The 53,646-nt window shown below is 58.9% G+C and carries 52 protein-coding genes and 1 pseudogene; 21 read left to right on the forward strand and 32 right to left on the reverse strand.

What is annotated here, in order from left to right:
* Positions 1 to 211 precede the first annotated feature (211 nt).
* Together AC07VO_RS28630 and AC07VO_RS28635 are read right to left on the reverse strand one after the other, a co-directional pair.
* Positions 212 to 1,348: a catalase family protein gene (locus AC07VO_RS28630; protein ID WP_086945819.1), complete on the reverse strand. Its 1,137-nt coding sequence runs from the start codon at positions 1,346 to 1,348 to the stop codon at positions 212 to 214.
* A gap of 3 nt (positions 1,349 to 1,351) precedes the next feature.
* Positions 1,352 to 3,184, reverse strand: a complete 1,833-nt coding sequence (locus AC07VO_RS28635) for a di-heme-cytochrome C peroxidase (RefSeq protein ID WP_086945883.1) — start codon at positions 3,182 to 3,184, stop codon at positions 1,352 to 1,354.
* Positions 3,185 to 3,453: 269 nt separating this feature from the next.
* On the opposite strand from AC07VO_RS28635, the gene bamJ reads away from it, so the two are divergent.
* From bamJ to AC07VO_RS28670, 7 genes are all read left to right on the forward strand, one after another.
* Entirely contained in the window at positions 3,454 to 4,167 is a 714-nt protein-coding gene (bamJ, locus tag AC07VO_RS28640) for a BamJ family beta-barrel-assembly machinery protein (RefSeq protein WP_018925162.1), read from the forward strand.
* A 295-nt stretch (positions 4,168 to 4,462) separates the two neighbouring features.
* Positions 4,463 to 4,918, forward strand: a complete 456-nt coding sequence (locus tag AC07VO_RS28645; RefSeq protein ID WP_028940036.1) for a YkvA family protein — start codon at positions 4,463 to 4,465, stop codon at positions 4,916 to 4,918.
* 112 nt (positions 4,919 to 5,030) lie between these two features.
* The gene (locus tag AC07VO_RS28650; RefSeq protein ID WP_026286335.1) at positions 5,031 to 5,372 is read left to right on the forward strand and encodes a helix-turn-helix domain-containing protein; all 342 of its coding nucleotides are present in this window, start codon (positions 5,031 to 5,033) and stop codon (positions 5,370 to 5,372) included.
* Positions 5,369 to 5,740: a hypothetical protein gene (locus AC07VO_RS28655; protein ID WP_007898892.1), complete on the forward strand. Its 372-nt coding sequence runs from the start codon at positions 5,369 to 5,371 to the stop codon at positions 5,738 to 5,740. The genes AC07VO_RS28650 and AC07VO_RS28655 overlap by 4 nt, the downstream gene beginning before the upstream one ends.
* Positions 5,741 to 6,148, forward strand: a complete 408-nt coding sequence (locus AC07VO_RS28660; protein WP_086945818.1) for an SEL1-like repeat protein — start codon at positions 5,741 to 5,743, stop codon at positions 6,146 to 6,148. It abuts the gene before it with no gap.
* A 79-nt stretch (positions 6,149 to 6,227) separates the two neighbouring features.
* A complete protein-coding gene (locus AC07VO_RS28665; protein ID WP_064619300.1) occupies positions 6,228 to 6,440 on the forward strand; it encodes a hypothetical protein in 213 nt (70 codons plus the stop codon).
* A gap of 284 nt (positions 6,441 to 6,724) precedes the next feature.
* Positions 6,725 to 7,666: a DHH family phosphoesterase gene (locus AC07VO_RS28670; protein WP_086945817.1), complete on the forward strand. Its 942-nt coding sequence runs from the start codon at positions 6,725 to 6,727 to the stop codon at positions 7,664 to 7,666.
* Positions 7,667 to 8,054: 388 nt separating this feature from the next.
* On the opposite strand, the gene AC07VO_RS28675 is transcribed toward AC07VO_RS28670, so the two are convergent.
* Positions 8,055 to 8,960: a LysR family transcriptional regulator gene (locus AC07VO_RS28675; RefSeq protein WP_086945816.1), complete on the reverse strand. Its 906-nt coding sequence runs from the start codon at positions 8,958 to 8,960 to the stop codon at positions 8,055 to 8,057.
* 107 nt (positions 8,961 to 9,067) lie between these two features.
* On the opposite strand from AC07VO_RS28675, the gene AC07VO_RS28680 reads away from it, so the two are divergent.
* The 3 genes from AC07VO_RS28680 to AC07VO_RS28690 are packed head-to-tail and all read left to right on the forward strand — an operon-like array spanning position 9,068 to position 11,620.
* Positions 9,068 to 10,309 carry a D-amino acid dehydrogenase gene (locus tag AC07VO_RS28680; protein WP_086945815.1) on the forward strand — a complete coding sequence of 414 codons (1,242 nt, stop codon included), beginning with the start codon at positions 9,068 to 9,070 and terminating at the stop codon, positions 10,307 to 10,309.
* 27 nt (positions 10,310 to 10,336) lie between these two features.
* Positions 10,337 to 10,687: a RidA family protein gene (locus AC07VO_RS28685; protein ID WP_028940992.1), complete on the forward strand. Its 351-nt coding sequence runs from the start codon at positions 10,337 to 10,339 to the stop codon at positions 10,685 to 10,687.
* 30 nt (positions 10,688 to 10,717) lie between these two features.
* Positions 10,718 to 11,620 (forward strand): transporter substrate-binding domain-containing protein, encoded by a 903-nt coding sequence (locus tag AC07VO_RS28690; RefSeq protein ID WP_019582768.1) that lies wholly within the window; start codon positions 10,718 to 10,720, stop codon positions 11,618 to 11,620.
* A gap of 220 nt (positions 11,621 to 11,840) precedes the next feature.
* On the opposite strand, the pseudogene AC07VO_RS28695 reads toward AC07VO_RS28690, so the two are convergent.
* The 6 genes and pseudogenes from AC07VO_RS28695 to AC07VO_RS28720 form a co-directional block, all read right to left on the reverse strand.
* Positions 11,841 to 12,245, reverse strand: a pseudogene (locus tag AC07VO_RS28695) (alanine racemase C-terminal domain-containing protein); the annotation flags it as partial.
* Between the two features lie 89 nt (positions 12,246 to 12,334).
* Positions 12,335 to 13,762, reverse strand: coding sequence for an amidase (locus AC07VO_RS28700; RefSeq protein WP_086945813.1), 1,428 nt, complete (start codon positions 13,760 to 13,762; stop codon positions 12,335 to 12,337).
* A gap of 4 nt (positions 13,763 to 13,766) precedes the next feature.
* Complete coding sequence (locus tag AC07VO_RS28705; RefSeq protein WP_028940989.1) at positions 13,767 to 14,450, reverse strand: amino acid ABC transporter permease; 684 nt, start codon at positions 14,448 to 14,450, stop codon at positions 13,767 to 13,769.
* Entirely contained in the window at positions 14,447 to 15,103 is a 657-nt protein-coding gene (locus AC07VO_RS28710) for an amino acid ABC transporter permease (protein ID WP_019582764.1), read from the reverse strand. The genes AC07VO_RS28705 and AC07VO_RS28710 overlap by 4 nt, the downstream gene beginning before the upstream one ends.
* Positions 15,103 to 15,891: an amino acid ABC transporter ATP-binding protein gene (locus AC07VO_RS28715; RefSeq protein WP_086945812.1), complete on the reverse strand. Its 789-nt coding sequence runs from the start codon at positions 15,889 to 15,891 to the stop codon at positions 15,103 to 15,105. The genes AC07VO_RS28710 and AC07VO_RS28715 overlap by 1 nt, the downstream gene beginning before the upstream one ends.
* 77 nt (positions 15,892 to 15,968) lie before the next feature.
* Positions 15,969 to 16,841: a substrate-binding periplasmic protein gene (locus AC07VO_RS28720; RefSeq protein ID WP_019582762.1), complete on the reverse strand. Its 873-nt coding sequence runs from the start codon at positions 16,839 to 16,841 to the stop codon at positions 15,969 to 15,971.
* A 99-nt stretch (positions 16,842 to 16,940) separates the two neighbouring features.
* Between AC07VO_RS28720 and AC07VO_RS28725 the strand changes: the two genes are divergently transcribed.
* The 3 genes from AC07VO_RS28725 (at position 16,941) to AC07VO_RS28735 (ending at position 19,313) form a co-directional block, all read left to right on the forward strand.
* The gene (locus tag AC07VO_RS28725) at positions 16,941 to 18,062 is read left to right on the forward strand and encodes a GlxA family transcriptional regulator (RefSeq protein ID WP_086945811.1); all 1,122 of its coding nucleotides are present in this window, start codon (positions 16,941 to 16,943) and stop codon (positions 18,060 to 18,062) included.
* A 281-nt stretch (positions 18,063 to 18,343) separates the two neighbouring features.
* On the forward strand, positions 18,344 to 18,616 hold the full coding sequence (locus AC07VO_RS28730) for a hypothetical protein (RefSeq protein ID WP_064618589.1): 273 nt from the start codon (positions 18,344 to 18,346) through the stop codon (positions 18,614 to 18,616).
* Between the two features lie 211 nt (positions 18,617 to 18,827).
* Complete coding sequence (locus tag AC07VO_RS28735) at positions 18,828 to 19,313, forward strand: hypothetical protein (RefSeq protein WP_028940975.1); 486 nt, start codon at positions 18,828 to 18,830, stop codon at positions 19,311 to 19,313.
* 218 nt (positions 19,314 to 19,531) lie between these two features.
* Here the strand turns inward: AC07VO_RS28735 and AC07VO_RS28740 are convergent, their stop codons facing one another.
* A complete protein-coding gene (locus AC07VO_RS28740) occupies positions 19,532 to 20,812 on the reverse strand; it encodes a haloacid dehalogenase-like hydrolase (protein WP_018925648.1) in 1,281 nt (426 codons plus the stop codon).
* Between the two features lie 222 nt (positions 20,813 to 21,034).
* Between AC07VO_RS28740 and AC07VO_RS28745 the strand changes: the two genes are divergently transcribed.
* A complete protein-coding gene (locus AC07VO_RS28745) occupies positions 21,035 to 21,847 on the forward strand; it encodes a DeoR/GlpR family DNA-binding transcription regulator (RefSeq protein ID WP_225609327.1) in 813 nt (270 codons plus the stop codon).
* A gap of 469 nt (positions 21,848 to 22,316) precedes the next feature.
* Here AC07VO_RS28745 and AC07VO_RS28750 read toward each other — a convergent pair whose 3' ends face one another.
* Together AC07VO_RS28750 and AC07VO_RS28755 are read right to left on the reverse strand one after the other, a co-directional pair.
* Positions 22,317 to 22,652: a c-type cytochrome gene (locus AC07VO_RS28750; protein WP_086944916.1), complete on the reverse strand. Its 336-nt coding sequence runs from the start codon at positions 22,650 to 22,652 to the stop codon at positions 22,317 to 22,319.
* A gap of 771 nt (positions 22,653 to 23,423) precedes the next feature.
* A complete protein-coding gene (locus AC07VO_RS28755; protein ID WP_173861168.1) occupies positions 23,424 to 24,320 on the reverse strand; it encodes a LysR family transcriptional regulator in 897 nt (298 codons plus the stop codon).
* Positions 24,321 to 24,421: 101 nt separating this feature from the next.
* On the opposite strand from AC07VO_RS28755, the gene AC07VO_RS28760 reads away from it, so the two are divergent.
* Positions 24,422 to 25,084, forward strand: coding sequence for an NADPH-dependent F420 reductase (locus AC07VO_RS28760; RefSeq protein WP_086945143.1), 663 nt, complete (start codon positions 24,422 to 24,424; stop codon positions 25,082 to 25,084).
* Between the two features lie 151 nt (positions 25,085 to 25,235).
* On the opposite strand, the gene AC07VO_RS28765 is transcribed toward AC07VO_RS28760, so the two are convergent.
* Entirely contained in the window at positions 25,236 to 25,511 is a 276-nt protein-coding gene (locus AC07VO_RS28765) for a DUF2798 domain-containing protein (RefSeq protein WP_018925645.1), read from the reverse strand.
* A 131-nt stretch (positions 25,512 to 25,642) separates the two neighbouring features.
* On the opposite strand from AC07VO_RS28765, the gene AC07VO_RS28770 reads away from it, so the two are divergent.
* A complete protein-coding gene (locus AC07VO_RS28770; protein ID WP_018925644.1) occupies positions 25,643 to 26,584 on the forward strand; it encodes a LysR family transcriptional regulator in 942 nt (313 codons plus the stop codon).
* 563 nt (positions 26,585 to 27,147) lie between these two features.
* A complete protein-coding gene (locus AC07VO_RS28775; RefSeq protein WP_026286336.1) occupies positions 27,148 to 27,471 on the forward strand; it encodes a hypothetical protein in 324 nt (107 codons plus the stop codon).
* Between the two features lie 293 nt (positions 27,472 to 27,764).
* Here the strand turns inward: AC07VO_RS28775 and AC07VO_RS28780 are convergent, their stop codons facing one another.
* Together AC07VO_RS28780 and AC07VO_RS28785 are read right to left on the reverse strand one after the other, a co-directional pair.
* On the reverse strand, positions 27,765 to 29,555 hold the full coding sequence (locus AC07VO_RS28780; RefSeq protein ID WP_086945808.1) for a bifunctional diguanylate cyclase/phosphodiesterase: 1,791 nt from the start codon (positions 29,553 to 29,555) through the stop codon (positions 27,765 to 27,767).
* A gap of 134 nt (positions 29,556 to 29,689) precedes the next feature.
* The gene (locus tag AC07VO_RS28785; protein WP_167331168.1) at positions 29,690 to 31,771 is read right to left on the reverse strand and encodes a carboxy terminal-processing peptidase; all 2,082 of its coding nucleotides are present in this window, start codon (positions 31,769 to 31,771) and stop codon (positions 29,690 to 29,692) included.
* A 140-nt stretch (positions 31,772 to 31,911) separates the two neighbouring features.
* Here AC07VO_RS28785 and AC07VO_RS28790 point away from each other — a divergent pair, with 140 nt between their 5' ends.
* A complete protein-coding gene (locus AC07VO_RS28790) occupies positions 31,912 to 32,874 on the forward strand; it encodes a zinc-binding dehydrogenase (protein WP_019579685.1) in 963 nt (320 codons plus the stop codon).
* Between the two features lie 167 nt (positions 32,875 to 33,041).
* Here the strand turns inward: AC07VO_RS28790 and AC07VO_RS28795 are convergent, their stop codons facing one another.
* The 6 genes from AC07VO_RS28795 to AC07VO_RS28820 all read right to left on the reverse strand — a co-directional run bounded on the left by AC07VO_RS28795 (position 33,042) and on the right by AC07VO_RS28820 (position 38,448).
* Entirely contained in the window at positions 33,042 to 33,695 is a 654-nt protein-coding gene (locus AC07VO_RS28795; RefSeq protein ID WP_018925173.1) for an HAD family hydrolase, read from the reverse strand.
* 34 nt (positions 33,696 to 33,729) lie between these two features.
* Positions 33,730 to 34,719: an ABC transporter ATP-binding protein gene (locus AC07VO_RS28800; RefSeq protein WP_007936172.1), complete on the reverse strand. Its 990-nt coding sequence runs from the start codon at positions 34,717 to 34,719 to the stop codon at positions 33,730 to 33,732.
* Positions 34,716 to 35,516, reverse strand: coding sequence for an ABC transporter permease (locus tag AC07VO_RS28805; protein ID WP_064619278.1), 801 nt, complete (start codon positions 35,514 to 35,516; stop codon positions 34,716 to 34,718). The genes AC07VO_RS28800 and AC07VO_RS28805 overlap by 4 nt, the downstream gene beginning before the upstream one ends.
* Positions 35,503 to 36,339: an ABC transporter permease gene (locus AC07VO_RS28810; RefSeq protein ID WP_167331172.1), complete on the reverse strand. Its 837-nt coding sequence runs from the start codon at positions 36,337 to 36,339 to the stop codon at positions 35,503 to 35,505. The genes AC07VO_RS28805 and AC07VO_RS28810 overlap by 14 nt, the downstream gene beginning before the upstream one ends.
* A 5-nt stretch (positions 36,340 to 36,344) precedes the next feature.
* Complete coding sequence (locus AC07VO_RS28815) at positions 36,345 to 37,151, reverse strand: alkaline phosphatase family protein (protein WP_018925176.1); 807 nt, start codon at positions 37,149 to 37,151, stop codon at positions 36,345 to 36,347.
* Between the two features lie 229 nt (positions 37,152 to 37,380).
* On the reverse strand, positions 37,381 to 38,448 hold the full coding sequence (locus tag AC07VO_RS28820) for an ABC transporter substrate-binding protein (RefSeq protein ID WP_018925177.1): 1,068 nt from the start codon (positions 38,446 to 38,448) through the stop codon (positions 37,381 to 37,383).
* Positions 38,449 to 38,799: 351 nt separating this feature from the next.
* Between AC07VO_RS28820 and AC07VO_RS28825 the strand changes: the two genes are divergently transcribed.
* On the forward strand, positions 38,800 to 39,513 hold the full coding sequence (locus tag AC07VO_RS28825) for a UTRA domain-containing protein (protein WP_007940851.1): 714 nt from the start codon (positions 38,800 to 38,802) through the stop codon (positions 39,511 to 39,513).
* 7 nt (positions 39,514 to 39,520) lie between these two features.
* Here the strand turns inward: AC07VO_RS28825 and AC07VO_RS28830 are convergent, their stop codons facing one another.
* The 7 genes from AC07VO_RS28830 to minC all read right to left on the reverse strand — a co-directional run bounded on the left by AC07VO_RS28830 (position 39,521) and on the right by minC (position 46,472).
* On the reverse strand, positions 39,521 to 41,674 hold the full coding sequence (locus AC07VO_RS28830; RefSeq protein ID WP_086945806.1) for a mechanosensitive ion channel family protein: 2,154 nt from the start codon (positions 41,672 to 41,674) through the stop codon (positions 39,521 to 39,523).
* Between the two features lie 77 nt (positions 41,675 to 41,751).
* Positions 41,752 to 41,928 carry a hypothetical protein gene (locus AC07VO_RS28835; RefSeq protein ID WP_008005668.1) on the reverse strand — a complete coding sequence of 59 codons (177 nt, stop codon included), beginning with the start codon at positions 41,926 to 41,928 and terminating at the stop codon, positions 41,752 to 41,754.
* 248 nt (positions 41,929 to 42,176) lie between these two features.
* Positions 42,177 to 43,466, reverse strand: coding sequence for a M18 family aminopeptidase (locus AC07VO_RS28840; protein WP_018925179.1), 1,290 nt, complete (start codon positions 43,464 to 43,466; stop codon positions 42,177 to 42,179).
* Positions 43,467 to 43,739: 273 nt separating this feature from the next.
* Entirely contained in the window at positions 43,740 to 44,375 is a 636-nt protein-coding gene (locus tag AC07VO_RS28845; RefSeq protein ID WP_018925180.1) for an RluA family pseudouridine synthase, read from the reverse strand.
* 91 nt (positions 44,376 to 44,466) lie between these two features.
* Positions 44,467 to 44,721, reverse strand: coding sequence for a cell division topological specificity factor MinE (minE, locus tag AC07VO_RS28850; RefSeq protein ID WP_007940845.1), 255 nt, complete (start codon positions 44,719 to 44,721; stop codon positions 44,467 to 44,469).
* The gene (gene minD, locus AC07VO_RS28855) at positions 44,721 to 45,533 is read right to left on the reverse strand and encodes a septum site-determining protein MinD (protein ID WP_007940844.1); all 813 of its coding nucleotides are present in this window, start codon (positions 45,531 to 45,533) and stop codon (positions 44,721 to 44,723) included. The genes minE and minD overlap by 1 nt, the downstream gene beginning before the upstream one ends.
* A 201-nt stretch (positions 45,534 to 45,734) precedes the next feature.
* Entirely contained in the window at positions 45,735 to 46,472 is a 738-nt protein-coding gene (gene minC, locus AC07VO_RS28860; protein WP_026331736.1) for a septum site-determining protein MinC, read from the reverse strand.
* Between the two features lie 118 nt (positions 46,473 to 46,590).
* Between minC and AC07VO_RS28865 the strand changes: the two genes are divergently transcribed.
* Positions 46,591 to 47,523, forward strand: coding sequence for a lipid A biosynthesis lauroyl acyltransferase (locus tag AC07VO_RS28865; RefSeq protein ID WP_018925182.1), 933 nt, complete (start codon positions 46,591 to 46,593; stop codon positions 47,521 to 47,523).
* 35 nt (positions 47,524 to 47,558) lie between these two features.
* A complete protein-coding gene (locus tag AC07VO_RS28870; protein ID WP_064619268.1) occupies positions 47,559 to 48,731 on the forward strand; it encodes a patatin-like phospholipase family protein in 1,173 nt (390 codons plus the stop codon).
* A 117-nt stretch (positions 48,732 to 48,848) separates the two neighbouring features.
* Here AC07VO_RS28870 and AC07VO_RS28875 read toward each other — a convergent pair whose 3' ends face one another.
* From AC07VO_RS28875 to AC07VO_RS28890, 4 genes are all read right to left on the reverse strand, one after another.
* Positions 48,849 to 49,634, reverse strand: a complete 786-nt coding sequence (locus AC07VO_RS28875) for an outer membrane protein OmpK (protein WP_018925184.1) — start codon at positions 49,632 to 49,634, stop codon at positions 48,849 to 48,851.
* A 483-nt stretch (positions 49,635 to 50,117) separates the two neighbouring features.
* Entirely contained in the window at positions 50,118 to 51,476 is a 1,359-nt protein-coding gene (locus AC07VO_RS28880) for a nucleobase:cation symporter-2 family protein (RefSeq protein WP_018925185.1), read from the reverse strand.
* A gap of 229 nt (positions 51,477 to 51,705) precedes the next feature.
* Positions 51,706 to 53,007 carry a urate hydroxylase PuuD gene (locus tag AC07VO_RS28885; protein WP_019648213.1) on the reverse strand — a complete coding sequence of 434 codons (1,302 nt, stop codon included), beginning with the start codon at positions 53,005 to 53,007 and terminating at the stop codon, positions 51,706 to 51,708.
* A 51-nt stretch (positions 53,008 to 53,058) separates the two neighbouring features.
* Positions 53,059 to 53,562, reverse strand: coding sequence for an ureidoglycolate lyase (locus tag AC07VO_RS28890; protein WP_018925187.1), 504 nt, complete (start codon positions 53,560 to 53,562; stop codon positions 53,059 to 53,061).
* Positions 53,563 to 53,646: the final 84 nt, after the last annotated feature.

The raw sequence follows: 53,646 nt of genomic DNA on the forward strand, positions 1-53,646 counted from the left end.
GTTCAGTCGGTTAGAATACCGGCCTGTCACGCCGGGGGTCGCGGGTTCGAGTCCCGTCCGCTGCGCCATATTCGGTATCTGGAACACTGAACGCCAGATCACCACAGAAAGCCCGCTTAATGCGGGCTTTTTGCTGTCTGGGATTCGGCTTTTTACCGGATTCACTGAATAAAGCGACCTGTTCGGGTCGCTTTTTTCGTTTCTGCCTTACTTATTGTTCGCCGTTGCGGCTGTGTCGATAGTCGCTGACGGCCTCGTACACCGCTTTGCGCAACCGGTTGATCCCACCAATCGGCCGATGGGCTTCAAGGCCGAACCATGGATTGAACGACAGGTTGTCGCATTGCAGGTTCAGCGCCGGGGTGTCGAAATCCTGGGCGGGCAGCTTGATCCTGGCCACGGTTTCGAAGGGCGCGTCTCGTTCACGCCACTCGATGCTGGTGTCTTCGATCGGCATGTATTGGCCCGGATCCTGACGCTGGATCTGCAAAACGAAACAGGCCGGCACCCGATCAGTCGACAGCTGCTGGTTCAGCGCACTGCGCAGGAAGTTCGGCAGGTTTTGATTTTGCGTGGGCAGCGTGTAGGTCGGGCAGCTCTCCGGATCCGGGATTACCCGGAATTTGACGTTGGCCTCACCAAACTTGTACGGCGAAACCGAAAAGTAGGTGGTCTGGGTCGGACTTGCCGGGGCAGGGGAGAGTGTCGCCAGCGCAATAAACAGATGACGAACCTGCCAGGTGCGCGGATCCCAAGCCGGGAAGAACGCCATTATCGTTTTGCCGTCAGCCTGAGCGGCCACATTCTGACGATACTCGGCGACATCGCTGACAAAGAAGTTCGGATGGTTGAACATCACGAAATCCTGCTCGTTGCGCCCTTGTCGATCACTCAGCAACTGTTTACCCGGCACATCGAACAACTTGATCGCCATGCCCCGAGCATCGCGGATGCTGTCGAACTGCGGATAGGCATTGCCGTTGGACAGACGCATCGTCGCTTGCCAGGTTTTGCCGGGTTCGCTGAACACGCCTTGGCGCAACGCCGTCGCCAGATCCGGTAGCACCTGAACCTCGGCCTTCACGCAACCATGGGCCTTGGCGTGAGCGTCGCGCAGATAGCGAGTACTTTCGCGGTGTTGATCGACGATCCGCACCGCTGTCTGGATGATGTCCCGGGTCATCACCGCTTCGCCGTCCGGAATCAGTTCTTCAGCCGATACCGGGCCGCGATGTTGCCAGGCGAGCCATGCCATGGTCAGCGCCCAGCCGAGGACCCCCAAGCCCAACATCCACAGCAGGGTTTTACCAAGGAAGGCACCCAGGCGTAGCCAGAGCGTGATCAGCATGGGTCAATCCTTTTGACTGATGAGGTGGTCTGGCAATTGCGACTCCACCGGGCCGCCCAACACTTTCAGGTATTCCAGCAGCGCCCAGCGCTCCTGCGGTTGCAGCAGGCGACCGATCACGCCATTACCGCGCTCGCCGTCGCGGAATTCGTGGCCGCTGTTGTGATTGCCGGTAATACGCGTGTCGAACACAAAACCGTTGGTGAAGGCTTCGGTGCGATAGCCCAGGTGTTTGGGATCGTATTCGAAGGTGCCCTTATAGAACGTTGTTGCGCGTTCATCCTGGGGCGAGAGCAGTTGATAAATGCTCGGCACCGAACCGTTGTGCAAAAACGGCGGCGTGGCCCAGACGCCCGCCAGCGGCCGGGCCTTATAGCTGCGTAATTCCTGGACGCCGATAGGCAAGCCGAAACCGTCCAGATTCGGCCGCTCCGCCGGTGTCACATTGGCAGCGCGATAGGCCTGGTTCCCCACAAAAGCAGTGACGTAGGCCAGCCCCTTGGCCACTGACAACTGGCTCAAATCCAAGGGCTCCGTGGGTTTTGGATGCAATTGCACGTCCAGTTGCGCAAGCTCTGCCGGATCCCACTTCAAGGCCGACAGATCGAAGCGATGGTCGGCAATATTGTTGGCGGCGCCGGGGTCTGTGCCAATCACCTCCACGGGCAGTAAGTTCAGGTGGTGCACCGGTCTGCCGTCGCTTTGGGTGACGCGGGGGACGTGGCACCCAGCGCAGTTTTCAGCGAATAGTGCGCGGCCTTTTGCGGCCAACGGTTTGTCGATGGAGCCCAGCAAGGCTTCCGGCCAGACGGGCGGCTTGAGTCGTTGCAGGGTTTGTTCGATCCGGTGCAGATCGCGCACCCGGACGCTGGACGGATAGCGGTCGTCGCCCTTGAGAGGCTGCCCGCTGGCGTCGAAGAAATTCAGCGTGGCGCCGACACCCAGGGCCTCGCCGATGTTACGGGCCATCGGTTGCTGCGCCGAACCGTTCCACTGCACCCAGTCGAAGGTCCACATGTCCCACAGTTGCGGGTAGTCCACCGGCGCGTTGGCCACGCGGTAGTTGGCCGGCGAAATGGCGTCGCCGAAGCTGGCGTTGGCAATGCGCCCGAAGGCGTCGGTACGGCCGGGGCCTTCTTCGGTGGGGTAGAGCCCGCGATGGGTATCGTTCCAGGCCACTTTCAAGAAGGTATCGAGTGAGCTTTTGAAGTCCTGGCGTAGCTGTTGATGCCGGGCGTCATAGTCCTGGCCCAGGACATTGCGCGCGAAACGTTCGAATTTCCACGGGTTGTAGTAAGTCGAGGCGAGGCTGGCCACCAGTGCCTGGCCAAAGCTGCCGCCGCGCAGGGTCGGGACGCTGGACGGCAACACATGCTGGGCCGAGCCGCCGTCGATGCGCACGGCCTGGCCGTTGAAACGCAATTCGCCGGTGTGGCAGGCGGAACAGGTGATGTCCAGAAACTCTTCCTGGCTGCCCGGATTCTGATGACGGGCGAAACCGACGGGCAGGTTGCCAGGGTTGTCTGGCGTGGCTTTCTGGCTCGGATCGATCAGAAAACCAAAGCGTGCGAGGTATTCGGGAGCGGCGAATCGTTTTTGCGAGAACGGCAGTTCGAGCGCGTTGAACCAGTCATAGCGCAAGCCTTTGACTTGGGTGCCTTGGGGCGTGAAGTAGTAGGCCTGGCGGTCTGCGGCGCTCCATTGCTCCAGGTAATGCACCTGTTGCGCCGGTGACCAGGCCGGTAATTTCGGGTTGGCGACGTAGTACAGCACCACGGCGAGGCCCAGCCCCAGTAGTACTGCGATCAGAATCAGCAAGCGGATTATGAGGCGCACGATAAACATCCTTGTCAATTTGTAGCTCTCTTATGCCTCAGCTGATGAAGTGCGGCAAGAGGCCATTACGCCAAGGGCTGTGGGAACCGGCATCGGGGGCTGTGAGAGCCAGATGACAGAAGCTTCATCGTTCTAATCCCGAAATGCGTTTAAACACCTGAACTTATCGGAAGTTTCCTGCTCTCATGCCGGTAGCCATTGGTCGTGGCCGCCTGATAAGCTCGCGGCTTTACTCGATTGCCCTTTAGGCGCATGAACAAGGAAATAGCATGAAACAGCATCGGTTGGCGGCGGCGGTGGCCCTGGTTGGCCTGGTACTTGCGGGTTGTGATTCGCAGACCAGCGTAGAGCTGAAAACCCCGGCGCAAAAAGCTTCCTACGGCATTGGCCTGAACATGGGCAAAAGTCTGGCTCAGGAAGGCATGGATGATCTGGACTCCAAAGCCGTAGCCCAAGGCATCGAAGATGCCGTCGGCAAGAAAGAACAGAAACTGAAGGATGAGGAACTGGTTGAAGCCTTCGCAGCGCTGCAGAAGCGTGCCGAAGAGCGTTTGGCCAAGATGAGCGAAGAGTCGGCAGCCGCCGGCAAGAAATTCCTCGAAGAGAATGGCAAGAAAGCCGGTGTCGTCACCACGGCTTCCGGCCTGCAATACGAAGTGGTCAAGAAGGCCGATGGCGCGCAGCCTAAGCCGACCGACGTAGTGACTGTTCACTACACCGGTAAACTGACCAACGGCACCGTTTTCGACAGCTCCGTCGAGCGCGGCAGCCCGATCGATCTGCCGGTCAGCGGTGTGATTCCGGGTTGGGTCGAAGGCCTGCAACTGATGCACGTTGGCGAGAAGTACAAACTGTACATCCCTAGCGACCTGGCTTACGGCGCCCAAAGCCCTAGCCCGGCGATTCCAGCCAACTCGGTGCTGGTATTCGACCTGGAGCTGCTGGGCATCAAGGATCCAGCCAAACAAGACGACGCCAAGTAATCCGCGTCTGCTCGAAAAAACAACGCCTCGCTTATGCGGGGCGTTGTTGCATCTGGGGTTTGGTGAAGGTAAACAAAGCGAACGGATGCGGTACGCTGCAGTCATAGCCAGTGAGAGTGCCCGAGCTAGACGGACCGGTGCGCCAAGTCAATGAAATCTTGGGTTTTTTTATGTGAGTAAAAAACGCCCGATCTGAGCAAGACCCTTGTGAAACGGGGCCTCCAGCGGTGAAATGCAGCTCTGTTCACAAGGTTATCCACAATTTGTGTGGATAACATTTCAGTGGGAGGAAAAGATGAAAATGCCCTGGAATTTCGCCCGCTTCCTGCCAATGGCCGGGCGCCTGCTCGCCCGTGGTCGTTTGCCGACCCTGCTGTTCGCGGTTGCCAGCAAAGGTGCGAGCCAAGGTAATCGTCTGGGCAAACTAAAAGACGATCTGCGCTTGTTGCAGGCACTCTGCCTGGCCTACTGGCGTGGCGAGTACCGGGCCATCAGCCCGAAAGCGATGGTTTCGGTGGTGGCCGGCCTGATGTATTTCCTGAGCCCGGTGGATGCGATCCCGGATTTCATCCCGGTGTTCGGCATGCTCGACGACATTGCCGTGCTGGCCTGGTTGATGAAAGTCCTCGATGACGAACTCAACGCCTTCCGCGCCTGGCGCAAGCGTCAGGCGCCGGAAAAACTCGCGGTGGTTGAACGCCTGCCCGATACCCCGGAACAGCTGCAACTTCAGGGCCCGAAAAAAAACTGAACCGATTCAGGATCATCCATATTCATACCCCCCGCGACCTTGGCCGCTGTTAGGATTACACTTCTAGGGAAAAGTGCCGACTCGCTACGTGTCGTTGTCCTACGGGGTAGTCATGGATATTCAGATAATTACACGCGAAGGCGAACCAGAATATGCGGTTCTGCCATGGGCTCAGTATCAGGCTCTACTGAAAGCAGCAGGCATCAACGAACAACCACCGCGCGAAGCCACAGTGCGTCCCGCGGCCACATCAGACCAGACTCTTCCGGGTCTGGATCAACTACGCAGTTTGCGCGAAGGGAAGGGCATCGCCATTGAGGCGCTTGCCCGCACGGTAGGCATCAGCCCGTCATATCTCGCCTTGATCGAAAGCGGTGAGCGTCAACCTGACGCTGCTATTCGCCGCAGCCTCGCCTGGGAATTGACGGTGCCGGGATGGAGGGATGAATCGTGAGCGTACGCATCAGTCGTCAACATTGGGACGGATTGCTGGGGGAACTGGATCAGGCGCGCCGTCAGCGCCATCTTCTGACTTATCGGGCATTGCTGGAGCGATTGCAGCTACCCACGCCCGCCATGCAAACCCTGACCGCCGCCCTTGAACACCTGGCCGCGCTGGACGCCAGGGCCGAGCAGCCGCTGCGCAGCTCGCTGGTGATCAGCCAGGGCGCCAGTCGCTTGCCGCGCACCGGCTTCTTCGAATGTGTCGAGCGCCTCGGACGCTTCTCCGGACCGTCCGATGGCGTGGCTGCCGCATCCTGGCATGCCTCGGAAGTGGTGCGGGTGTTCGAATACGAGTACCCCGAGTCGGCGGAAGCCTGAGTGTTCCTACGACTCAAGGCGCGGGCCGGTTACTGGCTGGCCCGCCGGTTGTTCCACTGGTCGTGGTTTGTGCGCCAACCGCGAGGCTGGCGCTGGCTCGAGGGCCAGTTCGCGCGCATGGCCAACCTGGGCGATGTCGGCGCCCAGAGCTTCTACGGCCACATCCTGACCTTTCGCGGGGTCGGTCTTGGGGCTCGCGAGGAAGGCGTACGATTACTGCGCCTGGCCGCGTTGGCAGGGGATGGCAAGGCGGCGTATCAGGTGGGCGTGATCTGCCTCGCGGGGACGCCGAGCAAGGCGCCGGATCCGGTGGAAGCGGCGCGGTTTTGGCGTATTGCCTTGAAGGCCGGGCATCCGTTGGCTGAGATTAAGTTGAAAGAGGTGGAGGGCGGCGATGCTGAGCAGTGATTCGATGTTCTTCGATTGCACAAGGGCTGCTTTCGGCTAGAACGCTCAAGAAAACCGACAAGGAGCCACGGGATCAGAAATGGATTTCATCTTTGATATCTTAATCAACCTGTTGGCTCATAGGATTGGCGTTTACGTGCTTGGCTTGCTGAGTGGCGGCCGTTTCAAGGGAGAAAGCGGTTTTGCCTGGGGCTGGGCAGTCGCCGTCGGCGGCTTGGTGCTGTTCGCTCCTTTCGTGGCTTTCATAGCGTTGCTCATCCATACCAGTGGTTCATACACCATTGCACGCTGACATCCGCATGACTTCAAAATACCTCCATTCCGTCATGTTTTCGCAATGAAAGCATACGAGTCTTGTCGGCAGAAAATAGGGCATAAACAGAATGTTTCGGCACGCTAATGCGCTGTTTTAATTATGGAAAATGGATTTTAAGGACAGCCGATGTCGATGTTTTGTCAGAGCAGCCAGCAATGCTGTAAGCGATATCTTTGCTTCAGGCGGGAGTCCGCTTATTGCTCGATCATGGCGTTCGACCCGGAACTGGTTTCGGCAGCTCACGCTGTGGCCCACGTGTCATGAGGGTGGTGACCTCAGGCTCGGCGTATCTGGACATCGACGCGTATGCCTGTTGCATTGCGTACGCCGAGCTGTTGAATCACCAAGGCATTGATGCTCGGGCCGTCAGTAGCGCCCCGCTCAATGCCAGCATCTCCAGGACCGTGCTTGGATGGCAATCATCTCTGGACGATTATCTGCCGAGAGCGGGTGATGAGTTCGTGTTGGTGGATGTCTCCGACTACCAGCATTTCGACCCGATGGTGGTTCTTGAACAGGTGGTGGAAGTCATTGATCATCACCCAGGCTTTGAAAACTATTGGGCGCAAAAGCTCGGATCTGCGGCAGACATCCTGCCGATCGGCGCAGCGGCGACGCTGATTTTTCAGCGTTGGGAAGCGGCAGAGCTGTTGCCGTTGATCAGCGAAAAAAGTGCCGTGTTGCTGGCCACGGCAATTCTGGACAATACCCTGAATTTCACAGGGCAGCTGACCACCCAATCGGATATCCGGGCTTATGAAGTCCTCGCACGGCGGGCGAAACTGGAAGCGGACTGGCCCGAGCGGTATTTCTCCGAGTGCCAAGCCACTATCGAGTCAGACCTGATTGGCGCGTTGGCGGTTGATACGAAGCGGCTGAAAGCCGATAGCAACCTGCCGCAGGTTTTCGCGCAGATGGCGGTGTGGGATGCCAGTGCGCTGATCCGAACGCATCGTTCAACGATCGGTCACTGGCTGGCGGCGCAGGGTGGAGACTGGCTGTTGAACGTCATCAGCATCCGCGAGTGCAAAAGCTACTTTCTGGCTGAGCCCTTGGTCAGCCAACAAAAGTTGAGCCATTTGCTGTCGATCGAATGGCAGGCCGGAATGGCTGTGCTTGAGCGCTCGCTGCTACGTAAGGAACTGTTGACGTTGGGGTTGGCTCGCATTTCTGTTGTGAGTAAACCGTTTCTGGTTTTGTAGATACATCGAAGGGCTGCTTTTGGCTGCGGATTCAACCGGTCGACCGCATGCTCGGATGGACTATACCGCATCGAACCTAACCTCCAGCGATGCTTGTATCCCGTCGAACGTTCGACATTCCCCCCGCGATTTGCAAGGAGGAGATCGAGCGTCCTGTCGTTTTACCAAACGCCCTTTTCCTCAAAGACTCAGGCAGTTAGGCCCCCTGGCCAAATCGCGTATAGCGTGCTCACCCGCTCCTGCCCCAACTCGTAGGCGTAGAACCCTACGCTGACTTCCCGGGGCTTCGCCCGCCACTCTGCCGAGCTCTCGGTCGCAGCATCGTCCACCCTGCGATACGGAAGCGTCACTGAAGGCTTGATGTACCCGTTTCTGGGTCAGATCTCAATCAGCGCCAACAATCCAATTGCCCTTGCGCACGACTGCTGAAGATCGTCAGCAGCTCGCTCAGTGTATGCGGCGGCGGTTCGGCAGTGCGGGTCACTGCGTACAGGGTGATCGGCAGCGCCGGGGCCAGGGGACGAATGGCGGTAGCCCCAGGCGACGCGCCAAGGGCGGTGAAGGGGTCGATCACCGCCAGCCCTGCACCGGATTCGACCATCGCCCTGGCCAGTGAATAGGTTTGCACCGCGATGCTCACCCGTGGCGGCGGCTCTACCGCCTTGAGGTAGCTGTCGAGGCGGGCCGAAAGCGGGTCGGTGCTGGACAACCCGATCAAGGGCGCATCGGCCAGGGCCATCAACGGCAGCGGCTTGCCTTCATCTTCCTGCGGCCAATAACCTGCCGGTGCCAGCGCCACCAACACCCCGCTGGCCAGCGCCTGGGCCTTGAGCGCGGGGTGATCAGGCTGTTGCAGAGTCAGGGCGACATCAATTTCACGCATCAGCAGGTTCTGCATCAGTTCGCGACTGTGGGCGCTGGACAGCTCGCAAGCGATGTCCGGATAACGCTGGGTCCACTCATGAATGGTCGGCGGCAGCAGCGACAGGGCCAGTGCCGGGGTCGCACCGATCCGCAGGCTATGGCCCGGCTCACGGCGCAGGCTTTGCGCCAGGCGTCGCACCCCTTGCAGGCTCTCCGTGACCTTGTCGACCTCGCGCTCCAGCTCCAGCGCTTCGGGCGTGGCCTGCAGTTTACCGCGCACCCGCAGAAACAACGGGAAGCCCAATTGCTGCTCGGCGTGTTGCAGCACCTTGGTCACGGCAGGCTGGGAAACGTGCAGCAGCTGCGCGGCACCGCTGACCGAGCCGGTCTGGCGGATGGCCTGGAAAATCTCGATATGGCGAAGGCGCATGGCAAGTCCATAACCTTTGTTTATGGGTTAGCCATCTTTATTCATTGTTCGACGCCTGTCACCTGGCTCTAACCTCGGGTTCGTCTCAACAACGATTAAGGACTGACATGGCTCAGCATGTATGCATCATCGGCGGTGGCGTCATTGGCCTGGCAACGGCTTACGCACTGGTGCGCGATGGCGTTGACGTGACGCTGGTCGAGGCTCGCGAGTCGCTGGGCAGTGAAACCAGCTTCGCCAACGGCGGCCAGTTGTCCTATCGCTACGTAGCGCCCCTGGCCGACGCCGGTGTGCCATTGCAGGCCATTGGCTGGATGCTGCGCGGTGACTCACCGCTGAAACTGCGCCCGCGCTTCGATCCTGCGCAGTGGCGGTGGATGGCATCTTTCCTTGGTGCTTGCCGCTCCTCGGTCAACCGCGCCAACGCGGCCCATCTATTGCGCCTCGCGCTGTTGAGCCAGTCCACTTTGCAAACCTGGCGTGAAGAGGATGCCTTGGGCGGATTCCACTGGCGGCGCAACGGCAAGCTGGTGACCTTTCGCCAGGCCAGCAGCTTCGAACATGCCCGCAACAGCCTTGCCGCCCCCCGGCAACAACAGGTGCTGTCGCACGCCGACTGCGCCCGTCTGGACCCGGCGCTGGCGGAGGCGCCCTTTGTCGGCGCCATTTATACCCCGGATGAAGAAGTCGGTGATTGCCACGGCTTTTGCCAGCAACTGGCGGCGCGCTTGCAGGCGTCGGGACGTTGCGAGTTCCGCCTGGGCCAGGCCGTAACCGGAATTCGCCATGCCCATGGCGCGGTGAGTGCGATTGAACTGGGCGACGAAGTGCTGCCGGTGGAGCAGTTGGTCATTGCGGCCGGCCATCGCAGTCCGTTGTTGGCACTGCCCGGAGTCAACCTGCCGCTGTATCCCCTCAAGGGTTATAGCCTGACGGTACCGATCGGCGTCCAGCATCGGGCACCGGACCTGAGCATCACCGACTACGACCGCAAGATCGTCTACGCCCGGATCGGTGAGCAGTTGCGGGTGGCGGCGATGGTCGACATTGTCGGTTTCGATCCGTCGCTGGACCCCAAGCGCCTGGCCCTGATCAAACGCCAGGCGCGCGATACTTTCGCCAATGCCGGCGACTACGACCAGGCCATTGAATGGGCCGGCATGCGTCCGGCGACCCCCAGCGGCGTGCCGCTGCTGGGCGTAACTGCGTATCGCAACCTGTGGCTGAACCTCGGCCATGGCGCGCTGGGCTTCACCCTGGCCTGCGCCAGTGCTCGATTGCTCAGTGAACTGATCGGCCAGCGCCGCCCCTCCATCGACCTGCAGGGTTTTACGCCCCGTGCGGCTTGAACGCTTACTCCTTAAAAGGACCACCCGATGACCATTAACCGTATCCAGCCCAATCCACGCTTGTCCGGTGCCGTGACCTTTGGCGACCTGGTGTTTCTCTCCGGCCAGGTGCCGGGCGACGCCACCGATGTCGGCGGCCAAACTAGCCAAGTACTGGAAAAAATCGACGCATTGTTGGCCGAGGCGGGCAGCGACAAGAATCATCTGCTCAGCGCGACCATTTACCTGAAGGACATCGGCGAAGATTTCGCAGCAATGAATGACGTCTGGTCTGCCTGGTTGTCGCCCGGCCAGGCACCAAGTCGCACCACCTTGCAGGCCGAACTGGCGCGTCCGCAGGTGCGGGTGGAAATAACCGTTATCGCGGCACGGCGCTAAACCAACCCTCACCCACAACGGAGAATAACAATGCAAAAAATCACGTTGATCGGCTGCACCCTGGGCCTGTTGCTAGGTACTCAGGCTCATGCTGACGAAGCATCGCTGGGTCCTACCTTGAGCAAAATTGCCAGCGCCAATAGCATCACCCTGGGCTATCGCGATGCTTCAGTGCCGTTCTCCTACGTGGGCGATCACTCGGGACAACCCATGGGCTACTCGGTAGACCTGGCGAGCAAGATCGTCGAGCGGGTGCAGCAGAAGCTGGCGTTGCCAAACCTCAAGGTGAAGTACAACCTGGTGACATCGCAAACCCGCATTCCGCTGGTGCAGAACGGTACCGTTGACCTGGAGTGTGGCTCGACCGGCGTTACCGCAGAGCGACAAAAGCAGGTGGCGTTTTCCTATGGGTTTATCTATGTCAAAGGTCAATTGCTGACGGCCAATGACAGCGGGATCAAGAGTTTCGCCGATCTGCGCGGCAAGAATGTGGTAACCACCGCCGGCACCACCAACGAACGCTATCTGAAAAGCTACAACGTCGATCACAAGATCGACATGTTCGTGATCAGCGCCAAGGATCACGGTGAAGCCTTCCAGATGTTGCAGTCCGGTCGGGCGGTGGCGTTCTACATGGACGATGCGCTGCTCTACGGCGAACGCGCCAAGGCCCGCGATCCGCACAAGTGGGTGGTGGTCGGGGAAGAGCAGTCGCGGGAAATCTACAGCTGCATGGTACGCAAAGATGATCCGCAGTTCCTCGCGCTGGTGAACTCGTCGCTGGGCGAGCTGTACAGCTCCGGGGAAATCAACGGGATCTACCAGCGCTGGTTCGAACAGCCGATTCCGCCTAAAGGCTTGAACCTGGAGTTCCCGATGACCAGCGAACTCAAGGCCATTATTGCCAAGCCGGTGAGTGATCCGGTGCAGTAGCTTCAGCTGAGCGTCCATCCCCGTAAAGTCGGGTTGAGCAGCCCTATCAAATTGACCTGTTTGGTCGCCTTGGCTGCTTCAAGGCTCTGGAGAATAAAACAGCCTTGAACGTCAGCACCGTTTTAGTCGTCACGGGTCGGCAGTGACCAGCGAGCGTCACTGCCAAAAGTCGTTACTGTGTGAGCGTTACCACCGCAGTAGCGACTAGCCCCCTCACTGGTTAGTCGGAGGCTTTATCCGCCACCAGGGCTTTGGGATTGCTACTCCCCCAAACGGTAGCAAGGTCCACCAGCAATGTCCCACTGAGTTCTTCAAGTTCACTCTGGGTGATCTCACTGTCGCCTTGTTTACCGAAGAGCACCACCTGATCGCCAGCGCGCACAGCAGGGATATCTGTCACGTCCACCATGAGTGTATTCATTGAGACCTTTCCTACCACTGGAGCACGCTGCCCATCTATAAGGACAACGCCTTTATTGGTAAACGCTCGACGATAGCCATCAGAGTAGCCCACTGGAATATTCGCAAGCTTTGAATCACGACTCAGTGTCACTGTTCGGTCATACCCCACTGTATTGCCTTTAGGGTATTGATTAACAGACGCCACATATGACTTGACCTGCATGAAGATTTATAGCTGACACTTTCTAATCCTACTTTAACTTGGAGCGTTGGCAGGGTGATACCCAAGGACATATCAAGCAGTTGTATCCATCATGCAACCGCGTTGTCCGCCAGCTCCCAGCCCTCAGGCCGTAGCGTGTGCCAATCGCTGACCTGTTGATAGGCATGGCCGATGCGTAGAATCAGCGGTTCGGCGAATGCCCGACCCACAATCTGCATCGAGACCGGCATGCACTTTTCATCGAGCCCGATGGGTAGCGCCACCGAACACAGGTTCAGCAAGTTGGCGAACCGCCCCAACAAGGCCAGTGGCGTGCCATATTCATCGACCTCATCCAACGGCACACTGCCAATAGCGTTGGTCGGGAAAGCGCATGCGTCTATGTTGGTCATGGCCTCCTGCATGGCGTGCCGAGCGGCGCGGCGCTGATTGTGCAACTGGATATACGACGCTGCGTCGATGTCGCGACCACTGAGTACGCGACGTTGAACATGGGGGTCGAAACGCAGATCGTCGCGCTCGAACAAGCTACCCAGGCTGGCATAACCTTCTGCGCTCATCAGCCCACCAGCGATGCGCATGCACTGCTCCAACGACGTGGGTAGCGGTTGTTCGATCAGTTGCATGCCCAACGCGGCCAACTGCTTGAGCCCCAAATCGTAAGCCTTCAGCACCCCGGGAGCGACATGCGCTCGTTCGGCCTGTGGCAACACCCAGATGCGCAAACCGGCTACCGGCTGATTGAGACCGGCAGCGGCGCTGAATACAGGTGCCTGGGCCGAAACCGGATCCAGCGGGTCCGGGCCCAGCAGTGCATCCAACATCCACGCCGCATCTTCAACGGTGTGGGTGATAGGCCCTACCGAATCCAGCGAAGGACACAGTTCGATCAAGCCATGGCGACTGATAAGCCCACGTGTGGTTTTCAGCCCGACCAAGCCGCACATGCCCGCCGGAATCCGCACCGAGCCGCCGGTATCGGTGCCCAACGCAGCGCTCGCCAACCCGCTGGCCACGGCCACTGCCGAGCCGCTGCTTGAGCCACCCGGAGCGTGATGCACGTTACGGTCCCACGGGTTCCACGGCGTGCCCATCACCGCGTTAGTGCCCCAGCCACCGAAAGCGAATTCGACGGTATGGGTCTTGCCAAGAATGATTGCACCGGCACGCTCCAGGCGTTGCACTGCAGTGGCGGTCAACCTCGAAACACGCGGTGCCTGTGCCAATGATCCACCCGTGATGGCCTGGCCATCGATCTCGAACAAGTCCTTGATCGCCAGAGGAATGCCATGTAGCGGTCCCAGGTGTATACCGGACGCACGCTGGCGATCAGCGGCGATGGCCGCGTTCAAAGCACGCGAGGGATAGGCCTCGACATAGGCATTGAGCTGCTCGTCAAAGCGCTTGATGCGCGCCAGTTGCGCACGAACCAGCGCTTCGCTAGTCAGCGATCCAGCCTGCAGCGCCTGCTGCAACTGGGCAATGCTGTGGGAAGTAACTCGATCTATGGTGCTCATATGTTCAACCTCGCACGGTTTTGCGCCCGCGTGAAAAGTGCTTTTCAAGCACACGCGACAGCATTGAAAGAGGGAAAGCGATAACAAAATAGAACAGCCCTACCAGCAGGAAGACATGCATTGGCAGGAAGGTTTCCGAAGCGATGGCTCGCGCCGCCAGCATCAACTCATCGGTGGCGATCAGAGCGCACAACGAGCTGTCCTTGAGGATCGACACGTAGGCGTTAAGCAGTGGCGGCAACATGCCACGAATCGCTTGCGGCAGGATGACGGTGGTAAACGCTTTCAGTGGCGTCAGTCCGATGGCGATGGCGGCTTCGCGCTGGCCGCGATGCAGCGAATCCAGGCCGCCACGGAGGATTTCCGCAACGTAAGCGGCACCCTGCAAACCCAGACCGATGGCCCCGGCCCAATAGCCGGACAACGTCAAACCCAGGCTGGGCAACGCGAAATACAGAGCCAGCAGCAACGCCAGAAGAGGTACAGCGCGCATGCTCTGAATAAAGAACGTTGCCAACCGTTTTAGGATGACACTTGGACTTCTCATCGCGCAGACCAATAACGCCCCCAGCACGACCGCCAGAGCGAACCCCATCAGGGACAATTCGGCAGTGATCCGTGCACCGAGCAATAGGCGAGCGATCCAGTCGCTCCAGTACACCGGGTATTGCTGAAAAAAACTGATCATCGCGCGCTCCCAAAATGACGTTCGAGCCGAATGAATCCCACACCGATCGGTAAAATCATCGCAGCGTAGATGCACATCACAGCCAAATAGATCAGTGAAGTCTGGAAGGTAGAGGTCACCAGATTGCGCGCCAGGAACATTATTTCCGGCACAGCGATGGCCGAGGCGATGGACGTGTCCTTGACCAATTGCGTGACGTAGTTGGCGAACGCAGGCAACGTCACGCGCAGGGCCTGGGGCAAGAGAATGCAGTGCAAAATCTGCATCCGGCTCAGACCGACAGCCAACCCGGCTTCATGCTGACCGACATGCAGCGACTGCAAGCCGCTGCGGAAAATATCGGCCAACACCGCGCTGCCCACCAGACTCAAGCCAACGATGGCGGCCAGCCACGCGGGCAAGTTGATGCCAAGGTAGGAGAGACCGAAATAGATCAGGAACAGATGCGCCAGCGCGGGAACATTGCGCATCCACTCAATGAAACAGCCGATCACCCCATGCAACACCCGTGACCGACTGAACGTCAGCAACACCGCCAGTACTACCCCTCCGGCACTCGCCAGCAGCAAGGTACACAGCGCGATTTCCAGGGCGGTGAGCGCGCCTTTCAACAACAGAGGCAGTAGCCCGAGAAAGACCTCGAAGTTCGCCATCAAGCGCCCTCCATGGCCATGCGCCCAAGAAAACTGCGGGTGCGCTCATGGCTTGGGTTGTCGATTACCTGCGCCGAAGGCCCTTGCTCGACAATGTGTCCGCCGTCCATGAAGATCACCCGATCCGCCACATCCCGAGCGAAGCGCACTTCATGGGTCACCATGATCATGGTGCGACCCTCTTGCGCCAGCTCACGAATCACGGCCAGTACTTCACCCACCAGTTCGGGGTCCAGCGCCGAGGTCGGCTCGTCGAACAGGATGACTTTAGGTTGTTGGGCCAACGCGCGGGCGATAGCGACCCGCTGTTGCTGTCCGCCGGACAACTGCTCGGGATAGACCTCGGCCTTGTGCCGCAGATGGACTTTTTCCAACATGGCATCAGCCAACTCATAGGCCTGCTTGCGCGGCATACCCTGTGCCTTGATCGGCCCCAGTGCGACGTTGTCGCGTACGCTCAAGTGTGGCCAGAGGTAGAAGAGCTGGAACACCATCGCGATCTCGCGTCGCTGCGGAGCCATTTCCCGATCACTCATCAGACGTATGCGTTTACCGTCCTTGATCTGCCCGATCAACTCGTCACCCAGCCAGATATCGCCTCGAGTGGGTTTTTCCAGGTAATTGATGCAACGCAGGCAAGTGGACTTTCCCGACCCGCTGGGGCCGATCAATGACAGGGTTTCACCGGCTTTCAACTCCAGGTTGATACCCTTTAGCACCTCCAGATCACCATAACTTTTGTGTAGGTCATGCACTCGCAGCAATGCAGGTTCGGACGGGGTCGACATCTTGGCTAACCTCTTTTTGTTATAGACATGGCGATGAATCGGCACGGGCCATCAGGCCGATTCATCCGCTCAAGCGCTTATTTGCAGCCGGGCAGTTTCCAGTCCGCCGGGCGGTCGACACCCAGCCTCAGGTCCTTGCCTTCCGGCACATACCAGACATCCTGAGTCAGACCGTAGCGGGCACCGATCTTGCGCATTTCACAGCTTTTCCAGAGGGTCTGGATCTGCTCGTTCACGGCAGCCACCAGCTGTGGGCTGGCCCCTTTATTGAAGCCGTACACCACCTGACCCAGACCCGTCAGCAGTGGGAAATTCGGATCGTTGTCGGTGAAAGCGTTGAAGTGCAGGTGCCACTGCTCGTTGCGAAAAATGGCGTATTGCATGACCGGAGGATCGCCAATCACTGCATCGATGCGCCCGGCGAGGAGATCGCGCACCGCGGCATCGGAGGTGTCGTACAACGCTACTTGCAGCCCTTCGATCTTGCGCATCTCAGGGATGAACGAAAAACCCGTGATGGTGCCGACCTTCTTGCCCTGCAAGTCTTTGAGGCTGCTCCAGTTGGTCTTGTCGGTCTGGGTGATCCCGTTCTTGAAATAGTGAATCGGGTCGCTCACGGTCATGATCTTCGCGCGCTGTTCGGTCCAGCCCATGGTGCCGGCCATCACATCCACGCGTTTAGCTTGTACTGAGGCGATGGTGCCGGCCCAGTCCATCAAGGCAGGTTTAACCTTCAACCCCAGCTTCTCAGATATTTGTTGAAGGATTTCACCGTCGTAGCCGACCATCCGGCTGTCTTGATAACCGGTCCCCGGCATATCGCCAGTGAACGCGATAGTCAGGCTTCCCGGCTCTACCGTTTCCAGTGCGAGTGCCGGTGCCGAGGCCAGCATGGATACCAGCAGACCCGCATAAATACCGGAAAAACGTTGAACGTTGGGCTTCTTCATCACGTGCTCCTCGATTGCTTTTTTTATGAACAGCATGGTGTTAGGCAGGAGCTCATCGTATGGTGATCAGCGGTATAACTTGTTGGATGGTTTGCATAAATGATTGAACATTTGCGACATTTCGGGGATGTACTGCCCAAGGCCTCCAGCGACAGCCTCGTGGAAGGGCTTGATAATGGTCAGGCACGACATCCGCCAAGCCGACGCGGCGCCACCGAGTTGTCTATTGGTATTGTTTTGTGGCCGCGATTCCCCTTGCTGTCACTCTCAGGGCTGACCGATGCGTTGCGACATGCTGCCGATACGGGTGATCAGAGCCGCCCGATACGATGCCAATGGAAAGTACTCGGTACCCCTGGGCAAAGAGTCATATCCAGTTGCGGACTGGATGTACCTATCGACAGTGAACTCACCCATCCTCATCAATTTGACTACATCGTGGTGATTGGTGGACTGCTTGATTCCCTTGAGGCAGCACCAAAGACTTATCCGGCATTTCTGCATCAGGCGGCAGCCGCTGACGTGCCATTGATCGGTCTATGCACGGGCAGCTTCGTGCTTGCTCGACATGGCCTGATGGAGGGACGTACTGCTTGCGTGCATGCCTACCATTGCGACGACTGGAAACGTCTGTTCCCCAGATTGCGCTTTGTCAGCAACAGTGACTTCCTCATCGACAAGGATCGGATCACCTGCGCAGGCGGTATCTCGGTGATTGAGTTGGCCATCCATCTTATTGGGGTGCATTGCGGCCCGGATCGGGCCGGCAAAGTTGTTCATCAGATGACGGTCGCAAAACGCAGCTCCGGCAGTTTCGTCGACCGGCGCAAGGCACTTGGCTACGCCAGCTCTTCGAACAGGCGCCTGCACGAAGCCGTGATGCTGATGGAAAAGCACATGACCGAGCCCTTGGATATCGACACAATCGCGAACCTTGTCGGTACCAGCAAACGGCAACTGGAGCGGCTGTTTGTCGCTGAAACCAGTAACACTCCGGCCCAATTCTATCGCCACGTTCGACTCAGGTTTGGCCGATGGCTTCTCATCAGCTCGGATCGACATATCGGGGAAATCGCTTTCGAATGCGGGTTCGCCGATGCGCCCCATTTCATTCGACATTTTCAGAATATGTTTGGCATGTCCCCCGGAAAATTGCGCAAAGAGTTGATGCAAAAAGCGACACCCACCCAAGGGGGGAAGTTTTTTTTGTATAGGCAGTGAAGCATTGATCGGTCGCGGGGCAGAATGTGAAGACCAAGTTGGAATGAGATTAACGGTTTTTCGACAGGCAGCTTTTGGTTGTGAGTTCTGCCGTTCGTGAAGGGCAGAAATCGGCCATTTGCGGTCGCTCAACCGCCCGCCCTCGCTTAAGTACTAGCCGAGTGATATACCGCTGTTGGGTCTAATGCATGGCAAAAACAGGCAGTCGTATGACGCGATTCTCAATTTATAGCGGGTTGGTTTTGGTGGGCTACTCGGCGCTCGATTACGGAGATCCCCCCATGGGCGTTGCTTCAGGCCAATTCGAACCTGCCGATGGGTACGCTGCTATCCAGAACGAGTGCTCAACGAACCACCACGATCAGACCGTTCTGGATCTTTCTGTTCAGACAGAAGCGGGTCTGGTAATTACATGTGAGGGTCTGGCCATCCTGGATTACTCCAAAGAGTTCCCGTCGCCTTGCATCGAAGTGAACATTTTCGGTATTCCATATCCTCTCTATGGTGAGCTGTTTCCTCAGCAGGTCACTCTGTATGAGCGTCAATTCAGCTAATCGGAATGCCCCGTCTGTGTCCGTTTCGGATCGAAAGCTACCCCTCAGAACCATCCCTTCCCGCCCAAAGCATTGACCATCCGCTCGCAATCAGTTTTCAGTTGGGTTAATAACGACAGATTGGCTCAACCTTGGCCAACACCTCACAATCATCTAGGGGGCATCGGCTCATCGGAAATGCCCCGTCCCTTGCAAACGATAGGCACGCCACGTGAATTTTTCCGAATACTTTGCAACTAACGATGGATCGCTCCCTGAGGTTGTGGTGACGTATTCAGATTCGTCGTTTGTACCGCAGGCATTTCAATATCTGTTCGATCATGGCGCGAAAAATGTCACTGTTGACGGCGGCTACCTTTGGATCAAAGCATCCCAAAGTGGGAAGCCATTCTCCGGCCCTCAGGATGCTTTGCTTGTAAGCTCAGGAGCAGCAGAGGCATTCCACGTCGTTCTCGGTGGGCTGTACGGCACCCGGGGTCAAATACCTGACCTTGGTGTTTACGTTTTCACTAATAGCCTCACATTGGACTATCGGATGGGGGCTCAGTGGGGACAAGATCAGATCTACTCATTGTTGGAGCTACTGCGGCAGCTAAGAGACCTCGGCGGCGTTATATCTATCCCATGGTGGGGAGCTGAGGGTGAACACGACTTCCTTGCAGCCCTGGAGAGCCCCGAAAAAATTATTCATACTTAAATTTACCGCGGGTCGTGACAGGTAGAAAACGGCCAAAAACGGTCTGTGGAGCGCGCCTCGTAATTCCAGGGCCACTCACAATTTTGACTCGATACGACTGACTCACTCGGGCCGGTAGCGGTAACGACTTTCCGGCGCAGATTCATCATTCCCGCAGGTACAAGGCGAGTTGCACTGCGGGTCGCGGATGGCCGCCGGCCACCCGCGAGCCAGTGCCATCAAGCCAGCAGCTTAAGCTCGTCTTTACCGTACTTGAGCGATTTCTCGTCTGGAATCATCAGGCCAGTGTGCTCGTTGCGCCCCTGCAGGATGAAGCGGGCGTTCGGGGTGCCCAACTGGGTAGCGGCCTGCTGGCTGTCGGCGCCGATCTCACCCTTCTTCATGCGGTTGACGATCACCCCCACCGCCGTATCGTTGAAGTCGCGCAGCATCCAGGCATCGCCATCGCTGTCGCCAGCCACCAACACCGGGCCATAGCCCTTCTGTTTAACCAGCACGTTCTTGATGCCAACGGTCTTGCCCGGCCCGTAGTTGAAGTGCCAGTCCGGCTGATAGCGAGTGGTGTACTTGCCGCCTTCCATCGCCATGCGCAGGCCGATCACGTTCTCAGGCGGAACGTCGTATCCGTAATGAGGATTGCCCGCGAACACGCGTACCACATCGTCGATGGAGGCGGTGCTGACATAGACGTCGATGCCGTTGGCGCGCAGCGTGTGCATCAGGCCGCGGATCTCCTCATGGATGCGGATGCCATGAAAGTGCGTATCCGCCACCACCCCGGCCTTGCCCGGCAACGTGCGTGAGCTCTCGTACTTGACCTTGCGCAGTGCGTCGCCGATGGCGTAGTTGTTGGAAGCCTCGGCCATCGCCTGCAACTCAGCCGTGGTCATGTTCTTGTAGAAATACAGAATCCACTTATAGCCGATCTCCACCGGGTAACTGTCGCAGATCGCGTCGTACATAAAGTAGAGCTTGGCGAGAAAATCCTTGTACTGCTCGCTGGCCTGAATCTCTTCCAGGCTCTTGTCGCCGGCGAGCCCCTTGTAGTTGGCGTGCAACCAGCGGTAATCCGCTTCTACGTCGCTGGCGATGTCTTCCATCTTGACCGGCTTGCCGTCCACCGTGGTGTAGTCCTTCATGAACGCGCCGTTCGGCACGTCCTGACGCACCACCTCAGCGAACTCATCGGGCGTCAGCTTGTACTGCAGATGATTGATCTGGTAGACCAGCAGCGCTTCTTCACAGTCGTTCATGATGCAGGTGTTGTCCCAGTCGAACACCGCGTACGGGCGCTGGTCAGGGCGGTAGGACGCGCTCTTGACGCCGTGCTCATCGATCACCGCCTGCAGACGCTTTTGGTTGAGCGGCGACCAGCGCGCCGGGTCCAGCGCACTTGGTGTGGCCGGGGGCGTGGCGGCTTGCGTTATGCGGGACGACAACAACAGCGGACTGACAACGGAAACGGTGGCGAGGGTGTTCAGAAACTGGCGACGCTGCATGGCATAGCTCCTACTTCTAAATGAGAGGTTACAACCGAGGCGATGGCGAAAGCGTGTTTCGAAATGCGGACGAGGGGAAGAAACCGTCCGGCCACGAGGCTAGCTCCAAATACACAAAAAAACAATAATGCCTCAATATCACACAAACATGACGCGCAGGCTGCGCCAGCCCAATGATCATGAGGCCGCGCCAAACTTGACAGCGACTGACGCCTCTCCACAATGCGTGCTCGGACAGCGACTCGAACAGCAGGGACACCCGGTATGTGGCAAGAAGAGCGTTACCAGCGGATCCGCGCACTACTATCGACTTTGCAGCGCGTCACCACCGACCGCATCGTCACGGAGCTGAACGTTTCACGCGAGACGGTGCGACGCGACCTGGTCGCTCTGGAGGAACAGGGGGAGTTGAAGCGGATACACGGCGGCGCCATCCGCGTTGAAGACGAAGCGCCCATCGCCGAGCGGGCGAACATCAACGTCAAATTCAAGCGTGACCTCGCGCGCGCAGCGGTCAGTCTGCTGTCGCACGGACAGACTGTGTTTATCGACGCTGGCACCACCACCGTCATCCTCGCCGAAGAGCTGGCCAAGCTGGGAGGGCTGACCGTGATCACCAACTCGTTCAACGTGGCGTTGCAATTGCGTAATCCCGCTGTGCCAGGCGGCCAGTACAACGAGGTGATCGTACTGGGCGGTTCGCTCGGCGACCGTGCTCCCGCTACGATTGGCGGCACCACGGTGGCGGAAATTGGCCGCTATCGGGCCGACCTCGCGCTGTTATCGCCCGTCGGCATCGACGCCCAGCGCGGTGCCAGCAACTACGACCACCGCGAAGCCGAAGTGGCGCGCGCCATGGCCGACAATGCCGAAGGCGTGGTCATCCTCGCCGACTACAGCAAGATCGGCGTGGAGAGCCGCGTCGCTTTCTGCCCGCCAGAACGCATCGACGTGCTCATCACCAACCACAAGGCCAGTACCGAAGCGGCGTTCGCCGCACTGAACGCCAAGCTCAAACGTATTGTCCTGGTGTAGCAGTGGCTCGGCGGTTGCAACAGGCATTGACGCAGCGTGATGCTCCAGTGCGGCGCAACCGGGTAGATCTTGCACGACGCGACTCCGGAGCCCTCCATAACAGCCTCCCGACCTAACGTAGCCGCCAATGCTAACAGTGCTAAATGACTTCTTACGATAGCCCGCAGCCTAGATCTGGCCGCCAGCTCCATCCGTACTGCTAGATGCCTTTGGCGCGTTTAGGTTTGTGGGATGCTAACCACTCTTTCTGCTCAGCGTCTATGAAGCTGCCGAAGACGCGAAACATAGACGTCAGGTATGGCCACTTCTCCTTTGAATCAGGAACGCGTAGCAGCCAAAAAAATGGCCCGCATGCGGGCGGGCCAAATGGGAATTCTTCAAAGGAGCAGGGGTAATCTGCGCTCCATTATGTGAGCACTGCGTGAAAAGCATGTCGCCGAAACGAAAGCATTCGGTCGAAGCAAACACACTACTTTTGCTGATGCAGGTATTTCTGAATTGCATCAATTTCAAGTTTGCTTGGCTTTACACCGCTGTCAGATTTGAAGCTAGCGCTAGCCCAATGCGGCATTGGCGCCTTCAGAGGCTTCCCATGGTCGTCGATACCGCTCAGCACTGCTCGCTCAAATACTTTTGATTTCCATTCACTGGAATCTCCGGCCAGCTTAGGTGCCGATCCTCCCGTGCCTCGAGGCCCGTGACAAACAACGCAGTTATCTTGAAAAAGTGTTTCTCCATCTGGCGGTGATGCTATTGCCGATGAGCAGGTGAGTAGGGTTATGAACGTCAGAAATGCGCATTTCATTTTAGGCTCCTGGCGACCCAACGATGCCGTGAGCTGCTTAGGGGCGCTAAGTGAGAGCGTAGCAGGAGGCGAATGGTGATGGGCGAGAGGACTTCAAGTAGCGAATCCCGACACTGGGCCGGACTGCTTTCTCATGCGTGCTGGATCAGCTTGATCCGCCGCTGGACTGCGGTAAGCGACTCGCCAGCCTCCTTGACGGCTGATCTTATCTCATTCTTGGAATCCACAATTTTTTTGTGCCCAGTACTTAAGCTCGCTACCGTCCTTAACGTGAACTCTGACCTCGTCTGTGCCGCAAATGTGTTTGCGCTGCTCCATAGGGCTCTCCGTGTCTTGTTCATGATGTGAGGCGATTAAAGGATTTTAGGTATTCGGCGCGAGTACGCGCCGCTTAGCTATCCAGTCGTGCAGATATGCAGAAAAAGCGGCCCATTTGGGGCGCTGGAGTTTTAGCGATTGACTGCTTCTGGCCGATTCTGTTGAAGAAGTCGGCCATGGTTTGCGTATCAGAAAAGTACGCGTCCGAGATTGAAATCTTTACTTTTTGCAGTGGCTTCCGGACTCAGATTTCACGTAGCAGCGTGCAAAAAAGGTGTTTTCACCAGTCAATGATCAGGCAGTTTGGGCAGACCGACTTTTTCAACAGAATCGGTCGTTTACTGCCCTTGGCGACAGGCAACAATCGGCCCAACAGCAGCCAGTCAATGAAGCAGTAGCCTGCGACCGCGATCAATCACAATTCAATGCGGCTGAGACAACTCAAAAGCTTGCTCAAGGAGCACCAAAGCGGACGAGCGCAGCCTCGATAAATCGTCGGAGTTTGGCTGTTCTCTGACGATTGGCCGTGTAGAGCAAATGCATTTGTCGGCTCGGTGCTTCGTAATCAGCTAACAGTCGAACCAACTCACCGCTGCGCAACGCGGGCTCAAGAAAGTCTTCGGGACCAAGGACAATCCCGAACCCGTCCAGCGCTGCCGACAGCAGTGCTTTGCTCTCGTTGACCTGCAATCGACTGACGACTTGTACCCGTTCAACTGCGGAGCCTTTGCAGAATACCCATTCGTGGTCGGCCGGCCGGGACCAATAGGCATACCCCAGACACTCATGGTTCTTCAGATCATCCGGTATTTGTGGCACTCCGCGGTCGGTCAGGTAGCTCGGTGCTGCACAGGCTACCAACCGATAAGGTGCCAACGGCCTGGCGGTCAAACTGGACGCGGTCAGCGGGCCAATTCTGAAAGTCACTTCATAACCCTCCTCCACCAGATCGACGAAGCGATCGGTCAAATGCAAATCGATTTCGACTTCCGGGTGTTGACGCAAAAACTCCGTCACAAAAGGCATGAGGCTATAGGAGCCGAACGTGACGGGAGCGCTGATTTTCAGTTTACCGCGCGGGGTGTCGTTCATGATCTGCGCCAGGGAGTCGGCAGCCTGAGCTTCGCTCAAAATGTGCTTACAGCGTTCGTAGTAAGCGCTGCCCAACTCAGTCAGGCTCTGGCGTCGGGTGGTCCGGTTCAGCAGCCGCGCACCTAGCCTCTGCTCAAGCGTGGCAACATGCTTGGCCACCATCTGCGCCGACAGGCCCAATCGCTCGGCAGCACTGGCATAGGAGCCGGATTCCGCCGCCATCACAAACGCTCCCATGCTCGTCAGACGGTCCATCATTCAACACTCCTGGTAACGAGACTAAGTAGCCGATGATTATTTATCTGCTGTTGGTTGGCAATCATCATGGCTTCTTCTTACTTAACCAGCGGAGCAAGGACATGCGTATCGGCATTATTGGGGCAGGCTTCATCGGACGTGCAGTGGCGCAATTGGTCATCGCCGCGGGACACGAGGCGATGCTCAGCAATTCACGTGGGCCACAGACCATGAGCAGCGTGCGCAGTGGCATTCCTGGCAGTCAGGTCGGCACTATCGAGGACGCAGCACAATTTGGCGAAGTTGTACTCGTGGCAATTCCTCTTGAGCATTACCGAAGCGTGCCAGCCAAGTGGCTAGAGGGCAAAACCGTGCTGGATGCCAATAACTACTACCCGGAGCGCGACGGTCACATTGCCGCTCTCGACCGATTCGAAACCACCACCAGCCGCTTGCTCGCCGAGCACCTGCCCCACTCCAGCGTGGTCAAGGTGTTCAATGCAATCCTCGCCCAGGACCTGGTGCAGGACGCGCGCCCGAAAGCAGCGCCCGACCGACGCGCACTGCCGATCGCGGCGGATGATCCGGCGGCGAAAGCGCTGGTGATCAAGTTACTGGACGAGATTGGATTCGACGCGGTAGATGCGGGCAGTCTTGATGAAAGCTGGCGATTCGAACGGGCTAAACCCGCCTACTGCATACCGCTGGATAAAGAGGGGTTGAAGGTTGCCTTGGCGGCGGCCCATCGGCAGGTCGAATTGCCCGAGGGATCGTGGCGTCGCTGAATAGCCCACAACCTGCTGGATCGAGAGAAGACTCGAAGCTGACTGCGGACAGTGTCAGCTTTAGGTCGACTCCGACCTATGGAGGCCGGCAACAGTCGACCCAATAGGGTTGTCCACAACGCCCCATCAATTGGGCCGCAAGCGGCCGCCCTTAACGATGTGGGTGTACAGTCAAAGACACCAGTTTGAGCACAATGGGGCGAACGACGAGTATGCACAGGAATGCCACTGGCATGGCCAATTTATAGGCGTGCAGCGCATTACTTAGGTAATCATTCTCAATACCGGAATTTGCCGCGGTGATCACGAATGACATCAAGAGCGCCATGATGGTGGCCATATACAGTGCGAAAACATAAGGCGTAGCGCGAACCGAGAGCTTGCGTTGGTTGAAAAATAGAGCTTTAGAGGATGTTTTTGGATTCATATCAGACCTTTTTGATCTTCGATTGGTAGGTGATGAACACCATAGCAAGATCAAAAATTAGCAACTAGACGGCTAGCAGTGGTTGCTTTATAAACAAAATCTTATGAATGACTCTTCTCGCTGGAACAAAGATGAACCTGTTAGGGGCGATTGCTAGCTTTATCAAGGTGGTTGAAGCGGGCTCCATCGTGGGCGCGGCCAAAACCCTGGGCGTCAGTGCGGCAGCCATTAGCCAGACCCTAAATCGCTTGGAAACCCACCTGGGTACGCGCCTTCTCCAGCGCACCACGCGTAGCATGGCGTTAACCGAAAGCGGCATGGTGTACTACGAAAAAGTGAAACGTATAGCGCGTGATCTCGAATCGGCGCAAAGCGCGATCACCAGCGCGCAGACTCAACTCCAAGGGCGACTGTGCATCGCTTCTACCTCCGCTTTCGGGCGGCATGTGTTGGCGCCACTAATCGCCGGCTTCGCTGCACGTTACCCACGCCTGATACTTGAACTCTCAACCACAGATCGCAAAATTAATCATATTCAAGAAGGCATTGATCTGAGCCTGCGGATAAAACCACAACTAGAAGAGGGGATCGTCGCTCGCAAGATCGTTTCAGTCCCTTTTATCATCTGCGCGTCACCCATCTATTTGGAACGAGCCGGCTGGCCACGCGATCCTGAAGAACTCCAGCACCATGCCTGTCTACCGTTTCGCTACCCACTAGACGGACGCTTTCTACGTTGGGGTTTTATCCGGGATGGCCAACGTTACGACGCTACTCTCAATGCGACCGCAATCAGCGACGATGTTGACGCTCTAGCCCAAATGGCCGTCCGTGGCGCGGGAATAACCCGTTTGGCGGAGTTCGTGGCGGCGCCCTTTATCGAAAGTGGCCAACTCGTTCCTCTGTTTGAACATCGCCACGCTTCAACTTATGCCTACGCTGAACCGCTCGATATTTATGTATGCGTCCAGGAACGCGCCGCCATCACACCCAAGGTCAAAGCTTTTATGAATTATTTGACTGAACATCTGGAAATGCGCTGGCCGATGGAAAATACCTTTACGGCGTCCTGATACGGTGCTTTGCCGCCTTTATAAATTCAATGGCCAAACTTTGCATCGGATAACAGTTACGAACTGCTGCTTGCCGGTGACTGCGGCCGATTGCAGCCTGATTCAACGGGCAGCTTCGGGTCGATTTCTGCCTGTCGCCACCGGCAGCTATAGGTCGAAACCGACCTACCCAAGGTGGAGAAATCAACCCAGGCTTCAGCGAAGCCTTCCCCCACGTTTGCCTTTTTTGAGCGAAATTTCTGGGCAAGGTCTTCGGAAGTTTCCTTCAAGTTGTGGCGGTTTTCGTGAGCTGGTGCGCAGTGAGTTCAATCGATAGGCTTTAGTGGTCACTGAATATCAGTGAGGGGGTGTAGGAACCCTTTGAGCATCGGTAATGCGTTAGCAATCGAAGTCAGATTTGCGGCCGTCTATGTGCGTCCGTAATATCTGTCGCGGCGGCTATGCGCGGGCACGTTTCGGCGTGGTCGAGTTTCCGATGCTCGGTATTCCTACCCCGCGTATAGCTGCCACCCAAGCCTGTAGGAAGGCTTTTGGCAGCTCCCATTTTCATCGGAAGGTCTCAAATGCCAACACTTCATCCTGATCCACCCTACGAAAAACCAATTCCCCACCCCAAAAACCGCTTCATGGCGTTGACCAGCAACTGCACCGACATGCCCACCCTGTTTGTCGACACCCATGCACCGCTGGATATCTTGACCGAAGCCGCCAGCTACCGAATTCGCGCCGTCACCCAAGTGCTTGAGAACCTGTCCATGCGTGGTTCAGTCGAGTGCGATTCGATGATCCTCAGCGACTTTGCCTTGCTCTGTGCCATTCCACTGCGCGATGGCTGTGATGTGCTGGATGTGATTGGGCGGCGGTTGCGGGCTCGATCTTCGGACTAGAACCGAGTGGTTTTTTTGGCGAGGGGGCTTGGCCCCGTTCGACTGCGAAGCGGTCGCCAAACCAAGCCCCGCAGTGTAGCTGACAAATCCGGAATGCAGGTTTTGGGGCCGCTCCGCAGCCCAACGGGGGCAAGCCCCCTCGCCACAGGGTGGGAGTTGTGGTGGTTGGGGCTGCTGCGCAGCCCAGCGGGAGCAAGCTCCCTCGCCACACAAGAGCAAGATCAAAAGATCGCAACCTTTGGCAGCTCCTGCGCGCCTGTGGGCGCTGCCGAAGGCTGCGATTTTTTTGGTGATCACCGCCGGCCTGAGATCAGTGTCTCTTCGCCGACTGGCACCGCCAGGCTATCAATCACATGCACGCTATACCCCGGCACATTCTTGGCGTGGTGTTTGGCCTGCGAGGCCATTTCCGCCAGTTGGCTCGCGTCGAGCTGTCCGCAGGCCTGTGGATGCAGGTGCACCACGCCGATGGACAGGGACAGCAGCGGGAACTCCTGTCTTACGCCCTGGCGGTTGGGGGCGATGAAGCAGCCGGCTTCCAGGTGTTCGCTGCGGTAGAAGCGTCGGCATTGGCTGTGGAAGTCGTCCAGCAGTTGGTTGAGGCGTTTGCGCCAGTCTTCCGGGCCGAGCACCAGCAGGAAGTCGTCGCCGCCGATATGGCCGACGAAGTCGCGGGATGGGTCGACGCGGTCGTTCAGGCATTGCGCCAGGCACAGTAGGACTTCATCCCCGCGACCGTAGCCGTAGATGTCGTTGAAAGGTTTGAAGCTGTCGATGTCCACGTAGCAGATCACCGATTCCCGTTCCTGTTGCAGCAGCCGTGTCAGGCATTGCTGGATTGGTACGTTGCCCGGCAGCAGGGTTAGCGGGTTGGCGTAGCGGGCTTGCTGGATTTTCAGTTCGGTAATCAGTTTGAGCACGTCGATCACTCGGCCCAGGCCCAGATAGCCGCCGTTGAGGGTGATGATGAAGTCTTCTTCGATGCGTTGGCGGGCGCGGCTGGTGATCAAGCGGCTGACCTGTTGCAGCGACTGGCTCAGTTCCACGGCGAGGAAGTCGTCGCTCATCAAGCGGCTGATGGGTTTGCGGGCGAACAGGTCGGTGGCGAAGGGCTTGAGCAGGGCATCCGAAAGCGAATGACGGTGAACGATGCCGCACGGCCGGCCTTGCTTGTCGAGCACCGCCAGGGAGTTCAGGTTGGCCTGGCGGCGGAAGGCTTCCAGTACGGTGGCGGTCGGGGTGTCGCTGGCCATCGCCGGTTGGTCGTTGAGCAGGGCGCTGAGGTCACTGGCGTCCTCGTTCAGCATCGCTGCGGCGCTGGTTGGTTTGGGCATCAAGGTTCGGGCATCGCGGGGCGGATGCTCCTGGGGCCGGCAGAGCAGATAGCCTTGCACAAGATCGACGCCCATTTCGGTCAGCACGGCGAGTTCTTCTGGCAATTCGATGCCTTCGGCGATCACTTTTGCCCGGGACGCCTTGGCGATCTGCAGGATCGAGCCGACGAATTCACGTTTGAGCGCGTCCTGATGGATGCCGTCGATGAAGTGCCGATCGATCTTGACGTAATCCGGCCGCAATTCAGACCACAGCCGCAAGCTTGAATAACCCGCGCCCAGATCATCCAGTGCAATCGAAAAACCCATCGCCCGATAGTGATGCAGGGCGGTTTGCAGCAACTGGAAATCGTCGGTCGGGGTCTGTTCGGTGAGTTCGATCACCACCTGGCTCGGCGGTATGCCGAAATCCTGCAGCAGTTGCAGGGTGCGTCCGGGTTGGTGGGCGGCTTCGAGCAGGGATTCCGGGGATACATTGAGGAACAGTTTGCCGGGCAGTTGCTGTTCATTGAAACGTCGGCAAGCGCTTTGGCGGCAAGCGATTTCCAGTTCGCTGAGGCGACCGGCCTGGCGAGCGACCGCGAACAGGGCAATGGGGGAGTGCAGCGGGCTGTTGGAGGGGCCACGGCTGAGGGCTTCGTAGCCGATGATTTGTCGTTCGGAGAGAGAAATGATCGGCTGGAACAGGCTGTGCAAACCGCTTTGAGTCAGTATTGAGCTCAAGGCACTCAGCTGTTCGGTTGTGGTCATGGCGATCTCTGGCGATAAAAAAAGGACTGGGAGCGCAAAGCTCCCAGTCCTTTATTTCACGACAGAATGATGTCTATTTGATGACACTCCGGGGAGCGTCAGCACTAAATTGCCATCATCCTGATTGTAAGCACTTAGTGCTTGGCGACCGCAGTGTTGAGTTTCAAGTAATCCAGCAGAATCCGCCCGGTCTCGCTCAGGTAGGCGTCGTCTTCTGGTTTGGTCTTGTCCGGCTCGGCCGCGATGGCATCTTCGTCTTCTTTCTTCAGCTCTTTGAGCGGCTCTTCACCCTTGGCCTTGCGACGGATGTTTTCCATGGCCAGTTGCTTGGCTTCGATATCGGCGTGTTGTGCACGACGGTCGGCTTCATTGAGGCTGACGGTTTTTTCGGCCATCAGCTTCTGGGCCAGGGCCAGTTTGTCGCGGATGAACACGAACTCCGCGTCTTTGGCCGAGCGCATATCATGCTCGGACTTGAGCTGCGTGATGTACGGTTTGAACGGGTCGACCGCCGGCTTGATGGCCGCACGGATGGTGTCCCACGGCATCGCTTCCGGCAGGGCGCTTTCGCCGATTTCCTTGGTGTCGATGATCGACGGGTAATCGATGTCCGGCAGTACGCCCTGATGCTGGGTGCTCTGGCCGGAAACCCGGTAGAACTTGGCCAGGGTCAGTTTCAGTTCGCCATGGTTCAGCGGCTGAATGGTCTGCACGGTGCCTTTGCCGAAGGTCTGGCCGCCGATGATCAGTGCACGGTGATAGTCCTGCATCGCACCGGCGAAGATCTCCGACGCCGAGGCGGACAAACGGTTGACCAGCAACGCCATCGGGCCTTTGTAGAACGCGCCCGGGTTTTCATCTTCCAGTACATCGACCCGGCCGTCGGCGTTACGCACCAGCACGGTCGGACCTTTGTCGATGAACAGGCTGGTCAGTTCGGTGGCTTCCTGCAGGGAACCGCCGCCGTTGTTGCGCAGGTCGATGACCACGCCGTCGACCTTGTCTTTCTGCAGTTCGGTCAGCAGCTTCTTGACGTCGCGGGTGGTGCTCTTGTAGTCCGGATCGCCGGCACGGAAGGCCTTGAAGTCCAGGTAGAAGGCCGGGATCTCGATGACGCCGAGCTTGTAGTCCTTGCCATCCTGCTTGAGGCTGAGGATCGACTTCTTCACCGCCTGATCTTCAAGCTTCACCGCTTCGCGGGTGATCGGCACGATCTTGCTGGTCTGGTCATTCGGCGCATTGCTGGCCGGAATCACTTCCAGGCGCACCACGGTGCCTTTCGGCCCACGAATCAGTTTGACCACTTCGTCCAGGCGCCAGCCGACCACGTCGACCATCTCTTTGTTGCCCTGGGCCACGCCGATGATCTTGTCGGCCGGAGCCACCTGCTTGGTCTTGTCGGCCGGGCCGGCAGGCACCAGGCGCACGACTTTGACTTGATCGTTATCGCTCTGCAACACGGCGCCGATGCCCTCCAGGGACAGGCTCATGTTGATGTCGAAGTTCTCCGCGTTATCCGGCGACAGATAGTTGGTATGCGGGTCGTACGACATGGCGAAGGTGTTGATGTACGCCTGGAAGATATCTTCCGCGCGGGTCTGGTCCAGACGCACCAGCTGATTCTTGTAACGCTTGGTCAGGGTTTCCTGAATCTGCTTCGGCTCTTTGCCAGAGATCTTCATCCGCAGCACTTCGTCCTTGACGCGTTTGCGCCACAGGTCGTCGAGCTCGGCGGTGGTCTTGAGCCAAGGGGCATCCTTGCGGTCGACCAGCAAGGTTTCCTTGGTGGTGAAGTCGATCTTGTCGACGCCCTTGTTCAGCTCGGCAAGGGCAAAGTCCAGACGCGCCTTGACGCGATCCAGATAGCGCTTGTAGATGGTGAACCCGGCGTTCAGGTCGCCGCTCTTGAGGAAGTCGTCAAACTGGGTTTTCCATTTGTCGAATTCGGCAATGTCACTGGCCATGAAGTAGCTGCGCGATGGATCCAGCAGCTTGAGGTAGCTGTCGTAGATGATCGCGGAGCGCGCATCGTCGAGCGGCGGCTTGCTGTAATGGTGACGCTTGAGCAATTCGACGACGTTCAGACTGGCGATGACTTCGTCGCGATCGGGCTGAAGCTTGTCCCAGCTGTTGGCTGCGAACGAATTGCTCGACATCGGCAAGAGACCGAGACCAATGACAAGAGCGAGGGCGGTGCTGGGGAAAAAATGCTTCATGCTGATTCGACGCGGGGACAATTGATCACGCATATTAGGCCGTCTTTGAAGTCGCCGGTTCCCACAAGGGCCGGTCGCATAATGCAAGAAAGCCCGGCGCTATAGCTTCGGGCTCAGTCCAGACTCACTATGGAGGCACTGTGAAAGCATTGCAAGGCGTTGAGGGGCGAGTGGAGTGGGTTGAGGAGCCGAGTCCTACGTGCGATGTAGGACAAGTTCGTATCCGAGTGGCGGCAGCGGGACTCAATCGAGCCGATTTGTTGCAGAAAGCGGGCCTGTATCCGCCACCGCCGGGAGCCAGTCAAGCACTGGGTCTTGAGTGTTCGGGGGTGATCAGCGAGGTCGGCCCGGGCTCGTCCTGGCAGGTCGGAGATCGGGTTTGCGCCTTGCTGGCCGGGGGTGGGATGGCCGAAGAGGTAGTTGTCGACGGACGGCATGTGTTGCCGGTTCCCGAAGGATTGTCCCTGGCCGAGGCCGCGGCGTTGCCGGAAGTGTATGCGACCGTCTGGCTGAATTTGTTTCAACTGGCTTCGCTCAAACCGGGTGAGAAAGTTCTTCTGCATGCCGGAGCAAGTGGAATCGGTTCAGCTGCCATTCAGCTGTGCAAGGCGTTTGGTAACCCGTGCTGGGTCAGCGTCGGCTCCGAGGATCGTCTGGCCTACTGTGAAGCGCTGGGTGCCCAGGGTGGGGTGGTGCGCAATAAGGATCTGGAGCGTTTGAACGATCTGGGGCCGTTCGATGTGATCCTGGATCCGGTGGGTGGCAACTATGCGGCGCTGAACCTCAAGTTGCTGGCTCGCGATGGCCGTTGGGTGTTGATCGGTTTGATGGGCGGTCGTGAAGCGCAGCTGGATCTGGCGCAGGTGCTGGCCAAGCGCGTGCAACTGCTGGGTTCGACCCTGCGCAATCGCGACGAGCAGTTCAAGGCCGATTTGTTCAGCGATCTCAGCCAGCACGTCTGGCCGCTGTTTGCCGAAGGGCGTTTGAGCCCGCAACTGGCCAGGACGTTTGCGATCGAGGACGCCGAAGCGGCGTTTGCGGAGCTGGCGACCAATCAGGTGTCGGGCAAGCTGGTGCTGGTGATTGACGACAGCCTGAGCTGACAACATGAACCTGTGAGTGCCTTTGTGGCGAGGGAGCTTGCTCCCGCTCGGTTGCGAAGCAGCCGCAAAACCTGAAAACCGGTTTTACCTGGCTAGCCACAGTGACTGATTTCAGGGCCGCTTCGCGGCCCAGCGGGAGCAAGCTCCCTCGCCACAGGGGATCCGGGTTATTTCCAGATATGGATCGGCCAGCCGGCTTTTTCGGCGTGTTCGAGCAACACTGGATCCGGATTCACCACATGCGGGAAATCCACCTTCAGCAGCAGCGGCAGATCGTTGCGTGAATCGGAATAGAAACTCGCGCCTTCAAGGTTTTCCTCTTCGGCGTCCAGCCATTCCAGCAAGCGGGTGATCTTGCCTTCGCGGTAGGTCAGGGTGCCAACCGTGTTGCCGCTGTACACCCCGTGCGCCACTTCCAGTTCGATGCCGAGAATCTCGTCGATGCCCAGACGGTCGGCAATCGGCTTGACCAAATGCGTGCCCGAGGCCGAGATCACCAGAATCCGGTCGCCGGCCTTGCGGTGGGCGGCGATGGCTTTGGTGGCGTCGCTGAAGATGATCGGTTCGATGAAATCTTCGACCCAGGGCGCCACCAAGTGCTCGAGCTCTTGCGGCGTGCGACCGATCAGCGGCTCCAGGCTGAAGGCCATGTAGTCCTCCATGGCCAGGTGGCCCCTGCCGTAGGCATCCATCAATTCCTTGTCGCGACGCAGGAAGGATTCGCCATCGACCCAGCCGAGGCGGGCCATCTGTTCGCTCCATAGCGAGGCGCAGTCGCCGTGGATCAGGGTTTCGTCCAGATCAAAAATTGCCAGGGCCATCAGTACGGTTCTCTCTTCAACATCAGCAAGGTCATCAGGCTACCTCACACAGGGCTGTCGGATCGATGGAAAGTGCCAGGCGCTGACCATCGGGATGCAGGTCGGACGCCGAGCGGTTCAGCACATCCACCACCAATTCCACCCCCCGGGCCTCCACCCGGTAGCGAATTACGTTGCCCAACAGGCTGTGGCTGCGCACCTGTGCGTCGAGTTCGCCGTTCAGGCTCAGCTCGATGGCCTCCGGGCGAATCGCGATGCGGTGGGTGATCGGCCGTTGCAGCAGTTTGCTGGCACTGTCGGCGTCCAGCAGGTTGTAGTTGCCGATGAAGCCTGCGGCGAACACGTCGACGGGCGCGGTGTAGAGGGTTTCGGCATCGCCACTCTGTACGATCTTTCCCTGATTCATCAGGAAGATTCGGTCAGACATGGTCAGGGCTTCTTCCTGATCGTGCGTGACGAAGATCGTGGTCAGGCCGAGTTCGCGCTGGATCTGACGGATCTGTTCGCGCAAGTGCTTGCGAATCCGCGCATCCAGCGCCGACAGCGGCTCATCCAGCAACAACAGCCGAGGCCGGGTCACCAACGAACGAGCGAGAGCGACACGCTGGCACTGGCCACCGGACAGCTGATGCGGGTAGCGGGCGGCGAAGTCATTGAGTTCTACCAGTCTCAGCACTTCGGCGACGCGTTTTTGGCTGTCGTCGGCGTTGACCTTCTGCATGCGTAAACCGAAGGCGACGTTCTGCTCCACGGTCATGTTCGGGAACAGCGCATAACTTTGGAACACCATGCCGATTCCGCGTTTCTGCGGGCTCAGTGGGACGAGGTCGTGACCTTCCAGCAGAATCTGGCCACCGTCCACCGAGGTCAGGCCAGCGATGCAACGCAGCAGCGTGGACTTGCCGCAACCGGACGGGCCGAGCAGGGTGACGAATTCGCCTTTCCTGATTTCGCAGTTGATGTCGCTGAAGACGGTGGTGCCTGAGTAATCTTTCTGAAGATGTTGGACGCTTACATAGCTCATTCGCTTTTGTCCTTGTTCAAGATATTGGCCACCCAGGTCAGAACCAGCACAAAGAAGAAGTAGGAAATCACCAGCGCACTGGTGAAGTGGCCGCTGCTGTTGCGCATGTTGTTGAGGTAGACCTGCAGGGTTTCGTAGCGGGTGCCGACGAGGATGTTGGCGAACACGAACTCACCGAACAGGAACGAGAAGGACAGCAGCAACGCGACCATCAGCCCCTTGCGCAGGTTCGGCAACACCACCAGGAAGGCTGCTTGCCAAGTGCTGGCGCCGAGCAGTTGCGCGGCGTCCATCAGGTCGCGCAGGTTGATCGCTTGCAGGTTGTTGGTGATCGCCCGGTACATGAACGGCAGCGCCACGGTGAAGTAGCAACCGATCAGAATCCATGGCGTACCCACCATCGCGAACGGCCCCGAACCGTAGAGCTGCAACAGCCCCACCGACGACACCACCGGCGGCACCGCGAAGGGCAGCAGGATCAGGATGTTCATCAGCGCGTCGAGCTTCGGGAAGTGGTAATGCACCACGAACAGCAGTGGCAGGATCAGCACCACCGACAGAATCAGCGAGCCGATACAAACCAGCAACGACTGACCGAATGCGTCGAGAAAACGTGGATCGCTCCATAGCTGGATGTACCACTTGAAGGTAAAGCCGCTGGGCATAATCGTCGCCGACCAACTGCTGGCGATCGAGTAGATCAAGGTTCCGAGCAGCGGCAATAACAGAATGGCAAACAGCAAATACACGATGACCCGGTGGTAGATACCGACGGGCCCCAGTTCAGCGCGAGACATGGTAGCTCCTCTTCAACAGCAGCTGATGCACGATGGTCACCAGGGTCATCAACGCCACCAGCACCACGGCCAAGGCGCTGGCGAGGTTCGGGTCGAGGGATATGTCGCCGGACACCATCGCCGCGATACGGATCGGCAACACGTTGAAGTTGCCGGTGGTCAGCGCGTAGACCGTGGCGTAGGCGCCAAGGGCGTTGGCCAGCAGAATCACGAATGTGCCCAGCAGCGCCGGGGTCAGCACCGGCAGACCGATGTGTCGCCAGAATTGCCAGCCGTTGGCGCCGAGCAAGGCGGCGGACTCACGCCAGTCTTCGCGCAGGGCATCGAAGGCCGGGTAGAGCAACAGCACGCCCAGGGGAATCTGGAAGTAGGTGTAGAGAATGATCAGCCCGGTTTTCGAGTACAGGTTGAAATCCTGAATGATTCCGGCCTGTTTCAGCATGATGGTGAAGGTGCCGTTGAACCCCAGCAAGATGATGAACGCGAAGGCCAGGGGCACACCGGCGAAGTTGCTGGTCATGTTGGCGAAGGCATTCACGAAGTTGCGCAGTTTCGAGTCGACCCGACGCAGGGAGTAGGCGCCGAGCACGGCAATGACGATGCCGAATACGCTGGACCAGAAACTGATCTCGAGGCTGTATTGGATCGCCTGCAAATAGAACTTCGAATTGAATATTTTGCTGAAGTTGGCCAGGCCCCAACCGAACTCTTCCGATTGCAGGCTGTTGATCATCACCCAGAGCAGCGGGGCGATCTCGAACACGAAGAAGAAAATCGCGAAGGGCACCAGGCACAGAGCGGCCAGCCATTTACCGCGGGTCATGGCATTCACTTGAGCAGCTCCCGGCACACAGGTTTGTCGTGGGGCACGCCCAGCAGTTCGCAGACGGTGCCGCACAGTTCGGTTTGTTTCGGTGCAGCGCCTTGGTTGAAGCTGAAGGCGTCGCCGAGGACGAACAGCGGCACTTCGCGTTCTTCAGGCAGCAGGCCGTTGTGCGAGCGGTCGTTGTTCATGCCGTGGTCGGCAGTCACCAGCACTTGGTATCCGGCGTCGAGCCAGCCTTGCAGGTAGTCGGCGAGGATGACGTCCGCCGAGCGGGCGCTGTTGCGGTATTGCGGGGTGTCGAGGCCGTGCTTGTGCCCGGCGTCGTCGATGTTCATGGGGTGGACCAACAGAAAGTTCGGCGCGTGGCGCAGGCGCAGGTTTTCCGCGTCGGCGAACAGGTGCGAATCCGGGTAGTGGTCGTTCCAGTAGAAGTGACCGTGCTGGATCGGCAGTTTCGGGTCGTCGGTGTGACGGTCCCGGGCGGCCACGAACGGTGAACGGTTATACAACTCGCTGACCCAGTGATAGGCCGCGGCGGCGGTTTTCAGACCAGCGTCGGTGGCGTAATGGTAGATGCTGCGCTGGTTGGACAGGCGCGAGACGTTGTTGTGAACGATGCCGCTGTCGATCGGCGCAACGCCGGTCAGGATGCATTCGTAAAGTGGTCGGGACAGGGCCGGCAGTGCACATTCCAGTTTGTAGAGCGCCGCGCGTCCTGCGCCAACGTAAGCCTGCAGATGCCCCATGGCGTGGCGCGCGACTTCGTAATTGAGGCCGTCGAGCACGACAAGGATGACGTTGTGCTTCATGGGGGGTGGGACTCCGCAAAAACAGATGATTCAAGTACGCAACCAATCCCTTGTGGGAGCGGGCTTGTGTGGCGAGGGGGCTTGTCGGACCGCCGCATCGCCCCGTTGGGCCGCGCAGCGGACCCAGTATCTACGAGCGCTGCGCACTCGAACGGGGGCAAGCTCCCTCGCCACAGGCCCGCTCCCCCATTTGGATCTCCATCGGAGTTCCAAATGGGGATTGACCGCCTTACGGCATATTGATGATGACTTCTTCCTGCCACTTCTGCGGCAGCGACTTGGAGGTCTTTTCCCACGCGTCGGCGTCTTTGATCGGCGTGACCTTTTTGTACTGTTCGTTAGGCAGCAGCTTGGCCTTGACCTCTTCCGGCAGAGTCAAATGCTCGGCGCGAATTGGACGGGCGTTGCCTTTTGCCAGGTTGATCTGGCCAGCGTCGCTGAAGATGTATTCGCGGGCCAGTTTGGCGGCGTTCGGGTGCTTGGCGTATTTGTTGATGATGGTGGTGTAGCCGGAAATCACCGAGCCATCGGATGGAATCAGCACGGTGTAGTCATCCGGATTCGCCATCTTGGCCTTGTAGCTCAGGCCGTTGAAGTCCCAGACCACGCCGACTTCGATTTCACCCTTTTCCATGGTGGCGATCGTCGGGTTGGCCATGGACAGGCGGCCTTGCTTGGCGATGTCTGCGAACAGCAACAGGGCTGGCTGAATGTTTTTCTCGTCACCGCCATTGGCGAGGGCGGCGGCCAGTACGCCGTTGGCAGCCTGGGCTGCGGTGCTTACGTCACCGATGGAGACTTTGTACTTGCCGCTCTTGAGGTCGGCCCATTTGGTCGGTGCTTCGGAACCGTGCAGCAGCTTTTTATTGATGATGAACGCGATGGAGCCGGTGTAGGCCAGTGCCCAGTTACCGTCCTTGTCCTTGGCCCAGTCCGGAACCTGTGCCCAAGTACTCGGCTTGTAAGGTTGCACCACGCCCTGCTTGACCGCGATCGGGCCGAAGGCGGCACCGACGTCGCCGATGTCGGCTGTGGCGTTGTCTTTTTCGGCGGCGAACTTGGCGATTTCCTGGGCCGAACTCATGTCGGTGTCGATGTGTTTCAGGCCGTATTTCTTGGCTAGGTCCTCCCAGGTGCCTTTCCAGTTGGCCCAGTCATCGGGCATGCCGACGCTGTTGACGGCGCCTTCCGCTTTCGCAGCGGCTTCGAGTGTTTTCAGATCGGTATCCGCCGCCATGGCGGCAGTGCACAGGGCAATGGTCGAGCCTAACAGTGATGCCAGGAAAAACTGTTTCATCCGAAGCTCCTTTGGGCGTTTTCAACGCTGCGATTGCGGTTGTGTTGGTCTAGGTCAGCAATACCTGAGCCAATTTAGGCGTCCTGGATGACATTTTGATGTCGACGACCGGTCGGCCTGAATTTCCTGCGCTCGGATACGCGGGGTGCGAGATAAGCGTAGACCATGGCTAAAGGGCTGATATGAAAGGGACTTGGCCATGAAATTGCAGGTGTCTGAAGCAACCGTTCGGCGGCTTTGTCATCTGTCAGTCATCTGCAGTGCCTAGGCTTGCAGGCAATTGATGGAGCCCGGTTTCAATCGCGGTTCTGCCCTGAATCAGTGCTGGTCTAGTCCAGATAGGTAACGTTGATGCGCATCGAGACAACCAAAGCGGTGACAGCGATCGGGCAGGTTCTGCAAGAACAGCTCGACCACGGGCTGTTGGCGCCCGGGAGCAAGTTGCCGGCCGAGCGCAAGCTCAGTGAGTTGTTCGGTACCACGCGGATTACCGTGCGTGAGGCGTTGTTGCAGTTGGAGGCCCAGGGCCAGATTTATCGCGAGGAGCGGCGCGGCTGGTTCGTGTCGCCACCACGGCTGGCTTATAACCTGATGCAACGCAGCCACTTTCACGCGATGGTCAGCGCCCAGGGGCGGGTGCCGTCCACCGAGGTGATTTCCGCGCGTTTGCAACCGGCGTCAGCGGCGGTATGTGCCTGGCTCCAGTTGCCGGCGCTGTCGAGCGTGATCCAGATCTGCCGCTCGCGACGGATTGACGGGCGATTGGTGCTGTATGTGGAGCACTACCTGAACCCGCAGTATTTTCCGGGGATCCTGGATTTCGATCTGAATCAGTCGATGACCGAACTGTATGCGCGGCATTACGACTTGCACTACGGGCGGGTGCGCTTCGAGATCGTGCCGACCGCGTTGTCGGTGGACGCCGCGGCGGCTTTACGGGTGTCGGTGGGCAGCCCGGGGTTGCGGATTGCCCGGGTCAACTACGATCAGCACCAGCGGCTGATCGATTGTGACCTGGAGTTTTGGCGCCATGATGCGATTCATGTCGGGGTGGATGTGGTTTGAATCCCACCTACGCAGATTGTTCGCCACCGGGGGTGATCACCTGAATGCTCATGCGCGGTGTCGCCAGATCCAGTCCGGCCTCATCCAGATGCCGCTTGAGCGACAGGTTGAACGCCCGGGACACTTCCCACTGCTTGATCGGCGCGGTCTTGAAGCGCGCGCGCAGAATCGCATTGCCGGACTCGAAACTTTCGACCCCCTGAATCTCCAGCGGCGACCAGATGTTGCGCCGTTGCAGCGGGTCGGTGCGCATTTTCTGGCCGACGTCGCGCATCAGCTTGATCGCCTCGTCGATGTCCATGTTCGAGGGCACCGCCACCCGGAAGATCGCGTAGCCGAACTCTCGGGAGTAGTTCTTGATGCTTTTGATTTCACTGAACGGAATGGTGTGGACGATGCCGTCGATGTCCCGCAGGCGCACGGTGCGGATGGTCAGGCCTTCGACGGTGCCCAGGTGGCCGCCGACGTCCACGTAGTCGTCGATGGCCAGGGAGTCTTCGATGATGATGAACAGCCCGGTGATCAAGTCGGCCACCAGCGATTGCGCGCCGAAGCCGATGGCCAGGCCGATGACGCCGGCACCGGCCAGCAGCGGCGTGACGTTCATGCCCATGTTCGCCAGGGCGACGATCAGCGCAATGATGAAAATCGCCACGAACAGCACGTTGCGGATCAGCGGCATCATCGTCTGCGCGCGGGCATTGGCCAGGCCTTTGCGCGAGCGGGTTAGGGCGTGGTGCACGGCGGTGTCACTGAGGATCCAGATCAGCCAGGCAAAAATCAGCGTGCCGCCGAGGCTGAACAGTTTGACGCTGACTTCATGCCCTTCGCCTTCGGTGAAGCGAATCAGCGACATGCCCCAGACCCGCAGGCCGAGTTCGATGAACGCCAGCCATACCAGCAGATGGGCGAGGGTGTAGAAGAAGCTTTTCAGACGATCCGAATACAGCGCATGGCGCTTGGGGCCGCGTTGAGGCTTGAGTGAATGACGGCGCACCAGCCCGTTGATGACCATGCACAACACCAGCAGCACGGTACAGATCAGCGACTGACGCAGCGCGGTGCTGGTGTCGCCGGCAGAGACGAAGGTGGCGAACAGCGAGATGCCCACCAGCACCAGCGCCGGCAGATACCAGAACGTCCCGAGGATTTCGATCGTGTCGCTCAAGGCGCGGCGGGTCAGGCGCCGAGACAGCGGCTGGTTGCGGATCAGATGCGCGATGGGCCGGCGGAAACGCAGAATGAAAAAACCTGTGAAGATCGCCGCCAGTACATTGGCGAACGTCGCCGCCGTATGGGCCAGATGTTCACCTAGGCTGGCGATCAGGCGCGGGTCGTTCAGGGCTTCACCGAAGGCGGCGAAACTGCCGATCAGCCACAACGGGCGGAAGGCCTGATGCCGCAGGATGTACAGGGCGCGATGACGATGCGGGCCATCGAGCAGGGAAAACGCGATGACGCAGATCGCCGAGAAACAGGTACCGACCACCAGCGCATAAGCCAGCACCATGGCCAGGCTTTTGCCCAATGACGAGGGCAGGGCGTAGGTCATGTATACCGTCATGACCAGGGCGATCATCCACGGCCCGAGTTTGCGCAAGGCAAAGCGCAGCATGTCCAGGGCCTTGGGGTGTTGCGGCAGTTCTTCGGTGAGGCCGAAGCGCATGCGCACCCGGTGGCCGAGCCAGATCAGGGCGGCGGCCAGCAAGCTCCAGACCATCAGGATCATGGCGAAGGCAAAGATGATGGGCAGCCATTCATTGGCCGGCAGCATGAGTGCCACCAGTTCATCCTTGGCCAGGTTGACTTCTTCGGACCAGCGAGTGAGGGGGCTGTCGGCGCCGGAAAATTGCTTTTCGAAACTGGCCAGGGTGCCGCCGATCAAGCCCAGCACGCCTTCTTCTGTGGTCGGTTGGGCTTTTTTGCTGACGTCGCGCAGCTTTTTCAGGTCCGCCAGGAGTTTGGTCCGCTGCTGATCGTTTTCCAGCGACTTGATGACTTCGTCCAGCGACTGCCCCAGTGGAGCTTGCGCTTCGGGCTGGGTTTTCGCCGAGCCGCTGAGCAGCCCCGGCAAGCCGGCCGCCTGGGCAGGCGTCAGCGGCAGCAGCGTCATCAGGCAGACAAGGAACAAACAAGGCAGGGCAAAAAGACGAGCGAACACTAGGCGGTCAACCTCGGATGAGCGAATCGGCCGAGTGTACGAGCCCGTCAAAATCAATGCGAGCCGGGCGTAAGGATTTATTCGTTGAGTTTGGCGAGGATCTTGTAGATCACGGTGGCGAGGATCATCAGCATGCCGACCCACATCGCGAACACACCGGCGTTCTTGTCGCGAAAGTTGAAGCCGATGGCCAACATGATCATCCCGGAAAGAATCGGGATCAGCATGGCGTGAAACGAAGACATCGAGATCATGGTGACAGCCTTGTCGGAGGGGTTACTGCAAGTCTAGGCGGCTTTCGGGCGGGCGTTGGTGATGTGTGGCAGGAATGGATCGTAAGATCATTGTGGCGAGGGAGCTTGCTCCCGTTGGGCTGCGAAGCAGCCCCAAAACAAAGCAACATCGGCTAATCAGCCAGACCGAGTTTGCCAAGTTACGACTGCTTCGCAGCCGAGCGGGAGCAAGCTCCCTCGCCACAAAAGTTGCCTTTTAATCACAAGGGTTATGGCAATTCGCGGCAGGCGTAAAACGCGCTCAGCACTTTGACCAGGTGTGCCAGGTCATGGCTGCCGCACAGCTCGCGGATCGAGTGCATGGCGAACGTCGGCAGGCCGATGTCCACGGTGCGCACGCCCAGGTGGCTGGCGGTGATCGGGCCGATGGTCGAGCCGCAGCCCATGTCGCTGCGCACCACGAAGCTTTGCACCGGTACTTCTTCGGCCATGCACAAATGACGGAAGAACCCGGCGGTTTCGCTGTTGGTGGCGTAGCGCTGGTTGCTGTTGACCTTGATTACCGGGCCGGCGTTGAGTTTCGGGCCGTGGTTGGCGTCGTGCTTGTCGGCGTAGTTCGGGTGTACGCCGTGGGCGTTGTCGGCCGAGACCAGCAGGGATTTCTGAATGGTCCGTACGAATTCATCCCCTTCGGGCAACAGGCGACGCAGGGTTTGCTCAAGCATCGGACCGTCGGCGCCACAGGCCGAGCAGGAACCGACTTCTTCGTGATCGTTGCAGACCAGCACGCAGGTTTCGTCTGTTTCGGTCGTCAGCAATGCTTGCAGGCCGGCGTAGCACGACAACAGGTTGTCCAGGCGAGCGCCCGCGATGAAATCGCCATGCAGGCCAATGACCGCAGCGCTTTGGGTGTCGTAGAAGCTCAGCTCGTAATCGAGCACCACATCGGCGTTCAGGCCATGTTCGCGGGCCAGCTGATCGGTGAGCACGGCGCGGAAGTCCACGCGCTCGTCACCGGCGAATTGCGCGAGAATCGGCGGCAGCTCGGTCTGGGCATTGATCGCCCAGCCCATGTTGGCTTCACGGTTGAGGTGAATGGCCAGGTTCGGAATGATTGCAACGGGAGCCTTGAAGTCGATCAACTGGCTCTCGACCTTGCCATCGCGACGGAAGGTCACGCGGCCGGCCAACGACAGATCGCGGTCGAACCACGGCGCCAGCAGCGCACCGCCATAGACTTCGACGCCCAATTGCCAGAAGCCCTGGCGTTGCAGTTCCGGCTGGGGTTTGACCCGCAGGCACGGGCTGTCGGTGTGCGCGCCAACCAGGCGAATGCCGCCATGCAGGGGCGAATGACGGCCCATTTTGAACGCGACGATCGAAGAGTCGTTACGGGTGACGTAGTAACGGCCATTGGCTTCGGTGGTCCATGGCTCGCGCTCGTCGAGGCGCACAAAACCGGCCGCTTCCAGGCGCTGGACAAGGCTGGCGGTGGCATGGAACGGGGTAGGGGAGGCCTTGAGAAAGTCGATCAGGCCTTGGTTCAACTCTTCGCGCATAAGAAGCTCCAGACAGCAGTGGCGCCAGTTTAACGTATTGAAAGCGCAAAGTGCGGCGGGCCTGATGTTGGCGGCGCGTGAGATTTAATGTGGCGAGGGAGCTTGCTCCCGCTCGGCGGCGCAGCGGCCGCAAATCCTGCTTGCGCGGTGTGCCCGACAGAATACGGTCGCTGGTTTTGGGAGTGCTCCGCACTCCAGCGGGAGCAAGCTCCCTCGCCACAACAGCCTCCTCGCCACAACAGCTCCCTCGACACCGAAGCCTGGGCACCACCGTTAGAACGGTGCCGGGCACTCGAAGCGCAGGCGTTCGCCGCTTTGCGGATGAGTGAAGCTCAGCATGCTCGCGTGCAGGCACAGGCGTGGCCAGGCAGCCAGGGCTTGCGGATGGGCATAGAGCCCGTCACCCAGCAGCGGGTGGCCGATGGAGAGCATGTGCACGCGCAACTGGTGAGAACGGCCGGTGATTGGCGTCAGCTCGACGCGGCACCAGTCGCCACAACGCTCCAGTACACGCCAGAAAGTCAGGGCGTGCTTGCCGAATTCGTGGTCCACCACATGCCGTGGCTTGGTCGGCGGATCGTAGCGCAGGGGCAAGTCGATGCTGCCACTGTCCAGTTCCGGTTGTCCCCAGCACAGGGCGGTGTAGGCCTTTTCGGTTTCGCGGTCGTGAAATTGCCGAGACAGCTCGCGATGAGTGTCCGGATCACGGGCCAGCAGAATGATGCCGGAGGTTTCCCAGTCCAGCCGATGGACAATTCGCGCTTCCGGGTAGCCGTTTTCTTGCAGGCGCGTAATCAGGCAGTCCTTGTTGTCATCGGCCCGTCCGGGGACGGAGAGCAACAGGGTCGGTTTATCCACCACCAGTACGGCGGCGTCCTGATAGATGATGCGGATGTTGGACAACGGCATTAAAACAGCCTCGTAACAAACGCCAACGGCGACTCAGGCCCCCTCCAGTCATGGAAGGGCCCTGAGCCGCCGTGGCTCCCGCCGGATCGACTCAGCGATCGGGCAGGGTGATATTGAGTTCCAGAATCGAGCAGCTGCCCTGGTTTTCCAGAGCGACGTGCACGTCATCGGACCCGATATTGACGTACTTGCGGATCACTTCCACCAGTTCCTTCTGCAAGGCTGGCAAGTAGTCCGGCGTACTGCGTTGGCCGCGTTCATGCGCCACGATGATCTGTAGACGCTCTTTCGCTACCGAGGCGGTACTGGGCTTTTTGTTGGCACGAAAGAAGTCAAAAAGGTTCATTACCTACCTCCAAAAAGTCGCTCGAAGAATCCCTTCTTCTCGACATCGAGGAAACGATGGTCCACGGTCTTGCCCAACAGACGATCGACAGCATCGCTGTACGCCTGGCCGGCGTCGCTCTGGTCGTCGAGAATCACCGGCACGCCCTGGTTGGAGGCTTTGAGGACGGCTTGCGATTCCGGAATCACGCCCAGCAGGGTCACCGCGAGGATTTCCTTGACGTCTTCGACGCCGAGCATTTCGCCGTTGACGACGCGCGTAGGGTTGTAGCGGGTCAGCAACAGGTGTTCCTTGATCGGGTCTTCGCCGTTTTCGGCGCGACGGGACTTGCTGGCCAGCAGGCCCAGCATGCGGTCCGAGTCACGTACGGAGGAGACTTCCGGGTTGGTCACGACGATCGCTTCGTCAGCGAAGTACATGGCCAGGTGGGCACCTTTCTCGATACCGGCCGGGGAGTCGCAGACCACGAATTCGAAGTCTTCTTTCAACTGCATCAGGACTTTTTCTACGCCTTCCTGGGTCAGCGCGTCTTTATCGCGGGTCTGACTGGCGGCCAGCACGTAGAGGTTTTCCAGGCGCTTGTCTTTGATCAGGGCCTGTTGCAGGTTGGCTTCGCCGTTCACCACGTTGACGAAGTCATACACCACGCGGCGCTCGCAACCCATGATCAGGTCGAGGTTACGCAAGCCGACGTCGAAGTCGACGATAACTGTTTTGTGACCACGCAGAGCGAGGCCGGTACCGATAGCGGCGCTGGTGGTGGTCTTACCCACACCACCCTTGCCGGATGTAACCACGAGAATCTTGGCCAAGGTGTTTTACCCCTAAGGAAAAAGGACGTTTAGCCCCTGAAAAACATCTCTTGAAAAACTACTGCAGTCGGACAGCCTTGGCTGGAATCCGGTTTTGAGCGGTATCTACCCCCGGTAAACACTGCTTTTAGCCTTTTTCCTACTTCGTTTGAGCCGTTTTCGCTACGTTTTAGAGATGCTTGGAAAATGCGGCAGTATCCGTTAAAGCCGAATGATGTTCAACACGTCACCCGACAGGCTGACTTGTACTCCGGCGCCCCACAATGGATCGCGGCGCAGGTCCTCGGAAACCTTGTAGTGACCGGCGATGGAGACCAGTTCAGCGGTCATTTGCTGACAGAAAATCCTGGCTTTCGTATCACCTTTGACGCCGGCCAGCACACGACCGCGCATCGCGCCGTATACATGGATGTTGCCGTCGGCGAGAAGTTCCGCCCCCGGGCTGACCGACGAAATCACCACCAGATCGCTGCCCTGGGCATAAATCTGCTGGCCACCACGTACTGGCGACGTGATGATTTTTGTCGGTTTGATGGTCGGCTCCGGTGGTTTTTCGGGTTTTTTCGCTACGACGCCTTCGAGCGGGTCGAGCGGGCGTTCCCGCGCGCCGGACGGCGGCAGCACTGGCAGATCGACCGCAATGGCCGCTGCGATGTCTTCAATGCGGCTGGCACGGATCGCCAGGGTGCGCAGGCCATGCTGGCGGCAGATGCGCATCAATCCCGGCAGGTCGACCGAGCCTTCGCTGGCCGGGAGTTTGTCCAGGGCCAGTACCAGCGGCGCATTACTGAAGAAGTTGGGCGCCTGGGCGACCTTGGCGGCCAGTTGCCGATCAAGGTTCTCGAGGTCGTTACGGGCCAGTTCCAGCACCGTAATGGCCAGCATGCTGCCCTTCAACTGGAACACGGGATCTTGGTCTAGCGGTTCGGTTTGGCTCATGGTCGGCATACAACGGCTTGTCACTAAAAGTGCCGAGACTTATAACGAGAACGCCCGCAGGCCGCAAGCCGGGTCGAACGATGTAGAATGCGCGGCCATTAACTTTCCGGAACCTTTAATGGAACGCCCGCGATTTCGAACAGCATTTCTTTCTCCGCGTTTCTGGCCGCTGTGGTGTGGCCTGGGGCTGTTGTGGCTGATTGTGCAGTTGCCGTATCCGGCGTTACTGGCGATCGGTCGCGCCCTGGGTGCATTGATGTACCGAGTGGCCGGCGACCGACGGCGCATTGCCAAGCGCAATCTTGAGCTGTGTTTCCCTGAAAAATCCGCTGCCGAGCGCAAACGCCTGCTCAAGGAAAACTTCGCGTCCACCGGCATCGCCTTCTTCGAGATGGCCATGAGCTGGTGGTGGTCGCGCAAGCGTCTGGCGAAACTGGCCCATGTCGAAGGCCTGGAGTATTTGAAACAGGCTCAGGCGCAAGGCAAGGGCGTGATTCTGATGGCTGTGCACTTCACCACGCTGGAGATCGGCGCAGCGTTGCTCGGTCAGCAACACACCATCGATGGCATGTACCGCGAACACAAGAATCCGCTGTTCGACTTCATCCAGCGCCAAGGCCGCGAGCGGCATAACCTCGACTCGCTGGCGGTGGAGCGCGACGACGTGCGGGGCATGCTCAAACTGCTGCGCGCAGGGAGAGCGATCTGGTACGCACCGGATCAGGACTACGGCGCCAAGCAAAGTATCTTCGTGCCGCTGTTCGGGATTCAGGCGGCGACTGTCACCGCCACCAGCAAATTCGCACGCTTGGGCAAGGCGCTGGTGGTGCCGTTCACCCAGGAGCGCCTGGCTGACGGCAGCGGTTATCGACTGGTGATTCATGCCCCGCTCGAAGGCTTTCCCGGCGAGACGGAAGAGGCCGATTGCATTCGGATCAACCAATGGGTGGAGGGTGCGTTGCGCGAATGTCCGGAGCAATATCTCTGGGCGCATCGCCGCTTCAAGAGCCGCCCACCGGGCGAGCCGAAACTGTACGCCAAACGCGGTTGAGTCACCGATCCCTTTAAGCACCATGGAGTGTTGCAATGAGTCCTGCTGAACCGGTTACAGGGTTGATTCTTTCCGGCGGTGGGGCTCGTGCGGCCTATCAAGTAGGCGTGCTGGCAGCGATTGCCGAGCTGCTGCCGATGGGGGCGGCGAATCCGTTTCCGGTGATCGTCGGCACCTCGGCCGGTGCGATCAATGCGGTCAGCCTGGCCAGTGGGGCGATGGATTTTCGGAGTGCGATCGAGCGTCTGACGGCCTTCTGGCAAGGTTTTCGCAGCCATCTGGTATTACGCAGCGATTGGCCGGGGGTGATTCATCAGGCCGCCCGTTTTGTCAGTCACAACCTGATGGGCATTGGCTCGCCGGTGCCGGTGGCCCTGCTTAACAGTTCGCCGCTGCGCCGCTTGCTCAATCACAAACTGCACATGCCCGGGATTGCCGAAGCGATTGCGCAAAAGCAATTGCGGGCCGTAGCGGTTACAGCGTTCGGCTACGAGTCCGGCCAGGCCGTCACGTTTTATCAGGGCGGCGGCACCATCGAATCCTGGTTGCGCCATCGGCGAGTCGGCGTGCCGACCCAACTGACTGTCGACCATCTGCTCGCCAGTTCCGCGATTCCGTTGCTGTTCGCACCGGTAAAAATCGGCGAAGAATATTTCGGCGATGGCGCGGTGCGTCAATCGGCACCGATCAGCCCGGCCCTGCACCTGGGCGCCAGTCGCGTGCTGGTAGTGGGCGTCAGCGGCAACCCGCGCGGGATCGATCCGCAACAGCCGCTGCAACGTGCCTACACCGGTCAGCAGCCGACCCTGGCGCAAGTCGGTGGGCACCTGCTCAACAGTACGTTCATTGACAGCCTGGAAAGTGACATCGAGTTGTTGCAGCGTCTGAACCAGTTCAGCCATCTGCTGCCCGACGGCATCTCGAGTCGTGCATTGGGGGCGGCGCCGGTGGATGTGTTGGTGATTTCACCGAGTCAGCCAATCGATGAAATTGCCGCGCGGCATCGCCAGGAACTGCCGGCAGCCTTGCGCCTGTTTTTACGCGGCCCGGGGGCGACCAAGACCAGCGGGGCAGGGGTGCTGAGTTATCTGCTGTTCGAGGCGGGGTATTGCAGCGAATTGATTGATCTGGGGCGGCGCGATGCGTTGGCCAAGCGCGATGAGCTGTGCCGGTTTCTGGGGTTGGTGGAGCCTGCGGTTCCGGCTTGAGATTTGCGGTGTGGCTGTTCGCGGGCAAGCCTCGCTTCTACGGATTTGAGTCGTTCACATAACCGGTGAACGACACAAGACCTGTAGGAGCGAGGCTTGCCCGCGAAGCTTTTACGATCAGAAGTGGAACTTCACCAGCAAGCTCGTGTTGCTCTGATCGGTCTTGAAGTACTGACTGTCCCTGATCCCGTACTTGTCCGACCAATAGTCGTACTCGACACCCACATACAACTGCTTCTCGCCAATGTTCAGCGCTTTGCCCAAGTCGTATTTGATCTGCGGGTTGAAGTGCAGGTTGGCGTGGTAGGTGCCTTTGCTGTTCTTGTCGTTGTCGACCACCCAGTCCATGAAGCCATCGATCAGGATGTTCGAATCGCCCACCGGAATGGTGTAGGACCAGACCGGGGTGATCTGCCAGACGTTGTCACCCGGGCGGCTGCCTTCGGTGTGACGCTGGTAGAAGTTCAGCTGGAAGTAGTCGAAACCAGGAATCGCCAGGTCGAAACCCGGACCGATCAGGTAAGACTCGGTATCGCCTTCACCGAACTCGTACGTCATGGCCAGCAGCACGTCCTTGACCGGGCCGAACTCCAGTTTCTGGTCGAAGATTTTGCCAAACGACAAGCGCGGGCTGATTTCGCCGTAGTAGGTGTTCGAACCGACGCCGGGGTCGTCCTTGCCGTTGTAGAAAATCTTGTCGACGAACATGAAGTTGTCGCCGTATTTCCATGCATCGGCGTGCTCGAAAGTGACGGTTTGCTGAATGCGCGGGTTGACCTGGAAGTCCTTGCCATAGAGGTAGGTCAGGCTGTTGTTCTGCCATTGCAGCAAGTCGCCGGCCATGGCCTGGCCCCCGGCCAGCAAGGATCCCGCGAGCATCAGGCTGGTGCACGTACGTTTCATTCGGTTGCTCCCAAAAAGTAGGTGGTTCCACGTTATTTTTCTAAGGTCGGCGCTCTGGTGTGGCGCCTTTTCTTGCTGCTGTAAAAAAATCATCCATTCGGTCAGCTTTGGTGCTGTTAGCAAGAGCTGAGCCAAGGCTTTCAAAAAGCCAAAAAATGCCCGTTCGGCTGTTCTAAAACAGTCGATTGAGCGTCTTTTCGGGAAGCCTTGATACTGCCCGGAGCCGGGGTAAGTTGGCTTTCCGGTCAGGAATTAAATCCGGGCTTTTTTTTAGACCGGATTCGGGCGGCCGCGGAGAATACTGACTCCTTGGCCAGGTCTCAAGTGCCCCGCAACAGAGCACTGGCGACAGGTGTGGGGCATTGCTGAACGACAGACTTGTCTGGGTACGAATCATCTGTTGCTCCCTCTTGTTTTTATTGTTTGAGGTGCAGGCAGTCACCCCTGTGGGAACTCGCCACAGGGTGTGTGCTTTGTACTGTGTCAGTGCGTGTGGGCGTGGCAGTCGTTGACGGCTGCGCGTTCGTGACCGCCGAGGATGTTGAACAACAGGTTCAATGCCAGGGCGCTAAGCGTGGCCATGGCGATGCCGCTGTGGGTGATCGGGCTCATCCACATCGGCAGGTGGGCGAAGAATTCCGGGCGCACCACCGGGATCAGCCCCATGCCGATACTCACCGCCACCAGCAACTGGTTGCGCCGGTCACCGATGTCGGCTTCCTGGAGAATCTTGATCCCGGTGGCGGCGACCATGCCGAACATCGCAATCGCCGCGCCGCCGAGTACCGCCGGAGGTATCGATGCCACCAGGAACGCGGCTTTGGGCAGCAGGCTCAGCACGATCAGTAAGCCACCGGCGACGATGGTCACCGAGCGGCAACGTACGCCGGTCATTTGTACCAGGCCGATGTTCTGAGCGAATGAGGAGTGGGTGAAGGTGTTGAAGAAGCCGGCGAAAAACGAAGCACCGGCATCGCACAGCAAGCCGCGACGCAGCATCCGCGGCGTGACGTCCTGGCCGGTGATTTTGCCCAGCGCGAGGAACATCCCGGTGGACTCGACGAAGATGATTACCACCACCAGGCACATGGACAGAATCGGTGCGAGCTCGAATTTCGGCATGCCGAAATGCAGCGGGGTGACGATTTGCAGCCACGGCGCCTGGTCCATGCCGCTGAGGTCGACCATGCCGATCACGCCGCAAATCGCGTAACCCAGGCACATGCCGATCAGCACCGAGATGTTGACCCAGAATCCGCGCATGAAGCGGTGGACCAGCAGAATGGTGGCCAACACCAGTGCAGCAATGGCCAGGTAGACAGGTGAACCGAATTGAGCCGCGCCAGCGCCGCCACCGGCCCAGTTCACGGCTACGGGGAACAGCGATAAACCGATCGAGGTGATGACAGTGCCGGTCACCAGTGGCGGGAAGAAGCGCACGACCTTGGACATGAACGGTGCGATGAGCATGCCGAAGAAACCGGCGGCAATGGTCGCGCCGAAAATCCCTTGCAGGCCGATGCCGGGCATCCCGGCCATGGCCACCATGCTGCCGACCGCGGCGAAACTGGCGCCCATCATCACCGGCATGCGAATGCCCATCGGGCCGATGCCCAGCGACTGGACGATGGTGGCAATGCCAGCCACCAGCAGGTCGGCGTTGATCAGGAAGGCGATTTCTTCACGGTTCAGGCCGGCGGCCTGCCCGATGATCAGCGGCACTGCAATGGCGCCGCCGTACATCAGCAGAACGTGTTGCAGGCCGACCAGAATCAGTTGCACAAGGGGTAAACGTTGAATGGCGGGTGCGTCGGGGATGCGCGCTTCGGATAGCTCGGACATGCAACACCTCGGATCTTTTTTATTCTTGTGATTTTTGTATCAGGCAAACCTGTGGCGAGGGAGCTTGCTGTGGCGAGGGGGCTTGCCCCCGTTGGGCTGCAAAGCAGCCCCAATCCCAGCAATCGCGTTCTATCTAGAGGGCCGCATCCGCCGGTTTTACGACCGCTTCGCGGTCGAACGGGGGCAAGCCCCCTCGCCACACAAAACCTATCGCCACAATGGTTTTTACTTACTTGGTCGGAGCTCCCTGAACAATCCACGCGCCGATCAGGTCACGTTCCTGCTGGGTCATCTGGGTGATGTTGCCCAGTGGCATGATCTGGCTGGTGACCGCTTGAGCCTGGATGCGGGCAGCGTTTTGGCGGATCTGTTCTGGCGTGTCGAACATCACGCCGGCCGGTGCGGCACTGAACAGCGGGCTGGTGGGCTTGGCCGAGTGACAGACCGCGCAACGTTCCTGAATGACGCTGTGAACCTTGTCGAACGTCGGGCCCTGATTCGAGGCTTGGGCCGGTGCAGCGGCAGGCGCATCAGGTTTCGCCGCTTCAGGTTTGGCACCACCGCCCAGGGCGGTTTCCGGCAGCGGCTGGTACTCGATGGTCCCAGGTGCCTTGGCCACTTCAGGTGCGCTGGACATCGGCGCCGGGCCGGTCACGTAGGCCAGGCAAATCATGCCGACCGCCGCAACGGGCAGGGTCCAGGCGAATTTGTGGCTGTCGTGACGGGTGTTGAAGTAGTGACGCACCAACACCGCCAGCACCGCGATCCCGGCCAGGATCAGCCAGTTGTACTGGCTGCCGTAGGTGCTCGGGAAGTGGTTGCTGATCATGATGAACAGCACCGGCAAGGTGAAGTAGTTGTTGTGCCGCGAACGCAGCAAACCTTTGGCCGGCAGCGCCGGATCGGGCGTGCGGTTTTCGGCGATCGCCGCCACCAGGGCGCGCTGGGCCGGCATGATGATGCGGAACACGTTGCCGACCATGATGGTGCCGATGATCGCGCCGACGTGCAGGTACGCGCCACGACCGCTGAACACTTTGCTGAAGCCGTAGGCGGCGCCGATGATCAGCACGAACAGGATTGCGCCTAGCAGGGCAGGGCGTTTGCCCAGGGCCGAGTCGCAGAGGAAGGAGTAGATGAACCAGCTGATGAACAACGAGCCGAGGCCGATAGCCACGCCTTCAGGGCCGCTCAGGGTGCTGCCCGGTGCCAGCAGGTACAGCGTCGGGTTGGAGTAGAACACCACGCACAGCAGCGCGATCCCCGACAGCCAGGTGAAATAGGCTTCCCATTTGAACCAGTGCAGGTTGTCCGGCATGGTCGGTGGAGCCAGTTTGTATTTTTCCAGGTGGTAGATACCGCCGCCATGGATTGCCCACAAATCGCCCGCCAGGCCGTTTTTCGGGTTGACCCGATTGAGGTTGTTTTCCAGCCAGACGAAATAGAACGACGCGCCGATCCAGGCCACGCCAGTGATCATGTGAACCCAGCGCACGCTCAGGTTCAGCCATTCCAACAGATGTGCTTCCACAGTCTTTACCTCTCGCCTGTCACCCTTGTTGTCGAGTGATCAGACCTTCTCTTATTGGTGGGGGGCGAGGATCAAACACTCATCCTCTTGGAAAAAATGCTCATCGCAGTTGTTGCCTGTGCCACTGCGATCAACCACCAGGAAGTCATCCCGCTTTTCGATCGTCAGCACCGGGTGGTGCCAGACGCCGCGATGGTAATTAATGCCCTGCCTGCCGTTGGTGACGAAGGCGCGGACCAAGCCTGATACAGGTGCATCGCCAAGTGGCGCGACCACGATCAGAAAGGGGTTGCCGAGCAGCGGAATGAACGCCTGACTGCCCAGCGGATGGCGCTCCAGCATGCGTACCGTCAGCGGCATGTCCTGCGCGTCGGCGCGGAAGATGCTGATGATCGCCTTGTCCTCTGGCGTGGCGGTTTCCACCGTCGCCAGTTTGTGGAAGCGCATGGTCGAACCGTTGTTGATCATGAAGTGATCGCTGCCGTCGGTTTCGATCACGTCACCGAAAGGGGCGAAGGCTTCTTTGGTCAGCGGTTCAATCGTCAATGTGCGCATGCTGGTCTTCTTAATCTCGAATGTGTTGGGGTACTGCTTTTGTAGGAGCCGGCTTGCTGGCGATGGCGTCAGTGAGGGCGCTAT

It is taken from the genome of Pseudomonas sp. GW821-FHT03E01 (genome assembly GCF_059420765.1).

Coding starts and splice junctions, on each gene's coding strand:
- AC07VO_RS28630 (WP_086945819.1), bottom strand. CDS start 1,348: ATGCTGATCACGCTCTGGCTACGCCTGGGTGCCTTCCTTGGTAAAACC.
- bamJ (WP_018925162.1), top strand. CDS start 3,454: ATGAAACAGCATCGGTTGGCGGCGGCGGTGGCCCTGGTTGGCCTGGTA.
- AC07VO_RS28645 (WP_028940036.1), top strand. CDS start 4,463: ATGAAAATGCCCTGGAATTTCGCCCGCTTCCTGCCAATGGCCGGGCGC.
- AC07VO_RS28650 (WP_026286335.1), top strand. CDS start 5,031: ATGGATATTCAGATAATTACACGCGAAGGCGAACCAGAATATGCGGTT.
- AC07VO_RS28665 (WP_064619300.1), top strand. CDS start 6,228: ATGGATTTCATCTTTGATATCTTAATCAACCTGTTGGCTCATAGGATT.
- AC07VO_RS28670 (WP_086945817.1), top strand. CDS start 6,725: ATGAGGGTGGTGACCTCAGGCTCGGCGTATCTGGACATCGACGCGTAT.
- AC07VO_RS28675 (WP_086945816.1), bottom strand. CDS start 8,960: ATGCGCCTTCGCCATATCGAGATTTTCCAGGCCATCCGCCAGACCGGC.
- AC07VO_RS28680 (WP_086945815.1), top strand. CDS start 9,068: ATGGCTCAGCATGTATGCATCATCGGCGGTGGCGTCATTGGCCTGGCA.
- AC07VO_RS28685 (WP_028940992.1), top strand. CDS start 10,337: ATGACCATTAACCGTATCCAGCCCAATCCACGCTTGTCCGGTGCCGTG.
- AC07VO_RS28690 (WP_019582768.1), top strand. CDS start 10,718: ATGCAAAAAATCACGTTGATCGGCTGCACCCTGGGCCTGTTGCTAGGT.
- AC07VO_RS28700 (WP_086945813.1), bottom strand. CDS start 13,762: ATGAGCACCATAGATCGAGTTACTTCCCACAGCATTGCCCAGTTGCAG.
- AC07VO_RS28705 (WP_028940989.1), bottom strand. CDS start 14,450: ATGATCAGTTTTTTTCAGCAATACCCGGTGTACTGGAGCGACTGGATC.
- AC07VO_RS28710 (WP_019582764.1), bottom strand. CDS start 15,103: ATGGCGAACTTCGAGGTCTTTCTCGGGCTACTGCCTCTGTTGTTGAAA.
- AC07VO_RS28715 (WP_086945812.1), bottom strand. CDS start 15,891: ATGTCGACCCCGTCCGAACCTGCATTGCTGCGAGTGCATGACCTACAC.
- AC07VO_RS28720 (WP_019582762.1), bottom strand. CDS start 16,841: ATGAAGAAGCCCAACGTTCAACGTTTTTCCGGTATTTATGCGGGTCTG.
- AC07VO_RS28725 (WP_086945811.1), top strand. CDS start 16,941: ATGATTGAACATTTGCGACATTTCGGGGATGTACTGCCCAAGGCCTCC.
- AC07VO_RS28730 (WP_064618589.1), top strand. CDS start 18,344: ATGGGCGTTGCTTCAGGCCAATTCGAACCTGCCGATGGGTACGCTGCT.
- AC07VO_RS28740 (WP_018925648.1), bottom strand. CDS start 20,812: ATGCAGCGTCGCCAGTTTCTGAACACCCTCGCCACCGTTTCCGTTGTC.
- AC07VO_RS28745 (WP_225609327.1), top strand. CDS start 21,035: ATGCGTGCTCGGACAGCGACTCGAACAGCAGGGACACCCGGTATGTGG.
- AC07VO_RS28750 (WP_086944916.1), bottom strand. CDS start 22,652: ATGAAATGCGCATTTCTGACGTTCATAACCCTACTCACCTGCTCATCG.
- AC07VO_RS28755 (WP_173861168.1), bottom strand. CDS start 24,320: ATGATGGACCGTCTGACGAGCATGGGAGCGTTTGTGATGGCGGCGGAA.
- AC07VO_RS28760 (WP_086945143.1), top strand. CDS start 24,422: ATGCGTATCGGCATTATTGGGGCAGGCTTCATCGGACGTGCAGTGGCG.
- AC07VO_RS28765 (WP_018925645.1), bottom strand. CDS start 25,511: ATGAATCCAAAAACATCCTCTAAAGCTCTATTTTTCAACCAACGCAAG.
- AC07VO_RS28770 (WP_018925644.1), top strand. CDS start 25,643: ATGAACCTGTTAGGGGCGATTGCTAGCTTTATCAAGGTGGTTGAAGCG.
- AC07VO_RS28775 (WP_026286336.1), top strand. CDS start 27,148: ATGCCAACACTTCATCCTGATCCACCCTACGAAAAACCAATTCCCCAC.
- AC07VO_RS28780 (WP_086945808.1), bottom strand. CDS start 29,555: ATGACCACAACCGAACAGCTGAGTGCCTTGAGCTCAATACTGACTCAA.
- AC07VO_RS28785 (WP_167331168.1), bottom strand. CDS start 31,771: ATGAAGCATTTTTTCCCCAGCACCGCCCTCGCTCTTGTCATTGGTCTC.
- AC07VO_RS28795 (WP_018925173.1), bottom strand. CDS start 33,695: ATGGCCCTGGCAATTTTTGATCTGGACGAAACCCTGATCCACGGCGAC.
- AC07VO_RS28800 (WP_007936172.1), bottom strand. CDS start 34,719: ATGAGCTATGTAAGCGTCCAACATCTTCAGAAAGATTACTCAGGCACC.
- AC07VO_RS28805 (WP_064619278.1), bottom strand. CDS start 35,516: ATGTCTCGCGCTGAACTGGGGCCCGTCGGTATCTACCACCGGGTCATC.
- AC07VO_RS28810 (WP_167331172.1), bottom strand. CDS start 36,339: ATGACCCGCGGTAAATGGCTGGCCGCTCTGTGCCTGGTGCCCTTCGCG.
- AC07VO_RS28815 (WP_018925176.1), bottom strand. CDS start 37,151: ATGAAGCACAACGTCATCCTTGTCGTGCTCGACGGCCTCAATTACGAA.
- AC07VO_RS28820 (WP_018925177.1), bottom strand. CDS start 38,448: ATGAAACAGTTTTTCCTGGCATCACTGTTAGGCTCGACCATTGCCCTG.
- AC07VO_RS28825 (WP_007940851.1), top strand. CDS start 38,800: ATGCGCATCGAGACAACCAAAGCGGTGACAGCGATCGGGCAGGTTCTG.
- AC07VO_RS28835 (WP_008005668.1), bottom strand. CDS start 41,928: ATGATCTCGATGTCTTCGTTTCACGCCATGCTGATCCCGATTCTTTCC.
- AC07VO_RS28840 (WP_018925179.1), bottom strand. CDS start 43,466: ATGCGCGAAGAGTTGAACCAAGGCCTGATCGACTTTCTCAAGGCCTCC.
- AC07VO_RS28845 (WP_018925180.1), bottom strand. CDS start 44,375: ATGCCGTTGTCCAACATCCGCATCATCTATCAGGACGCCGCCGTACTG.
- minE (WP_007940845.1), bottom strand. CDS start 44,721: ATGAACCTTTTTGACTTCTTTCGTGCCAACAAAAAGCCCAGTACCGCC.
- minC (WP_026331736.1), bottom strand. CDS start 46,472: ATGAGCCAAACCGAACCGCTAGACCAAGATCCCGTGTTCCAGTTGAAG.
- AC07VO_RS28865 (WP_018925182.1), top strand. CDS start 46,591: ATGGAACGCCCGCGATTTCGAACAGCATTTCTTTCTCCGCGTTTCTGG.
- AC07VO_RS28870 (WP_064619268.1), top strand. CDS start 47,559: ATGAGTCCTGCTGAACCGGTTACAGGGTTGATTCTTTCCGGCGGTGGG.
- AC07VO_RS28875 (WP_018925184.1), bottom strand. CDS start 49,634: ATGAAACGTACGTGCACCAGCCTGATGCTCGCGGGATCCTTGCTGGCC.
- AC07VO_RS28880 (WP_018925185.1), bottom strand. CDS start 51,476: ATGTCCGAGCTATCCGAAGCGCGCATCCCCGACGCACCCGCCATTCAA.
- AC07VO_RS28890 (WP_018925187.1), bottom strand. CDS start 53,562: ATGCGCACATTGACGATTGAACCGCTGACCAAAGAAGCCTTCGCCCCT.